This window comes from Nocardiopsis nanhaiensis (genome assembly GCF_054778635.1).
Window position 1 is genome coordinate 54,453 of the sequence record NZ_BAAGZJ010000016.1, and the last position, 55,138, is coordinate 109,590.

Below are 55,138 nucleotides of genomic sequence, written 5' to 3' on the forward strand. Positions count from 1 at the left end.
GAAGCGACGAGTGCCCGCATGCCCTCGGCGAGCTGTTCCCCGCCCGGAACGGCATCGGAGTTCACCAGGTAGAGACTCATGGTTCCCGGGATCAGCGCGAGGAGAAACGCCCCGAGCCCCCGGTCCTGCTCGTCCGTGACGTCACCCTCCTCTATACCGAGCACCAGAGCGACGAGGGAGCGGCGTGCGGCGTGGTGGGCCGCAGCGATCTGATCACGCAGCTCCGGCTCCCGCCGCAGGGAGGCGATGGCCTCGAAGTTGGCGGCCACGATGGCGCCCATCTCGGGGTACGAGCGCACGAGCCGGTTCATGACCTCCTCGAACCTGCCCATCGGGTCGGATCGGTCGGTCGTCAGGACCCCGGCCACCCGGTCCGTCCACTCGCCAGTGGCTTCGATCATCGCCGCACTGAGCAGGGCCTCCTTGGACCCGTAGTGGTAGCCGATCGACGCCAGGTTGGCCCCGGACGCGGTCACGATGTCCCGGGCGGTGGTTCCCGCGTACCCCTTGGCGTAGAGGCACTGCTTCGCCCCTTCGAGCAACTGCTCCTTGTGTCCCATGCGTTGATTCTAGCCTCGTTCCATACAAACGTCTTGTACATTCGTCATATACATACGTATGATTACTTGAAACGGCAACGGGACAGAGCAGACACGGGCCGCCCCACCTGGAGGGCGCACCCCGCAGCAGCCGGAACCAGAGCCCGACCTCGAACCACCCCTGACCCCGGGAAGCAGCAGCGCACAACCCGTCTACGCAGCAGGGAGAAGCCATGCGGGCCTACACCCACGCCACCGTCATCGACGCCACCGGAGCACCGCCGCTTCCCGACCGCACCGTGCTGGTCGAGGACGGGACGATCACCGCCGTCGGACGCTCTTCGGAGGTCACCGTCCCCGAACACGCCGAGGTCGTCGACCTCACCGGCAGGTACCTCATCCCGGGTCTGACCGAGATGCACACCCACTCCGACAGCGACATCGACGCCCTCGTCCCCTTGCTGTACGTCCTCAACGGCGTGACCACCGTGCGGGACATGTGGGGCGACCAGACCCTGAGGGACCGGCGGCGGCGCGTCGAGGCGGGCGAACTGCTCGGGCCGCGCTCGGTGATCGCCGGGAACCTGCTCGACGGGTCCCCCTCGCTCTGGGAGGACGTCCCCGGCCCCAAACCGCCGAGAATCATCACCGACGCCCAGGAGGCGCGCAAGGCGGTCGCGGCGGAGAAGGACTCCGGCGCCGACTTCGTGAAGGTCTACTCCCGGCTCTCCCCGGAGGCCTACCACGCGGTCCTCGACGAGGCCGGCCGCCGCGACATCCCGGTGGTGGGGCACCGCTCGGACCACGTCCCCTTCACCGAACAGGTCGAGTCCGGCCAGCGGTCCTTCGAGCACGTGCACGGGCTGTGGCCCGCCCTCTCCCGCGACGCCGAAGCGATGGAGGCGGCGCTGGCGCGGATCAGGCTCGAGCCGGACCTCTACTACTCCAGCTGGTTCCGCCAGGTCAACGAGGTGGAGTGGGAGGCCGCCAACACCTACGGGCCCATGGAGGCGGCCTCCGTGTTCGAGAGGCTCGTCGCCAACGACGTCGCCTACTGCCCGACCCTCGTGATGCACCAGTACCTGGACCTGCCGGAGCGCATCCGGCTCACGGACCCGCGGCTGCGCTACCTGCCCGAAGGAACCGGGGAGACATGGGGCTACATGGCGAGCGCCCTCTACCTCGCGGGGCGGAGCGCCGACGAGGCCGCCAAGCGCCGCGTGCTGTTCGAGATGCGCCGTGAGGCCGTGGCGGCGATGGACGCCGCCGGGGTCCGCCTGATCGCCGGGACCGACGTGCAGACCTTGGGGGTCATGCCGGGATTCTCCCTGCACGACGAGCTGGAGCTGATGGTCGGCGCCGGGCTGACCCCGCTGCGCGTCCTCCAGACCGCCACCGTGGAACCTGCCCGCTTCCTCGGCCGCGAGGCCTGGTCGGGAACGGTGGAGCCGGGGAAGGTCGCGGACCTGCTGGTACTGGACGCGGACCCGCTCGCGGACATCCGCAACACCACCCGGATCCACTCCGTCGTGGTCCGCGGCCGCCACATCGGCCCCGAGGAGCGGGAGGACCTGTTCGCCGAGGCCGAGAAGCTCACCTCCGAAAGCGAGTGATCGGGGCGACCCGGAGGTGGAGTCCTAGGGCAGGTCGGCGACCTGCCCGGCGATCTCCTCCAGCAGCAGGTAAGTGTCGTTGAGCGCCTCGTCCGCCGTGGGCATCGGACCGCGCGGGTAGCTCTCCCGCAGGGTCACCCGCACGACCAGGTTCCGGTCGCGGAACACCGCGTCCACCGTCCACGAGTCCTGGTCCCCCTCGAAGGCGGTGAACGCGGCGTCGCCGACCCCGGCCAACGGCACGAAGAGGTGGTCCGGCGGGGGTTCCTCGTCTTCGCCCCCGCCATCGTCCTCCGGTTCCGGGGGCGTCCTGTCGTTCAGGTACCAGAACAGGTACTCGCGGTCGGCCGCCGCCGATCCGCCGCCGATCCGCTCGTCGGACAGCACGCCCATGTCCACGGACAGCCGCCTGCCCCCGGACCAGTCGCATCCTTCCTCCCACACGTCCAGTTCCGACATGCGGCGCTCCTCGATCACGCGGCCGTCCCGGCCCTCCGGGTCGCCGTCGACGGCGAGGTCCGCACGCAGCTCCTCGGGCAGGTCCACGCAGGCGTCGGGCACCTCCCCCAACGGCTCACCGTCTTCCGCGACCGCCTGGAACGGGGCGTCGACTTCGCCGCCCAGGCCGTCGACAACCTCCTCGGCGGCGAGGATCGCCCCGCCCCACGTGCTGTCCGGGTCGAGCAGCTCCTCGCCCGGGTCGTCCAGCAGGCCCGCGTCGTCCTCGCGCTCGTAGTCAGCCCCCGAGTAGGACACGTCGACGACCGTGTTGCCGACCCGCACCAGGATCGTGGTGCGCGCCGAGCGGTACGTGACGTCCTCCTCCGCCAGCTCCTCATCGGGCCGGATGACTCCATCGGCGTCCTCGGCGTTGAACAGGACCGCTTCGTCACCGAACCCGGTGAAGGGGGTGATCTCGGTGATCTCCGTCTGTCCGGTGGTATCGCCCGTGGCCGTCACCAGCGTGTCCCTGAGCCCCCGGACGGCGCTGCCCACGGGGTGCGACCCGTACTCGCCCTCAGCGTGGGCGCGGACGTCCACGATGAGCTCCCGGCTGGAACCCCCCATACTCCGGGCCAGGCCCCCGCTCTCCCAGGAGCACTCGCGGTGGTCCCCGCCGCTCATGTCGTGCTCGATGCCGCCGCGGTCGCCGTCGGGTGCGAGACGCTCGACGGTCTCCTGGGAGAGACCGCAGTCCGGATGGATTCCGGTGACGGTCGGACCGTCCTCGAGCTCGTCGTCCACCCGGGCCTCGGCGACGGGGCCGGTCAGGGAGTCGTCGAAGTCCGGCCTCTGGTCTCCCGTCGCGGACAACCAGGTCGCTCCAAGCAGAAGCACCAGGGACACGGCCCCGAAAACGAGCAGGGCTCTCGGTCGGCGCATCCAGCTGGGAAAGGGCGGCGGGACCACGGGCCGCACGTCCGTACCGGTCGAGGGCGTGGCGCCCTCCGGCTGGCCGCCGCTCTCCGGCTCCCCACCGCTCTCAGGCAGCCCGGGGTTCCCCGGCCTGTCACCGCTCATCGGGCGAACCTCCCCCGGAGCCAGCCGAGCGCGTCCAGCGCACCGGCCACCAGCAGAACCGCGACCGTGGCGAGCGCCCCGGGGATCCGTCCCGGTTGCCTGACCAGGGTGCCCAGTTCGTCACGGAGCAGGACCGCCCCCGCGGCCGTGAACAGCACCACGGCCGCCAGCAGGCCGATCCCCAGCGCGCCCCAACCGGACAGCCCGGCTTCGGCTGGCCGGACCACCACTTCCACCTGGTTGGTCTCGGGCCGGTCCAGGTAGAGGTTGCCGTGCCCGTCCACGGCGAGGGAGGTCGCCGGCGTGCGGTCGACGTCCTCGTCCTCCTCGTGGGGCTCCTGCGCCGTCTCCACCACGGTGCTGATGGAGCCGCCCGGCCGGATGAGGTGGATCGCGTGGCTGCTCGCCACGTACAGGTTGCCGTCGTCGTCGACCGTGACCGCCCTCGGGGAGATCACGGGCACCTCGTCGGCGGGGCCGCTACCGCGGACGTCGTCCCTGGACCACGAGTCCTCGCCGGTCCCGGCGACGGTCGTGACGTTCCCGTCCGGGTCGACCTTCCGTACGAGGTTCTCCGTGTTCTCCGCGAAGTACACGCTCCCGTCGGGTGCGGCGGCGATGGAGGCCGGGGAGACCGGTTCGATCTCCTCCGCCTCGTCGCCCTCGAACTCCCACTCCTCCGCCTCGGGCGGCTCGCCGCCCGCCAGCGTGGTCAGTGAACCGTCTTCCTCCAACCGGAGGATGCTCCCCTGCTCGGCGATGTAGAGGGTGCCGTCGGCGGACACGTCCAGGGCCGCCGGGAGGATCTCCGTCGCCTCCGCCGCCGCGCCGACCACGGGTCCCGTGCCCTCACCCGTGACGAGTTCGGCGGGGCCGCCGTCCCGGACCCGGTAGACGGCGCTGCCCTCGGTCGTGAAGTACACGGTCCCGTCGCGCGCCGCGGCGAGCCCGTGCACGTCCAGCGGGGGCCGGTCGCCGCCCTCGGCGGGAACTTCCTCCTCACCGTCGTCTTCGCCGCCGTCCTCGGGAAGCAGGGTCGGGACGGCCCCGAGCGCGCCCTCAGACGGGTCGACGGCGCGGATAGCCGTCCGGCCGGCGTCGTGCACGTACACGGTGCCGTCCGCGTCCACTCCCAGGTCGCCCGGGGATTGGAGCTCGAACTCGTCGGCCGGGGCTTCGGTGGGTTCGGCTTCGTCACCCCGGATATCGGCGAAGTCCACCAGGGTGGTGACGGTGCCGTCGGGGTCGATCCGGCGAACACCCTCACCGAAGGGCCCGCTGAGGAAGACCTCCCCGTCCGGGGCGACCGCGACCCCCCGGGGTTCGGCGAATCCCGCCTCAGCGGCGGGGCCGTCGTCGCCCACGTCACGGGGCTCCCCCGTCCCGGCCACGGTGGTGATGGTCCCGTCGGGGTCCACCTCTCGGAGGCGGCTGTTGAGGGTGTCAGCGATGAGGAGGTTGTCGTCGGCGTCCACCGCGAGGCCCTCCGGCGTGTTCAGCTCCGCCTCGTCCGCGGATCCGCCGTCACCGGAGAAACCGCCCTCGTCGAAGGAGAGGTAGCTGTCACCGGCGACCGTGGTGAGCGTGCCTTCGGGGTCAACCGCGCGAACCGCCGGCTTGTCGGATTCGACGAAGTAGACGTTGCCCGCACCGTCCGCCTCGACCCTGGACGGCTCAAAGAGGCGCGCCTCCACCGCCGGATGGTCGTCGCCACTGTGCGCATACCGGTCGCCGCCCCCGGCGACCGTGCTGATCTCGCCGTCGTCGGCGACCGCGCGGATCCGCCCGGCCCCGAACTCCGCGACGTAGAGCGTATCGTCGGCCCCGAACGCGAGGTCGGTCGGTACGACCCGGGCTTCGAGCGCCGGCCCTCCGTCGCCCCGGATGGGGCCGTCATCCTCGTCGGTGTCGGCCTCCTCCTCGAGTTCATCCCGGCCTTCCGAGCCGGTCCCGGCGACCGTGCTGATCTCGCCGTCGTCCGCGGCCACCATCCGGACCCTGCCGTTGCCGGTGTCGGCGATGAGGAGGTTGTCGTCGGCGTCCACCGCCAGCCCTCGGGGCGTGTCCAGCTCCGCTTCCTCGGCAGGGCCGTCGTCCCCGGAGAATCCGCCGTCCAGGGACTCCGACCCCGCGGCGGCGGTGACCGCGCCGTCGGAGTCGACCGCCAGGACCCGGTTCCGCGCGGTGTCGGAGACGTAGAGCGTGCCGTCGGAGCCGGCGGCGAGGTGGCGCGGGCCCTCCAGCTCCTCCGGCATCGTCCGCACGACCGGCCCGGCATCCGTCGTCTCGTGCGGGGCACCGGCCACCGGCAGCACGCTGCCGACGCTTTCCCCCGCCCAGGGGTCGTCGCCGACCTCGACGTCCGGTTCCTCCGCCTCGTCGTCCGCACCGTCCATGACGATCCGCAGGATCCGGGCGCCGGTTGCCACGTACACGTCACCTTCGGGGCCGACCTCTAGGCCGCGCGGATTACCGAAACCCGCGCCGAGGCTGGTGATGGTGCCGTCAGTGTCCACAGCGCGCACGCGACCGTTGAAGGTGTCCGCGACAAGCAGCCTGCCGTCGGCGTCCACAGCGACGCCCTCCGGCTGGTTCAGCTCCGCCTCTCGGGCGGATCCGCCGTCGCCGGAGAAACCGTCGTCACCGGTGCCCGCCACCGTGTCGAGCGAACCGTCGGGGGCCACTCGGAACACGTGCGAGCGGCTCTCCGCGGTGAAGTACACGGCACCGGCCGAGTCCACGGCCAAGCTGTTCGGCCGGTGCAGTCCCGCTTCGGTCGCCTCCTCCGCGATGGTGACCCTTTCCGACCCGCCGCCGACGACCGTCGAGACCACCCCGTCGCCGTCGACCTTGCGGATACGGTCGTAATTCGTGTCCAGGTAGTACAGGTTGCCCTCGGCGTCGACGTCCATGTCCGGCGGGTGGTACACGTCCAGGTCCTCGGCCTGTTCGCCGTCTCCCGCGTCATCGTCGTCGCTGAACTCGCGGTCCTCCCCGCCCCCGGCGATCTCGGTGAACTCACCGTCCCCGTCCATACGCCGGATACTGGACCGGCTCGCCACGTACACCTCCCCGTCCGGGCCGGTCGTGACGGATTCGGGGGTCTCGCTCGGGCTGAAGACCCACCCGCCGATGTCGGGGCCGTCGGTGTCCGGCGAACGCTCGCCGCGGGTGCCCTCGACGGTGTCGATCGTGCCGTCGGGTTCGACCAGGCGCACACGGCTGTTCCGGGTGTCCGCGACGTAGACCTCGCCCTCGGAGCCCACCGCGATGTTGAGGTTGGAGTTCAGCCGCGCGTCCAGGGCCGCTCCGCCGTCACCCGAGTACCCGGCCGAACCGGTTCCGGCCACGGTGACGACCCCGGTCGGCCGCGGCCCGTCCTGTGCCGCGGCGGGCGGGGCTACGGGCGGCACTGTGACGAGGAGGAGCGATAGACCCGAGGTCGCGGCGAGGGCGCTGTAAAGGGGGTTCTGCGGCACTTGGGTTCCAATCGGGGGCCAGCCGAGGACATAGTCCAAGGTCAGAGGCACACCGTAGTTGAGGGCCGGGGCACCGTACCGGGTTCTGACCGGACTCGGCCACACCGGGTACGCCGTTCCGCAGCACACTGGCGCTCCGCGTTCGCCGTTGCCGCGACGGGTGGATGCGCCGAGTAGCCGAAAACGCACTTCCGGTCGCGGGCCCGCCATGACAGATTGGGCGCATGTCTGATTCCCGTCGCGCCCTGCTGCGCGGCCAGTACGACCTGACCTGGGCGCTGTTCGAGTACCACCTGGAGCGCCTCCAGCCCGAGGACTTCCTCTGGGAGCCCGCCGAGCTGTGCTGGACGGTCCGCAACGGGCCGGGGGGCGTGTGGACCCCGGACTGGGCGGAGAGCGAACCCGATCCCGTTCCGGTACCCACGATCGCCTGGCTCACCTGGCACATCGGGTGGTGGTGGACGGTGACCCTGGACCACACGCTGGGCCGTACCCCGCAGGAGCGCGAGGAGATCCGGTGGCCGGGCGAGGAGCGGACCGTGGCCTGGATCCGGGGGCTGGGGGCCGAGTGGTCGGAGGCCTTGGAGCACGCGGACCTGGACGCGACCGCCACCTTCCCCTGGCAGGGGTCCCCTGGGAAGACCAACGCCCACACCGCGGCGTGGGTCAACAGCGAGCTGATGAAGAACGCCGCCGAGATCGGTCAGATCCGCATGCTCAGGGCCGCGGTGAAGGCCTGAGCGCCGTGGTTCCTGACCCGGTCAGCGTGCCTGGCCGGTCCGGTCGCGCACCACGAACTTGCTCAGCCGGGAGACCCCGGCCTCCAGCGGTCCGCGCCCCGCGGTGCGGCGCCACAGGAAGGCACCGACCACGGCGAAGACGAAGAAGACCTCGGCGGCGTTGCCGTCGACCCAGTGCGCCATCCGGCCGGATGCCTCGCCCACCGTCTCCTGCCAGGCCATCACCAGGGCGTGCAGGACGTAGATGGTCAGCGCGAGGGCTCCGGCCGCGGTGAAGGGCGCCACCAGTCGGGGCAGGCGTTCGGCCGCGTAGAGGCAGCCCACCAGCAGCACGATGGACACCCCGATCCCACCCAGTACCTCGGGTGCGGTGGAGGTGTGCGACATGCTGCTCAGGAGCCACCGGGCGTCGTCGGTGGGGACCGGGCCCGAGAGCTCCTCGCGCGGCCCCAGATCCCACACGATGCCCCACGTCTCCCAGGCGTGCCAGGAGCCCTGGTAGGCCACGAAGGCGATCAGCATCCCGGCGCACGCCAGGCGGAGGCGGACGATCTGGGAGCGCAGGTCGAGGCGGCCGACCGCGATCCCGGCGAGCAGCGCCGCGAAGCAGCTCAGCGCGGGGTAGAAACCGAAGACCAGGAGTTCCAGCAGGCCCTGGTCCACCAGGAGCTGGGCCGGATCGATCCCGTTCCAGAAGACCGCGAAGTCGGCCATCCAGCCGCCGGTCTCGCTGGAGCGCCGCAGCACGAACAGCAGCTGCGGGCCGGTGACCAGCGCCGCCACAGCGGCGGCCGCGACCCAGTGCGCGGCCATCCGCAGGAACGGCAGGGCCATGAGGAAGTAGAGCCCGTAGTAGGTGATGATCACCGTCAGCGGAGCCTCCGCGGCCACGATGACGGCGTTCAGGGCCCAGCCGACCAGCATGAGCGCGATCCCGCGCACCGCGATCTGGCCCCCGGTGATCCGTCCCCGCTTTCCGGTGTGCGGGGTGCGGCCACCGGAGAGCAGGGCGAGCGAAACCCCGGCCACGAAGGCGAACACCAGGGTCGCGCGCCCCCAGGCGTACTGCTCCACGAGTCGCGCGACCGGGTTCTCCTCGTCCATGAACGGGAGCCAGAAGTGCACCACCAGCATCCCGGCGATGGCGATCCACCGGGCCAGGTCGACCCCGTCGAGACGTCCCGGCCCCGGCGCGGAGGGCGCGGCGTGGGCGGTCGTCTCGGCCCCTGGCCCGGGGGGCTCCGGGTGCGTCGGCCGCGCCTCGGCTGAGGGGGGTGCTTCGGTCCGCTCGGCGCCGCTGAGCTCGGTCGACTGGGGAGAGCGGGGGTACCTCATAGGCCTCGTGAACTGGGTGGCGGGAACAGTATCAAAGGGGACAAAACCGTAACACGCCACCCGAACGCGCCTCGGTTACGCGTCCCGTCAGCCCTTCCCGGCCGGCCTCAAGCACCCGCTCCCGCGGCGGTCTCCGCCTTGGCTGCACCGTCCGTCTCTCCGTAACCGCCTTCCTCGGCACCCCCTGCCTCGGAGCTGCCTCCCCCGGAACCGTCTTCCTCGGTGGCATCGATCCGGGTGTGGCGCAGCAGCCACAGCACGGCCAGGCCCACCAGGGCCACTACGGCCGCGCCGAGGCCGTAACCGACCTGAACGGCCGAGCTGAAGGCGTCGAACGCGGCGTCCAGGAGCTGGTGCGCCTGCTCCCCCGGTAGCTGTTCGGCCACTCCGACGGCGCCGCCGACGCTCTCCCCCGCGGCCTCGACCGCGGATTCGGGGACGTCGGCCCCCGCCCCGTCGAGTCCGCGCCGGTACACGACCGTGGCCATACTGCCGAGGAAGGCCATGCTCAGCGCGCCGCCGAAACCTCCCGCGACATCCGTCATCGCCGCGGCCGAACCCGCCTTGCGGACCGGTGCGCTGACCACGATGAGGTTGGCGGCGAGAGTGAAGAGCGGGCCGAGTGCCAGCGCCATCACCGTGGCCGCCGCGACCAGGGGAAGCGCACCGGTCCTCCCCACCATGAGGGCGAAGGCGGCGGCCCCTGCGGCGGCCACCAGCAGGCCCCCGCCCATGGCGATGGCGGGCCGCATCCACCGGGTCATCACCGGGGCCGCCAGTCCGCCGACGATGGCGGCGACGCCCGGCAGGACCAGAAGCATCCCCGCCTCTCCCGGGGAGAGGCCGATCGAGGTCTGCAGGTACTGGACGAACAGCATGTCCAGGCCGCCATAGGCCAGGAGCATCAGCAGGAGGGCACCCAGGGAGACGGAGAAGGCGGGGACGGCGAACAGCCGGATGTCGAGGAGCGGGTCGTCCAGGCGCAGCTGCCTACGCACGAACGCCGCCCCGAGCAGCAGTCCCGCCACGACCGAGGTGACGTAGGGCCACATCGGGTCGCCGGAGCCGGAGGAACTGTGGTCGGCGATCTCCTGCAGGCCGAAGATCACGGCGATGATAGCCGCCATGGACAGCAGGACGCTCAGCATGTCCACCCGGCCCTCGACGGACTCGCGGTACCCGGGCAGGAGCGGCGCGCTGAGGAGCAACAGCACGGCCACCGGGACGTTCAGCAGGAAGACGGCGCCCCACCAGAAGTACTCCAGGACGAGTCCTCCCAGGGGCGGCCCGAGCGCCATCCCCGCGGAGAAGGAGCTCATGACCACGGCGATGGCCGCGGAGAACTGCCGGGCGTCGGTGAACAGGACCCGGAGCAGCCCCATGATGCTCGGTGTCATCGTGGCGGCCGCCATCCCCATCAGGGCCCGCATCGCGATGAGCACCTCGGGGGTGGGCGCGAACGCGGCGCCCAGGGAGGCCAGACCGTAGACACCCACCCCTGTCATGAGCAGGCGGCGGCGCCCGACCTTGGATCCGAGCCAGCCCATGGTGAGCACCAGGCTGACCGCGAGGAACTCACCCACGTGCAGGATCCACAGCATCTGGGTGCTTCCGGGCGCGAGGTCCGCGGTGATGGCGGGCAGCGCCATGAACAGGACGGTCATGTCGGTGGCGGCCATCATCAAGGGCAGCGTCATGACCGCGAGGGCCAGCCATGCCCGCCATGTGGCGCGCTGAGGGGTTTCGGTGTTCACCGTGGGCCTCCCGGAGTGGGTGTCGTGCGGTCGACCATAAGAACTCAACCTTGCTTGAGCTCAACCCCGCACCCGCCACCGTGAGCCACGCCACCCCCATTCCGGCCACAGGAACGTGTATTTTCTTCTGGCAATCACTTGCCAACATGGAAAGTTATTGTCAGCCTGGAAGTAATTGCGTCCCCTACGGAAGGCATGCGCATGATCCACCAAGCACCGGCACTGGAGACCTCAGGCCTGGTCAAGCGGTACGGCACGGTGACCGCCCTCGCCGGGATCGACCTGACCGCCTCCCAAGGTGAGATCTTCGGGCTGCTCGGCCCCAACGGAGCGGGCAAGACCACCACCATCGAGATCCTCTCCGGACTGCGCTCCCCCACCGAAGGCACCGCCCGGACCCTCGGCCTCGATCCGATCCGGCAGCGCGCCGAGATCCGCGCGCGTGTCGCCGTCCAGCCGCAGAAGGCCGCCCTGTTCGAGCGCCAGACCGTCGCCGAGACCCTGCAACTGTGGGCCTCCCTCTATCCGGCCCCCGACGACCCCGCGGAGGTCGTCGAGCGCATGGGACTGGCCGGCTCCCGCGACGTCCGCGTCGGCAAGCTCTCCGGCGGCCAGCGGCAGCGGCTCCTGGTCGGCACCGCGCTCATCTCCCGGCCGCGCCTGCTCGTCCTCGACGAACCCTCCACCGGCATGGACCCCAACGCCCGCCACGACCTGTGGACGGCGATCCGCGCCCACCGCGACGGCGGCGGGACCACCCTGCTGTCCACCCACTCCATGGAGGAGGCCGCCGAACTGTGCGACCGGGTCGCCCTCCTGGACCGGGGGCGCACCACCGCCCTCGGTCGCCCGGACGACCTGGTCGCGGAACACGTCCCCGAACACGCGAGCCGGGGGACGGGGTTCGCGCTGGAACAGCTCTTCCGCGACCGCACCGGCCGTTCCTTCGCCGACGCGGACGCCGAATCCACCCCAGAGGAGGTCCGATGACCACCCGCACCGCGACCACGCCCGGCCGCACCCCGCTCTCCGCCACCCGCGAGCTCCTCGGCCTGCACACCCGCGAGTTCGTCCGCGACCACCGCAACTCCGTGGTGGCGCTGGTCCTCCCGCTCGCCTTGGCGGCGCTGTTCTTCACCATGGCCGAGATAGTCCCCGAGCCCACCGGCCCCGGGGCCGAAAACGTTCTGTCCTTCCAGCAGATGGTCGTCCCGATCGTCCTCCTGCTCACGGTGACCAGCGCACCCCTGACCGGAACCGCCAGCCCTCTCGTGAACCTGCGAGCCCAGGGCTTCTTCCGCCTCCTGGGCACCACCCCGGTCGGCCGCGCCCGACTGCTGCTGACGCACATGCCCGTGCGCCTGGGGCTGGTCCTGTTCCAGGTGACCGTCCTGATCAGCGCGGGGGCCGCGCTCGGCCACGTAGCGCCCGACCACATCCCGGCCCTGTTCGGGGCGTCCCTCCTGGGCCTGCTCCTGTTCGGCGCCGTCGGCTACCTGATCGGCGGAGTGATGCGCGGCGTCGACGCGGCCACGCACACGGCCCTGTTCGTTCAGATGGGGTCGATGATGCTCAGCTTCATGTTCCTGCCGATGGGCATGCTCCCGGAATCCTTCGCGCGGGTGGTCGGCCACTTGCCGCCCAGCTACCTCGCCGACCTGTTCTTCGCGCAGGCCCCCGGATGGGAACCGCTCCACCCCGTCTGGCAGTCGGTCCTGGTCCCCCTCGGCACCACCGTGCTCCTCGCCGCACTGGCCGTACTCCTCTTCCGCTGGGACCAAGGCGAGAAGGCGTGACAGCTGGCTCCGGTTCCACGGGTCCCACTCAACGGCGGCCTCGCACCAACGGCGGCGCACGACCGGCGAGGCCGCCCCGAACCCACCCGCGAGACCGTCTCGCACAAACGCACAAGGACTGCGGTTAGGGGTGTGTGCACTATTGTCGCCTCCATGAGCCCCCCGCCCCGAAGCTCCACGGACCGCGAAACAACACGAACCAACCGCTCCGCTCAGCTCCACACCCTCGCCGAGAACGTCGGTCGCCAGCTCACCCCGCGCGAGTTCTCCCTGCACGACGGCATCCGCATCGCCGTAGACGGCGCCGACGGCGATCCGCCCAACGTCCTCGTCCAGTGCGCCCAGGTGCGCGGGCAACTCAAGTCCAGCCACCGCAACAAGGTCATCGCCGACGCCTTCAAGCTCATGTGGCTGCGCGACAGCGTCTATCCGGAAGCCCAGGCCCTGCTCGCGCTCAGCCCCGAGTTCACCCGGCTCCTGAGCCCGGGCGCGTGGCTTCCGACCGCGCTGGAGCACTGGCGGATCCACGTGGTCATCGTCGCCCCCGAAAACGGAGACGCCAGCCCGATACCTGGCCGTGATCACGAGTTCACTGACCAGTGACCCCCCGCTCCTAGCTTTGTCGGGTCAACGACCCCGCGGGCCGTCGGCCTCACCACTGCTTCCGCCCGCTCTCCAACGACGTCCCTACCCGCCCCTGAGCTGGGACGACCACATGGAGGGTGCGCAGTGGAACACTGTGTCCTGCAAGTGAACGCTCCGACGTCGGCGACGGACACACCGTGACCGACGATCACATCGCAGTACGCGGCCTGACCAAGAGTTACGAGGGCGGCGAACCCGATCGGCCCGCGCTCCACAGCATCGACCTCGACATCCGGCACCGCCGCTTCGTCAGCCTCATCGGCCCCAGCGGCTGTGGCAAGTCGACCCTGCTCCGGGTCATCGCCGGTCTCGAACCCCACGACAGCGGGAGCTTATCCCTCTTCGGGGAGTCCCCCCGGCAGGTGTGCAGCAGGAAGGCCGTGGGTCTGGTCCCGCAGGCACCGGCCCTGCTGCCGTGGCTCACGGTGCGCCAGAACGTGGTCCTGCCGGCGAAGGTCAACCGCAGGGCCCGGCGCCACGGGGACTCACCCGACGAACTGCTGCGCGCGGTCGGCCTCGACCACTCCGCCCACAAGTACCCCCACGAACTGTCCGGGGGCATGCGCCAGCGGGTGGCGATCGCCCGGGCCTTCGGGCTCCGCCCGGACGTCCTCCTGATGGACGAACCGTTCTCCGCGCTCGACGAGTTCACCCGGGAGAGCCTCCAACTCCAGCTCCTCGACCTGTGGCAGGGTCGCGCGACCACGGTCGCGTTCGTGACCCACTCCGTGTACGAGGCGGTCATGCTCTCGGACGAAGTCGTGGTGATGTCCGGCCGCCCCGGACGCGTACACGGCGTCGTGCCCGTCGACCTGCCCCGGCCCCGCGGCCGGGACACGGTGGCCGCCGCCGACCAGCGGGCCGTGGAGGAACGGGTGCGCGCCCGGCTCCACAGTGCGTGGGAGTCCGCGGCCACGGCCGACGGACTCGTTGCGCAGTGAAGCCGGTGCACGGGAAAGCGGACCCGCACACCCGGGTGCCTGAGGCCTCCCCCGCCACCGGAGACCGGACCCCGGTGGCGGCACCGGCACCACGCCGCCCCCGCCGCCACCGCCGCAGGTCACCGCTGCACCCGGCCGTGTGGCTCCCCACCACCGTCCTGCTGGTGGTTCTCGGCCTCGCCTGGTCCGCGGTGGCCGACGAACACCCCTACATCCTCCCCGAACTGTCCGAGGTCGCCGGGACCCTCGTCGGCGACCCCGTGCTGTTCCTGAGCAACGCCTGGGCCACGCTCCAGATCGCCCTGACCGGTGTGGCCTTCGGTGCCGGGACCGCCTTCGTCCTCGCGCTGCTGATGTCGGAGATCCCGGTCCTGCGTCGAGCGCTCATGCCGCTCGCCGTGGTCCTGAACGTCACCCCGGTCGTGGCCATCACCCCCGCCTTGGTGGTGGCGTTCGGGTTCGGGATGACCCCCAAAGTCGTGGTCACCGCGATCATCACCTTCTTCCCGGTCCTGATCAACGTGACCACCGGGCTGCGTTCGGTCCCCCTGCCGGTGCTGCAGGTCTTCGAGACGCTGCACGCCTCCCGCATGGAGGTGCTCTTCCACCTGCGGATTCCGAGCAGCCTTCCCTACACCCTCGCCGCCCTACGAGTGGTGTTCCCCCTGTCCATCGTGGGCGCCGTGGTCGCGGAGTTCGTCGCCGCCGGATCCTCAGGCGGCCTCGGAACGATGATCCGCAACTCCGCGGCCACCGCCCGACTGGACTACGTCTACGCCGCCATCGCCTGCCTCGCGGCGATGGGCGTCCTCATGCTCGCGCTGGTCACAGCGGTCGAACGCCGACTTCTGTTCTGGCACGACTCACAACTCAAACCCTCCAGATGAACGGAACCCCCCATGACCGTCCACCCCGCCACCACCAGTCCTGCCACCGCCAGACCCGCCCGCAGGTTCAGACCCGCCTCCGCCCTCGTGGCGGCAGCGCTCCTGGCCTCCGCCTGCGGCGCGAACGAGGCCGACGGCACCACCGGCGACGCCGCCAAGATCGACCAGGAACGCTGTGACACCAACAGCTCGGCCGGGACCATCACCTACATCACCGGCTACCACTACCAAGCCTCCGTCACCCAGCTCGAGGTGTTCGCCGCCGAAGGGCTCGGATACTTCGACGACCTCTGCCTGGACGTGGAGATCCAGCCGGGCAACGGCGACGTCATGGGCAACGCCCAACTCGTCTCGGCGGGCACCGCCCACTTCACGCCCACCAGCAACGAGGCCGAGATCCTGCAGGCCAACGAACGCGACCACGAGATCGTCGGGATCGCCACCTACGGGCACGTGCCGATCTCCTCGCTGATCACCGGGCCCGATATCGAGGACCTCACCGAGCTGGAGGACCAGACCATCGGCCACCAGAGCATGATCCCGGCACCGCTGGAGGCCATGCTGGTCGCCGCGGACGTCGAGCTCGACTCCATCGAGGAAGTCGAGGCCGGGTACGACCCCAGTGTCCTTCCCCGTGACCAGGTGCAGGCGCTGACCGGGTTCCGCTCCAATGAGCCGCACCAGCTCGACGCCATGGACGAGGAGTACACGGAGTGGCTCCCCGAGGACTTCGGGGTCGTCGGCTCCTTCGGGGTCATGGCCACCAACCCCGACTGGGCCGAGGAGCACCCGGGGGCCGTCGAGGACTTCCTGCGCGCGACCTCCCACGCCTTCGACTACTGCGAGGACAACGGCGAGGAGTGCGTCGGCTACGCGGCCGACCTGGACGAGGCGGGGTACGACACCGACCACAATCTGAAGGTGTGGGACACCGAACGGGAACTCGTGGGCGCCTCCACCCCGGACGACCAACCCAACGGGTACATCGACCTCAACCTCACCGAGGAGGAAGGAGACACGCTCCTGGCCAACGGTGAGCTGGACGAGATGCCGGACCTGGAGCCCCTGTTCGACCCCCGCTACCTGGAGTCGGTCCACGTGGCGACCGAGGTGATCTGGCCCGCCGACGAGTGACAACAGGACCAGCGACAACCAAGGAGCCCACGTTGGCAACACCAGAACGGACTCCGGCGGCCGGGACCGAGTACGGGATCTTCCTCCCCATCGGCAGCGGCGGTTGGATCGTCTCCGAGACGGCACCGCACCCGGAGGCCAGCTACGAGTACAACCGCGCGGCCGCGGTACTCGCCGAGGAACACGGCTTCGACTTCGTCATGTCCATGGGCAAGTGGCGCGGCTACGGCGGCACCACCGGCCACTGGGAGCACACCCTGGAATCCATGACCATGATGTCGGCCCTCGCCGAGGCCACCGAACGGGTGAAGGTGTGGGGGACGGTCCACACCAATCTCTTCCATCCGGCCCTGGCCGCGAAGATGTTCACCACCCTGCAGGAGGTCAGCGGCGGGCGCGCCGGGATGAACATCGTCGTCGGCGCCTACGCCAAGGAGTTCCGGCAGATGGGGCTCTGGCGGGAGGACCTGGATCACGCCGACCGCTACCGGTACACCGAGGAGTGGGCCACCGCCCTGCGGCGGCTGTGGACCGAGGACTCGGTGACGATGGACGGCGAGTTCATCCAGCTCGACGACTGCCGCTCCCTGCCCCACCCCGATCCGCTGCCGACCCTGGTGGGCGCGGGACGCTCCCCCGCGGGCCTGGGCTTCCAGGCCCGGCACTGCGACGGTTCGTTCCTCACCGCCCAGGACCTTCCCGGTCTGCGGGAGGCGAGCCTCCAGGTGAAGAAGGGCGCTGCCCGGGAGGGGCGGAGCATCCGCACCTACTCGATGCTCACCGTGGTCATGGCCGAGACCGACGAGGCGGCCGAGGCACGCAGGCTCGAGTACGGGCGGGGCGCCGACGTGGACGCGATCGTCAGCATGAAGCGCTCGTGGGGGCTGCCCTTGGACAAGGCGCTGTCGCTGACCGCGGAACGTCCAGAGGACGAGGCCTTCCAGACCCCCTTCGTCACCGGGTCCCCCGAGACGGTGGCGGAGCGCATCCGCACCGTGGTGTCCGAGGCGGAGCTGGACGGGCTGATGCTGATCTTCCCGGACTACCGTGCCGACCTCCGGGAGTTCGGTGAGCGGGTCATGCCCCTGCTCCGGCAGGGACCGGTCTCCCCGTGACCGGTGTGCTCACGGACGTGTCCGGCCGTCCCCGTCCCGCACCCGCCCCCTTGGCGGAGGCCGCGCTCCTGGTGGTGGACGTCCAGCGTGACTTCGCCGACCCGGACCGGCTGCCCTGGCTGGACGGGGAGGCCCGGGCCCGCGTGGCGGCGGCCGTGGAGCGCACGGCCGGGCTGGTACGGGACGCACGGACCGCGGGGGTACGCGTGGTCTGGGCCGCCCTCGAACAGGAGCCCGACACACCGTGGGGGAGTTCGCTCTGGCTGCGCGACCTCCTCCACGAGTCGCGGGAGCACCGTCTCGCACGGGAGCCGTGCCTGGTCGGCACGGCCGGAGCGGACTGGTTCGGGGTGGCGCCCGGACCGGAGGAGACGGTCGTCGTCAAACGGCGCTATTCGGCCTTCCACGGGACGTCACTGGCGGACGGTCTGCGGGAGTCCGGGGTCACCTGGCTGACCGTGTGCGGGCTGACCGCCGACTGCTGTGTCGACGCCACCGTCCGGGACGGCTTCCAGCTGGGGTTCCGGACGGTGGTCGCCTCGGACGCGACCGCCAGTTACGAACGGGAGTTGGCGGTCCACACGCTCACGGTCCTGGCCAGACACGCGGCGGTGGTCGCCACCTCGGACGCGATCGCCACAGCCTGGCACGGGCGGCGGGATGCCGACCGACGGGTACCGGGTGCCGGTTGAGGACGTTTCCGCCCGGGTAGTGCCTCCGGTGTCTGCGCAGGGCGAGATTCAGGGGGACCAGCGATGGGCGTCAAACGTGGCCGCAACGGGCTCCGGCAGATCCTGGACGGGGTGGAGTTCCCCGCGACCCGGGACGCGGTCGTGGCCGCCGCCCTCGACGCGGACGCCGACGAGGAGATGATGAGCGCGCTGAGGGCCATACCGGATGCGGAGTACAACCAGGCCAACGAGATCCTGCGCGCGGTACCGCTGCCCGAGCGCGACCCGCGCTCGGGTACCGAGTCGGCGCGGGTCCAGGAACGCAGGCAGGGATAGCCACCGTGCCCTGGCCTCCGCCGAGGGCGGGGCCGGCAGACGGATGGTCAGGTCAGGCGGGTGTCTTCAGAGCGGGGGCTCCCTCGCGCAGCGGGGCGCCCGCCCGGTGCATGTGGGTGAGTGCCTCGGCATGCGAGCGGATGAAGCCCGTCTCGTGGTAGGACACCCCGATCTCCGCGCAGTAGTCGCGCACGATCGGTTGCGCCTTGGCCAGATGCGGGCTGGGCATACTCGGGAACAGGTGGTGCTCGATCTGGTAGTTGAGCCCGCCCAGCGCCAGGTCGGTGAAGGCCCCGCCCCGGACGTTGCGCGAGGTCAACACCTGCTTGCGGAGGAAGTCGAGCTTCTCGCCCTTCTTCAGGGTCGGCATGCCCTTGTGGTTGGGCGCGAAGATGCATCCCAGATAGACCCCGAACAGCCCCTGCTGGACCGCGATGAAAGCGACCGCCTGGAGCGGGTCCAGGACGGTGAAGACCGCCCCGAGGTAGAGCACGAAGTGGGCGGCGAGGAGCGCCCCCTCCAGCACGCGGTGCTTGGTGGAGGGCTTGAAGAGCGCCCGCACACTGCCGTAGTGCAGGTTCAGCCCCTCAAGGAAGAGGACCGGGTAGAAGAGGAAGGCCTGGTACTTGCCGAAGAACGCCGGGATCCCCCGGGCCTGGCGCGCCTGGCCTTCGGACCACACGAACAGTTCGGCCTGGACGTCCGGGTCCTTCTCCTCGTGGTTGGGGTTGGCGTGGTGCCGGGTGTGCTTGTCCTGCCACCACCCGTATCCCAGGCCGATACCGAGGTTGCCGACACCGCGGCCGACCGCCTCGCTCAGGCGGCGCCCGTTGAAGATCTGGCGGTGCGCGAGCTCGTGTGAGACCAGCCCGACCTGGCCGAAGACGGCGGCCATGGCGACGGCGGTGACCATCTGCCACCACGAGTTCCCGATGAGGAAGAAGGCGCCCCAGGCTCCGACGAAGGCCAGGGCGATGAGGGTGAGGCGTACCGCGAAGTAGACCGGGGCCCGTTCCATGAGTCCGGCGTCCTGAATCCGCCGGGAGAGCTGGGCGAAGTCGCTGCCCCTCTTGGCTCCCCGGATCGCGGTCATGCTGTCGGGCATTGGAACTGCCCCTCCCGAAGTAGGCGGCACCCCCGATACCGGCGGCACCGGTCTTCAACGTTATGTCTGTGTCGGGGGGAGGCGCCATGGCGCCCACACGAGTGCAAATAGGGGTGCCTGCACCCCTGCTTCTCGACGACGCGTGCTGAGTTACCGGCTGGTCACCTGCGTCGCTGTACGAGTGAACCTGACACCGTGTTCGGTATGTTGACTACGCCGAGCCCCCAGACCCGGGCAACCCGCCCCGTCGAGCCTGGATGAATTCTGTGACCTCTCCGTTGGACCCCCTCCAACCGAATGACCCGCGGCACCTCGTCGGCACCGGCGGCCAGGGCACCGTCTACCTGGCCTCGGAGCCCGACGGGACCCGGGTGGCGGTCAAGGCACTCAACCCTGAGCGCATGGCCGATCCAGAGGTGCGCAGAAGGTTCGAGTGGGAGGCGGAGGCGGCGCGGAGGGTTGCCTCGTTCTGCACCGCTGCCGTGCTCGAGGCCGACTTCACCGCGACCCCCGCGTACATCGCCAGCGAGTACGTGGAGGGCGCCACGCTGCATCGGACGGTGACCTCGCAGGGTCCGATCACCGGCGGCGACCTGCACCGGTTGGCGGTGTCCGTCGCAACGGCGCTGGTGGCCGTGCACGAGGCGGGTATCGTGCACCGCGACCTGAAACCGGGCAACGTGCTCATGGCCCCGGGCGGACCGCGGGTCATCGATTTCGGCATCGCGCAGATCACCGAAGGCGCGGGGACGCTCACCCAGTCCGCGATCGGCACTCCGGGCTTCATGGCCCCCCGAACAGATCGCCGACGGCCGGGTCACCCCCGCCACAGACGTGTTCGCTTGGGGCGCGGTGATGGCGTTCGCGGCGACCGGTCGGGCGCCCTTCGACGCGGCGACGGTTCCCGGTGTGCTGCACAAGGTGCTCAGCGTCGACCCGGACCTGGGCGCCCTACCGGACACGCTGCGTTCCCTGGTTTCGGCGGCGCTCACCAAGGAGCCTGCCGACCGACCATCGTCACTGGACATCCTCCACCGGCTCTTGGGCCGGAAACCGGCACCGCAGGCGGCTCCGGCGAAGGCGGTGGCTCCCTCCGAGCCCCCTCTGACGGCCGTGGCTCCGGAGAACGCAGTCGGTCCGACCCGGGTGGCCGATGCTGGAAGCGATGCCCCCTCGGCGCAGCAGTCGAAACGCGCAACCCCGCGGCGAGCCGTGGCGTGGGCGGTAGGGGCGCTGGCAGTCGGCCTGGCCATCGGGGTCGCCGCACCCCCGATCACCGCGCAGAACCCGTTCGGAGGGGACGAATTCGAACCGAACCCGAGCTCCCTGGCGTTCGGTCCTGAGGTGTCCGGCGCTTGGGAAGGGCTGGCCACCGGCGGCCGTCAGATCGTGCTCGAGACCAGTCAGGGTGAAGCCTCTGGGACGCTCAGCGCCCCTGACTCCGCGGAGGACTGCACCACGCCGGTCGAAGTCGACGAGTACACCGAGCGCGGCTACGACCTCGACGTGCAGGAGTTCATGGCTGACCTCTGCCTCGACTTCGACCTGTGGGCGATGAACCCGCTCCTTAGCGCGGAGCTGTACGCGACGGATGGGGACACGGTCCAGCTCGAGCTCTACAGCACCTCCGACAGCACGGACGCGGACGCCATCGAGACAGTGACGCTGTACCCGGCCGGGTCACTGCCGGGGAAGGCCGCCCGTCAGTCTCCGGTGGCGCCTCGGACGGCCCCCTCGACCACACGCAGGATCCGCTCTGTGGCCTGCTCCGGGTCGGGTTGGCCGGCGTCCAGCCAAGCCGCGATCGCCTCGATGACCACGGTGGTCGTCACCTGCGCCGCCCAATCGGCCCAGCGCTCGTCCGAAACGGCCTCGTCGACGTAGGGACGGACCGTCTCCGCCATTCCGTTCCTGAGCTGCCGGACGTCGTCCCGGTAGACGGGCTCGGTCGCGGCCTGCCGGAAGAGCAGACGGAAGCCGTCGGGGTTGGCGCGGGCCCACTCGACCACGTTGGCGACAGCGGAGTCGTGCAGGGCGCCGCCCTCTGTAGCGGCAGCGTGCAGTCTCTCCGCGGACCGGTCGATGACGGCGCGGTATAGGTCTGCCTTCGAGTCGAAGTGCCGATAGAGGATCATCCGGGTCACCCCGGCCGCGTCGGCTACGTCGTCGAGCTTCGTGTGCGCGAAACCGCCCTCCCGGGTAAAGGCCTTGGTCGCGGCCTCGACGATCTGATCGCGGCGTTCGGCCCGGCCGAGTCGACGCGAACGAACGCTGGGGTTCGGGCTCTCTGCAGTCATCGGTGCCCATTCTCCCCTCTTGGACAAGTCTACTCTTATGTATATATTTTAGAGTACACAAAACCTCGACGGAGCGGACCCGACCGTGACTCCTCCGACGCCCGACCGCGAGTCGACGCGACCCGCAGAGCGCTCGCTCGCCCCCGACCTAGCCCGGGGCATGATGCTGTTGCTCATCGTGCTGTCGAACACCTCGGTCTTCCTCTACGGCCTGCCCTTTGACGGCACGGGACTGTACCCGGAGGCGCGCGGAGCACTCGACAGCGCCGTGCAGTTCCTCATGACCTTGGCACTCGACCTGCGCGTCTACCCGATCTTCGCCTTCCTCTTCGGCTACGGAATGGTGCAGCTGTTCCTCAGTCGGAGCACCACCGAGGACGGTGAGGCAGGAGCAGCAAGGACCCTGCGGCGCCGCAGCCTCTGGCTGATGGCCTTCGGCCTCGTACACGCCGCCCTTCTCCTGCCCACCGACGTCCTAGCCGCCTGGGGCATCCTCGGCCTGGTGATCTGCTGGCTGTTCCTGCACGGCCCGGACCGCCGGCTGCTGGCGTGGGCCGGGATCGGCGCGGGACTGCTCGGGCTCCTAGCCCTGCTCGGGGCCGTCCTGACCGCCGCGGTGGCCTCCGGCGCGTTCGCCCCCGAGAGGCCCGGGGTGGACGCCACCAAATTGGATCCCGCGATCATGAGCGCCGCCACACCGGGCTACCTGGCCTCCGCCGTACTGCGGTTGAGCACATGGGCGACGGTCACCGCGGTGACGGTGTTCGGGGTCGTCGCGCCGACCGCCGTGCTCCTGGGAATGTGGGCCGCCCGGCGGCGCATCCTGGAGGAGCCCGGACGGTACCTGCCCCTGCTGCGCCGCACCGCGCTGCTGGGCACCGCGCTCGGCCTAGCGGGGGCGCTCCCCTCCGCACTGGTCGAGATCGGGGCACTGACCCTGCCGCGCTCCGACGGACTCGAGCAGGTCGCACCACTCGCCCTGCAGTGGTCGACCGGCCTGCCCGGCGGGCTGGGTTACGTCGCTCTCATCGCGCTGGCCGCCCACTGGATCAGCGCCAAGGGCCCGCCCGGTCCGGTCACCCTGGCGGTCTCGGCGACGGGGAAGCGCTCACTGTCCAACTACCTGGCGCACTCGATCCTTATGGCGCCGCTGCTGGCCGCTTGGGGGCTGGGTTGGGGCGCGCACATGACCAGCACGACCATGGCCCTGTTCGCGGTCGGCCTGTGGTTGATCACACTGCTCGCCTCCGCAGCCCTGGAACGGCTGCCCCGCTCCAACCCGCTCTCCTCCAGAGGGCCGTTCGAACTGCTCATGCGCCGCCTGGTGTACCGGACCCCGGCCGGGATCTGACCCGAGGGCCGACAATAGTACTGGTCACAGCCCTAAGAACTGAGCTCAACGTCTCAAACGGAACTCCGTTGCACATGCCCGAATAAAGTTAGGTTAGGCTCTCCTTCGTCTACATCATCCGAAGGAGAACCTCCATGAGATCCCCCGGTCGTCCTATCACGGGACTCTCGATCGTCCTTACTTCCGCCCTGGTTCTCGCCGGCTGCTCGTCCGACCCTCAGGACACCGACGACTCGGCCGCGGACAGCGCCACGGTCGAGATCGAGGACAACAACGGCACGCAGTCGGTGACCGCTCCGCCCGAGTCCGTGGTCGCGCTCGACAACCGCACCTTCCAGACGCTGTCGGACTGGGACATCGAACTGTCCGCCGCCGCTGTCTCGCTGATGCCCGACACGATCGGCTACACGCAGGACGACTCGATCATCGACATCGGCACGCACAACGAGCCCGACCTCGAGTCGATCGTCGCCGCCGAACCGGACCTCGTCATCAACGGCCAGCGGTTCACCCAGCACCAGGACGACATCGCCGACCTCGTCCCCGACGCCACCGTCCTGGAGCTCGACCCGCAGGAGGACGAGCCCTTCGACGCCGAGCTCAAGCGCCAGACCACCGTGCTCGGCGAGGTCTTCGACAAGCGGGACGAGGCCGAGGGCCTCATCGAGGACTTCGACGCGGCCATCGAGCGGGTCAACGACGCCTACGACGAGGACAACAGCGTCATGGCCGTCACCACCTCCGGCGGAGAGATCGGCTACCTGGCCCCCAGCGTCGGCCGCACCCTGGGCCCGGTCTTCGACATCTTCGAGCTCAGCCCCGCCCTCGAGGTCGAAGGAGCCAGCGACGACCACCAGGGCGACGACATCTCCGTCGAGGCCATCGCCGACTCCGACCCCGACTGGATCCTCGTGATGGACCGCGACGCCGCCGTCGCCGCCGACGAGGACGGCTACGAGACCGCCGAGAACATCCTGTCGAGCTCAGAGGCGCTCTCCGGTGTGACCGCCGTGGAGGACGAGCAGATCGTCCACATGCCCATCGACACCTACACCAACGAGGGCATCCAGACCTACACGGAGTTCTTCACCGCGTTCGCCGATGCGCTGGAGGACCAGGCTTGATCCGGCTCATCCGAACGGCGCGCGCCGACGGTGCTGAGAACACCGCCGGCGCGTGCCGCTGTGGAGGGCTGCCATGACGGCCCCGCCCTCCTCCCCGTCGCGCACGCGCACCCCTGCCCCGTCGCGCACAGGGCGCAAGGGGCGGCTCTTCGACTGGAAACTGCTCGTCGGCATCTCCGTCGTGGGCGCACTGCTCGCGCTCTCCTTGGCCACCGGGGTGTACGACCTCTTCGGCGCCGAGGACGGCGGCGAGATGTTCGCGATCACCCGCATCCCCCGCACGATCGCCCTCGTGCTGGCGGGCGCCGCAATGGCGATGTCGGGCCTGGTCATGCAGCTGCTGACACAGAACCGCTTCGTCGAGCCGACCACCACCGGCACCACCGAATGGGCCGGGCTGGGCCTGCTCACGGTGATGATCCTCATTCCCGGCGCGAGCATCAGCACCCGCATGTTCGGCGCGGTCCTGGCGGCCTTCATCGGCACGATGGTGTTCTTCCTGTTCCTGCGCCGGGTCACCCTGCGCTCCTCCCTGATCGTCCCCATCGTGGGCATCATGCTGGGCGCCGTCGTCAGCGCGGTGTCGACCTTCATCGCGCTGCAGACCGACATGCTGCAGAACCTCGGCGTGTGGTTCGCGGGCAGTTTCACCTCGGTTCTGCGAGGCCAGTACGAACTGCTGTGGATCGTGGCGTTCGTGGCCGTCGCGGTGTTCGTGGTGGCCGACCGGTTCACGGTCGCCGGGCTCGGCCAGGAGATCTCCACCAACGTCGGCCTGAACTACAACCGGATCATCATGCTGGGCACCGGCCTCATCGCGGTCGCGACCGGCGTGGTGACCGTGATCGTGGGCAACCTGCCGTTCCTCGGGCTCATCGTCCCCAACATCGTCTCGATGTTCCGCGGCGACGACCTGCGCAGCAACCTTCCGTGGGTGTGCCTGCTCGGTATCGGCATCGTCACGGTGTGCGACCTGATCGGCCGGACCATCATCATGCCCTTCGAGGTGCCCGTGTCCCTCATCCTCGGGATCGTCGGCGCCGTCGTGTTCATCCTTCTCCTGTTGAGGCAGCGCCGCCGTGGCTGAGTCGACCGCTTCCCCTGTGAGCCCTTCCCGTGTAAGCCCTACCCGTGTGACCGAACCGCTCGACGCGCAGCCCGAGCGGTCCTCCCGGACCCTGCCCACCAAACGCGCCCGGCGGCGCTACCGGACCGTCGTCACGGTGCTCGTGGTGCTCGCGGCCGGGTTCACGTTCGGCCTGCTGGCCTGGGACAATCCGATGCCGGTGGGCTCGGAGGGCTTCTGGCGCATCGCGGAGATGCGCGCCACCAACATCGTGGTCATGGCCGTGGTGGCGATCTGCCAGGCCATCGCCACGGTGAGCTTCCAGACCGTGACCAACAACCGCATCATCACCCCGTCGATCATGGGTTTCGAGGCGCTCTACATCGCCGTCCAGACCAGCGCGGTGTACTTCCTCGGCGTCGCCGGGATCATGGCGATCCAAGGGGTCTCCCAGTTCCTGCTGCAGATCACGCTCATGGTCGGTTTCGCGATGCTGCTATACGGCTGGCTGCTGTCCGGCAAGTACGCGAGCCTCCAGGTCATGCTGTTGATCGGCATCATCATCGGTGGTGGCCTCGCCTCGGTGTCGACCTTCATGCAGCGCCTTCTCACCCCGAGTGAGTTCGACGTGCTCGCGGCACGCCTGTTCGGCAACGTCGCCAACGCCGACGCCGACTACCTGCCGGTTGCGGTACCGCTGTGCGTGGCCGCGGCGGCCCTGCTGGTACTGAGCTCACGACGCCTCAACCTGGTCGCGCTGGGCCGGGACGCGAGCACGGGACTGGGGCTGAACCACCGCCGCGAGACCATGCGCGTGCTGTTCCTGGTCTCGATCCTCATGGCGGTCTCGACCGCGCTCGTGGGGCCGATGACCTTCCTCGGCTTCCTCGTGGCCACCCTGGCCTACCAGTTCGCCGACACCCACGACCACCGCTACGTCTTCCCCGTCGCCGCGCTGACCTGCTTCGTCGTGCTCAGCGGCGCCTACTTCGTCATGCGGAACATCTTCTACGCCAACGGTGTGGTCTCGATCATCATCGAGCTCGTCGGCGGCCTGGTGTTCCTGTTCGTCATCCTCAGAAAGGGCCGACTGTGATCACCCTCGAAGGTGTGCGCAAGGAGTACAGCAGCGAGGTCGTGATCGGACCCGTGGACCTCACCATCCCCAAGGGCGGCGTGACCGCGCTGGTGGGTCCGAACGGTGCCGGGAAGTCGACGCTCCTGACGATGGTGGGGCGCCTGCTCGGCATCGACGAGGGCACCATCGAGATCGCCGGCTACGACGTGACGAAAACGCCGTCCAAGGACCTGGCCAAGATCGTCTCGGTCCTACGCCAGGAGAACCACTTCATCACCCGGCTTACCGTGCGCCAGCTCGTCGCCTTCGGGCGCTTCCCCTACTCCAAGGGGCGGCTGACCGTGGAGGACGAGGAGGTCGTCAGCCGGGCGATCGACTTCCTGGACCTCACCGACCTGGAGAACCGCTACCTCGACCAGCTGTCGGGCGGGCAGCGGCAGCGCGCCTACGTCGCGATGGTGCTCTGCCAGGACACCGAATACGTCCTGTTGGACGAACCGCTCAACAACCTCGACATGCGCCACTCGGTACAGATGATGAAACACCTGCGCCGCGCCGCCGAGGAGTTGGAGCGCACGATCGTGATCGTGCTCCACGACATCAACTTCGCGGGCCACTACGCCGACCGGATCTGCGCGGTCAAGGACGGCTCCGTCGTCGAGTTCGGCACCCCGCGGGAGATCATGACCGACACCGTCCTCACCAGGGTGTTCGAGACCCCGGTGAACGTCATCGACGGCCCGAACGGACCGCTCGCGGTCTACTACTGAGATCGGACCGCCGGTCACGGGTAATCCGCCGCCGGGGCTTGAACGCCGACCCGTCAGGGGGTGACGATCGCGAAGTTCGGGTCGGGGTCGTCGAGCACGCTCAGGAGTCTGCCCAGGACGCCCGGGTCTCCGCTGTGGTCCAATCCGTCGGCGCTGCCGTTCGCGATCAGGCCCAGGAGCTGCGGCTTGGTCAGCGTGAAGGTCAGATCGGCGCCGCCACCGCCGCTCTCCCCGGTGGGCCAGTGGACGAAGGCCCCGTTGGACAGCTGGCTGCGGTAGCTCTCCCCGAGATCGGTGAAGGTCCAGTCGATGACCAGGGACGCCTTGGCGGCCTTGGGACCGTTCACCCGGATGGAGATCGTGTCGAAGAGCTGGGTGACGGTGAGCATGGCGGCCAGGTTCGACGAGCCGAGCTCCGTCGTCACCACCCCGTCGCGCAGCTCGCTCGCTCCGGTCAGGTAGCAGTTGCGCCAGGTGGCGTTCTCCGCGCCCTCGCCCAGGCGCTGGTACACCGAGGCGAGCAGCTCCTTGGCGCCGGCGTTCGAGGGCTCAGCGAACACGGCGTGCCTGAGGAGCTGCGCGGAGAACCGCAGGTCGCCGTCGTCGGCGTAGGCGCGGGCTTTGGAGAGCACGGTGTCGATCCCACCGATCGTGTCCACGTACCTCTTGGCGCTCTCCGTCGGCGGGTGCTCCCACAGCGAGGACGGGTTGCCGTCGTACCAGCCCAGGTAGCGCTGGTAGATCGCCTTCACGTTGTGCGAGAGCGAACCGTAGTAACCACGGGTGTTCCAGGCCGTTTCCAGCCCTTCCGGCAAGCGCATCTCCTCGGCGATCTCCGGGCCGGTCAGTCCCTGGTTGAGCAGGCGCAGGGTCTGGTCGTGCATGTAGGCGTACAGGTCGCGCTGCTCGGACAGGAAGCCCACGATCTTCTCCCGGCCCCAGGTAGGCCAGTGGTGGGAAGCGAACAGCACGTCCGCGCGGTCGGTGAACAGCTGGATCGCCTCGTTGAGGTAGCGGGACCACACCCGGGCGTCGCGCACCACCGCGCCGCGCAGGGTGAGGATGTTGTGCATGTTGTGCGTGGCGTTCTCCGCCATGCACAGGGCCCGGTGGTCGGGCAGCAGGAAGTTCATCTCCGAGGGCGCCTCAGTGCCGGGGGTCATCTGGAAGACGAACCGGACACCGTCCACGACCTCCTCCTGACCAGTGCGGGCGATGTCCACCGTCGGCGGGACCAGACCCGGGGTGCCCACCGACACGGTCGGCCCCAGTCCCATACTGACGACCCCCGTGTGCCCGGTGCCCAGGTTCGCACCCGAGTAGTACATGCCCCGCCGGAGCATGGCGGGGCCCGCGTACACGTTCTCCACCACGGAGTGCTCCAGGAACCCCTCGGGCGCGAGGATCGGTACGTCGTCCTTCTCCGGGCCGATCACCCCGAGGGCACCGCCGAAGTGGTCGAGGTGGGAGTGGGTGTAGAGCAAGCCCGTCACCGGACGCTCACCGCGGTGTTCCCGGTACAGCGCCAACGCGGCAGCGGCGGTCTCCGAAGAGATGAGCGGGTCGATGACGATCACCCCGCGCTCTCCCTCGATCAGAGTCATGTTCGACAGGTCCAGGGCACGGACCTGGTAGATCCCCTCGGCAACCTCGTACAGACCCTGCTTGGCACACAATTGTGACTGGCGCCACAGGCTCGGATGGACGGAGTCGGGGCGCTCCCCTTCAAGAAAACTGAAGGCGTCGATGTCCCACACCACGCGACCCTGTTCGTCACGGACCACACCGGGGGTCAGTCCGCCGATGAAACCCCGTTCGGCGTTCTCGAAGTCCGTCTTGTCCTCGTACCTGAGCTCGGTCACGGTCATCCCTCCAGCAGTGCACACGGGTGCGGTCGGGCCGCCCGGCCCACCCTCCATGGTCTACAGCGGCCGACCACCGGAAGTTCCGCGCCATGCCAAGGCCGCACCAACTTCCATGACCGGCCTCTGAGGGGCAGCCGAGCAGTACGCGCAGCCCCTTCGCGGCGAAGACCGCACCGAAGACGAACAGCACCGCCATGGTGACCGCCTCGTTGTTGGCGACCGGCCGGGCCCGCTCCAGGGCATGGGGGCCGTGGCCTCCCGCCAATCAGGACCCCGGTGAACGTCATCGACGGCCCGAACGGACCGCTCGCGGTCTCCTCCTGAGCTCCGCCCGGTACCCGGCCCTAGGGCCCGATACTGGGGTGATGCGCACCCCTCCGGCCGAAGTCGCCATCACGCCCGAACTCGTCCGCCGACTGCTCCGGGACCAGCACCCCGACCTCGCGGAACTGCCCGTGGCGCCGGTCGCCAACGGCTGGGACAACGCGATCCTGGCCCTGGGCGAGCACATGTGCGTCCGCATGCCCAGGCGCGAGGTCGCCGCGCAGCTGGTGGTGAATGAGCAGCGGTGGCTGCCCGGGATCGCCGACCGGGTGGGCGTCCCCGTCTCCGCTCCGCTGCGCGTGGGTACACCCGGCCAGGGCTACCCCTGGCACTGGTCGGTGAACCCGTGGTTCGAGGGCCGCACCGCCGCCGAGACACCGGTCGATGAGCGCTCCGACCTGGTCGAACCACTCGCCCGGTTCCTTGCCCGGTTGCACGCGCCCGCGCCCGGCGACGCGCCCGAGAACCCGGTACGCGGTGTCCCCCTGCGGTCACGCGGGGCCCGTGTCCACGAGCGTCTCGACGGCCTCGACTCACCCCGTACCGCTCCGCTCCGGGCCCTGTGGGAACGCCTGGTCGGCACACCCGACTGGCCCGGCCCCGCCCTGTGGCTGCACGGGGACCTGCACCCCGCGAACATCCTGGTCGCCCGCGACGAACGCGGCGGTACCGAAGGCCGGTCCGCCCTAGCCGCGGTCCTCGACTTCGGCGACCTCACATCAGGAGATCCGGCCACGGACCTCGCCGTGGCCTGGCTGATGTTCGGCCCAGAGGACCGCGCCCTGTTCCGGGCCCGGATCGACCTGCTCTCGGGGGTCGATCCCGACACCTGGTCCCGCTCCCGGGGCTGGGCGCTCAACTTCGCCACGGTCCTCGCCACCAGTACCGCTGACCACCCCCTCCTGGCCGCCATCGGCGACCACACCATCACCCAGGTCCTCCTGGACGAGTAGGCCGACCGGTCGGGTCCGCCCGCGGGCGCACAATGGTGCGAGCCCCGGAATCAACCAAGGTGATGAGCGTGAGCAAACCAGCCCCAACCGTGAAGTCCCTGATGGAGGCGTTGGACGGCCCGGTCCACGGTCTGGTGTCGGCACCCCGGGGCCTGCACGCCCTCGTGCACACCGTGGTGGTCGCCCATCCCGACGACCCCGTGCCACCCGGTTCCCTGGTCGTCACCCCGACGGGCGGCACTGAGGCGGTCGCCCTCGCCGACCGGGCGGTACGAGGCGGTGCGAGCGCCGTAGCGGTCCCCGGCGAGCCCGACGACGGCTTGCGCGACCTCGATCTCGCCGTGCTCTCGATCGAACCCACCATGCCAGCGACCGAGTTCGCCGCCCTCGCCCGGACCGCACTGGAGTCCTTCGCGCCCGAGGACCAGCACGGTGACCTGTTCTCGCTCGCGCAGACGGTCGCCACGCTGAGCACCGGGATCGTGAGCGTCGAGGACAGCACCAACCGCGTGCTGGCCTACTCGGACTCCCAAGAGGGCGCCGACGAACTGCGGCAGCAGACCATCCTCGGCCGCGACTGCCCGCCCTCCTTCATCGCGCACCTGCGCGAATGGGGTGTGGACGAGCGAATACGGGCCGGTGAGGTGGTGGAGGTCGCCGAACGCCCGGACCTCGGCGCGTCCCGCCGCATGGTGGCAGGGATCCGGGTCGGTGACCGGGCACTCGGCAGCATATGGGTGCAGCAGGCCGACCGTCCCTTCACTCCCACCACCGAGCAGGTCCTGCGCGGGGCCGCGCGGCTGGCAGCGGTACACATCTCACGGCTGAACAGCGGAGCCCGAACCACCGGCCACGACACCGGCGAACTCTCCGTGGGGTTGCTGACCGGCGCCTTCGACACCGACGCTCTCGCCCGCCACTTGGGGGCCGACCCCACGACGCCGGTCTCGGTGCTCGCCCTGGCGCTGCGTGAGGAGCGCGTGGACCAGCCTTGGCGGCTAGACCAGGCCGCCGAAGTGGTCTCGGTGTACGCGGCGGCCTACCGGAAACACGCGCTGGTCATCCCGGCGTGCGGACTGCTGTACGTCCTGCTTCCCACACCCTCAGGAGAGGCCCCGATGGGCTGGATCCGGGAGCTGGTCACGGTGCTGCGCGAGCACTTCGGCACTCCGGTCCAGGGCTCGGTAGCGGGAGTGGCACCTCGGATGCGCGAAGTACCCGGATTGAAGAAGCACGGCAGCCGGGTGCTGGAGGTCATCGCGGACACCCCCGAGCGCGCTGTCGCCGCATACGAGGAAGTGCGTTCCTCCGTGGTGCTGCGCGAACTGTTCGAGTCCCTCGCGCAACGGCCCGACCTGCGCGACAACCGGCTCAACGCCCTCAACGAGGAGCAGCGCCAGTCGCTCTCCGCCTACCTGGACGCCTTCGGCGACGTGAGCAGCGCCGCCGGAGGCCTCCACGTCCACCCCAACACACTCCGCCACCGCATCCGGCGGATCTGCGCGCTCACCGGGCTCGACCTGAACGACGCCGACCAGAGGCTGCTGGCGGCGGTCAGCCTACGGGTGTGAGTCCGGGGGTGACGCCAGCGCTGGGACCGGACCATGGCGGGGCCGGGGTCGCGCTCCGGACACCCCCGTGTCTCCCTGAGGTCACAGCTCGCCTCGCCGAGCGGGTGGCCAGGGCCCCGTTGTCGTCGGCGACACCCTCCCGCGCACCATGTCGTCGGTTCGGACAACGGTGATGGCGGACACCCCGGCCTAGGCTCCAGGCCATACTCACGGGTCCCCTCTCCCCCGCCCGTGCGACCCCGTCCCGAACTGGAGCCCCTCCCTTGAGCGCAGAGAGCACGAGCGCGGCGAACGCGCAGGCCAAACCACCAAGAACCAAGGTCCTGGTGGCGAGTCTGACCGGAAGCACCATCGAATGGTTCGACTTCTTCCTCTACGGCACCGCCGCCGCCCTGATCTTCAACAAGCTCTTCTTTCCTTCGGACGACCCGCTCGTCTCGTTGATGCTGTCGTACCTGACGTTCTCGCTGACGTTCTTCATCCGCCCGCTCGGCGGCATCCTGTTCTCGCACATCGGCGACCGGATCGGCCGGAAGAAGACGCTCATCATCACGCTGACCCTGATGGGTGTGGCGACGATGTTCATCGGCCTGCTGCCCACCTACGACCAGATCGGCGTCCTCGCGCCGATCCTGCTGGTGTTCCTGCGCATCGTTCAAGGTCTGGGCATCGGCGGTGAATGGGGCGGTGCGCTGCTGCTCGCCTACGAGTACGCGCCCAAGAACCGCCGCGGCTTCTTCGGCAGTGTGCCGCAGATGGGCATCACCGCCGGGATGCTGCTGGCCAGTCTGGCGCTCACCCTCATGTCGCTGCTACCGGACGAACAGTTCGAGACCTGGGGCTGGCGAGTGCCGTTCGTCGCCAGCGTGGTCCTCGTCCTGCTCGGCCTGTGGATCCGCGCGGGCATCGACGAGACCCCCACCTTCAAGAAGGCCAAGGAGGAGGGCAACGTCTCCAAGCTGCCCGTCGCCGAGACCTTCCGCCACCACTGGCGGGCCGTGATCGTGGCCGTGGGCGCGAAGGTCGTGGAGACCGCGCCGTTCTACATCTTCGGTACCTTCGTGGTGAGCTACGCGACCGGAACGCTGACCTTCGAGAACACGAACGCGCTCAACGCGGTGACCATCGGGGCGATCGTCGCGACCCTCGTCATTCCGCTCGCCGGACGCCTCTCCGACACCTTCGGCCGCCAGCGCGTCTACCTGTTCGGCGCGGTGTCGCTCGGCCTCTTCTCCGCGCCGTACTTCCTGATGTTGGGGACCGGCAGCAACCTCATGCTGATCCTGGCCACGGTGATCGGACTGGGCATCCTGTGGGCGCCGGTGACCGCGACCATCGGCACCCTGAGCTCGGAGATCTTCTCCACGCGCGTGCGCTACACCGGGGTCACCCTCGGATACCAGATCGGTGCCGCCCTCGCCGGCGGAACCGCTCCCCTGATCGCGACCTGGCTGCTGTCCCGCTTCGACAACTCGTGGGTCCCGATCGCCGTGTACCTCACCTTCACCGCCGTGATCTCCGTCGTCGCTGTGTCCTTCGCCCACAAGTCCGCCAACCCCGCGGAACTACAGGCTGACGAGAACAGTGAGAAGAACGACAAGGCCGCTGCTAGCGCCTGATCCACAGGGGCGAGCTAAAAGAGACGGTCAGCACGTGCGGGTCGGCCACGGGTCGGCCCGCACGGGTTCTCAGGGCGTGTCTCTGCCGATGTGGTCGTCCTCGCGCGAATCCCTGTTCCGCCGTCGGACGTGTTCGACCACGACTGCGAGAGTCGCGACCACGAAGAGCACTTGGAGCAGGGTCCTCGCCAGAAGCGAGTCGCTGGCCATAGCGCTCTGGCCTTCGAGCGCCGCGTACACATTGGCCGGGAACATGGCGATGAGCAGCAGGGTCAATCCGCCAGCGGCCCAAGGGGCGGTCCGGCCCCACAGCAGGCCCGCCGCCCCCGCGAGTTCGAGCACACCGGTGACGGTCACCAGTAAGCCCGGGGCGGGGAGCTGCGGCGGAACCATCGCGATCAGCTCGTCCCGCATAAAGACGAAGTGGACCACCCCGGTCAGGACGAACATGGCGGCGAGTCCCCCACGCAAGGGAACCCGCCACGGGCGCAGCGACCGGACTCCCAGGGCACCGGCACACCCGAGCAGCAGAGCGACGGATATGAGGGTGATGAGAGGTGCCATGGCAGACCCTTCAGCGGAGCAAACTTGTCATTGACAAGATTGACTCGCGAATCTCAACTTGTCAATGGAAAGCGACGGCGTAGAGGAGGGACAGGCGGGATGCGGTTCAGGGCGGGAGTGGGCCTCGGGGCTGGATACGATCCGGGGCTGGATACGATCCGGGGCTGGATACGATCCGGGGCTGGAGTGAGGGTCAGGTCGGGACGCGCCCCGGGGCAGGCGCGGGAGTCAGGGCGGGGACGGGGCTCGAGGCAGGCGCGGGAGTCAGGGCGGGGACGGGGCTCGAGGCAGGCGCGGGAGTCAGGGCGGCGCAGAGCTGTGGGGTCAGGTAGGGATGCCCGTGGGTTTGCCCGTGGGGCCGTGGTCTTGTGCGGGTGGTTTCCCCGTTTCCTGCCGCTTGATGGTGGCCGTCTCCGCTGCGCGCCTCAAGGTCGTCGCCATCGAGCGCTTCGCGCGTCAACGGCGCTCCACCTTGACCCGCTTCGCTACGACGGCGGGTTGGCGGCTATCAGGAAACGGGGGAGGTGTGGTCGGGGTAGCGATGGGGCCCGTTGGGCCCGGAGGGCCCAACGGCACAAGCACGGCCTGGCGGCCGTCAATCGCCACTCCCCCGGAGCGTTGCCGGGTTGGGTGTCGCGGCCGGTCATGGTGCGTGGCGAACCCCTCGGCCCGGGGGCCGATGCCTGCCTCTGCGCCGGAGCGTTGCCGGGTTGGGTGTCGCGGCTGGTCATGGTGTGTGGCGGCCCCCGGCCGGTGGGTGGGGGCTGGTGTCTGGGGGCCGGTCGGAACCTGGGCGTGGGTGAACCCCCCTGTTGGAGGCAAAAACAGGGGCGAGCGTGACTCTAGGACCAGGGCTCACCCCCCGGGATGGCGGGGGTCGAGGGCCGGGAACGGCACCCCGAAGGCAGGGCGGGGCCAGGGGCCGGGTCGGGGCCTGGGCGTGCGGGGGGTAGAGACCCGGCGCAAGCGCGGTGATTGGGGGCGGGGGTGGATGGTTACGGGTCCGGTGCTGGGGCTGGGTCCCCATCCCCACCCGCATCCGCGTCCCCATCCCCATCCCGGTTTCCGGTGCGGCCTCGGGTGCGGCCCGACCACATCCGGCGGTCGGTGCGCACCGCCCACCGGTGCTTGATCTGGTTGTGGGTCGCGCACAGCGGTTGGATGTTGGTGGCGCTGGTGGTGCCGCCCTGCCAGAACTCCACGATGTGATCAGCCTGCGTCCAGGGCAGCGGCACATCGCACCCGTGCTGCCAAGCACAGGAAGTGTGGCCGTGGAAAGCGGCCGCCCGGATCTTGGGCGGGGCCAACCGGCACGAGCGGCCCACGTCCAACACCTGCCCGCTCTTCTGCTCGATGACCAGGCGGCGCACCCAACTCTGACCGATCAACTCACGCACCACCGAGATCGGCACCACCTGCCCGGTGTCGGTGGTGGCTGGCCCGGAGTCTTCAGCGGTCTCGTCCCCGGCCAGGGACGTGGCGGGCACGGTGATGTTGATCAACGCCGTCGCCGTGCTCGGGGTCTGGCACCCCTGGTGGGACTGGGCGAACCCCAACGCGGACATCAGCGCGTCGTAGGTGCGCTCGTACTTGGACAGCCCGTCCTGGGGGTGGAAGGGCACCTGGAAGTTGTCCAGAGCCACCTGAACCCTCAAAGCGTCAGCGGGCGAGCCCCACACCTGGAAGAGGAACGTGCGGTCGAAGGTGGTGACCAGCTGGGCGCCCCGGGCGGCGTGGGCGGCCTCGTGGTCGGCCTCCACCTTGCCCGGGTTCAGGCTCAGGCACAGCTGGTGGGCGAAACGGGTGATCTGGCCCACCGACATGTTGGGGCGCGACTCTTTGAAGTCCAGGATGCCGCATTCCATTTTTGCGCGGAACAGCTCCGCATCGGGGTGGTCGCCCTTCTGCCTTTTCTCCACCCCGGCGTCGGCGCCCTTGATGACGGCGGCGGCCTCACCCACCGACAGAACCCCGGAGTGCAGCGCCTGAAGGGTGGGGGCCATGTCCTGGCGGAATTCGGCGCGCCCGATCAGGGCCAGGTCGTTGGCCTGGGCGGCGGGAATGCCGAAGGCGTGGCGCAGCCACGCCTGCAGGCTCTTCTGCCCGCCCTGCTCCAACAGCTGCCCGGTGGCCTCCAGCTGCGCCAGACGGGCGGCCATGCTGACTTTGATCTGGTCGAGGTGCTCCCACACCCGGGTGGCCTGGTCCAGCACCTCACCCGCCGCCCCCAGGGGCACGTCGCGGTCGAAGAAGGCGGTGGTCTCGTCCCGGGCAGCGGCCACCGCGGTATCCACCGGGGTGTGCCCGGTGGTGGTGGGTGCTTCAGGAGAGATCGCCATTCTTCTATGGTAAACGAAACAACCCAAGAAAGGGAGTGTTGCCGGCGGTAACTTCGGAAGTGATTCCGTCGAATGATCCGAAGTTGCCCTTTTCGGTCGCCTATTTCAGGCCGCCTGGTTCGGCATTTATACCCACCTGGAATTCCAGGTTTCTCAGTTCCTTTTTCGCCGCACACATGGACCGGCCGCGACACCCGACCCGGCAACGCTCCGGCGCAGTGGCAGGCACCGACCCAAGCCGTGCTTGTGCTGTGGGGCCCTTCTGGCCCCGAAGGGGCCCATCGCTACCCCGACCACACGTCCCCCGTTTCGTGATAGCCGCCGACCCGCCGTCGTAGCGAAGCGGGTCAAGGTGGAGCGCCGTTGACGCGCGAAGCGCTCGATGGCGACGACCTTGAGGCGCGCAGCGGAGACGGCCACCATCGGGCGGCAGGAAACGGGGAAACCACCCGCACAAGACCACGGCCCCAATACCCCGGCAGACCCAATACCCCCAGCGAGCGCAACCCAGCGGGCCCAGCCAGCAGCTTCCTGGTCTACTGACCCCGTGGGTAGGGAGTAACTACTCCACGGCCTCAGCGCGACGGACCAGTTCAGCGACCTTGTCTGGTGACTCGTAGGGGGCCAGGTGCCCGCAGCCTTCCAGGACGTGGACGTCGGTGTCCAGGAACCGCCGGGCGGGGCCGTGCAGGCGGGCTGAGGAGAAGAACACATCGTCGGAACCCGTGGCCACAGTGACGTTCTGTTTCTGCCACGGCAGCAGCGACTCCACCGGGAGCGGGCCGGGGGCCAAGCTGGTCCGGCAGTACTTGCCGACCATCGTCATCCACCCCGCGTAGGGATGGACCGGGTGCTGGAAGCCGGGCCCACTCATGAAGTTCAGCAGCCTCGTGCTCTTGTCATCGCCCGGGCCGATCATCCAGGGCAGGGTCACCCGCATCAGCTCCGATGACATGGCGGCCCCGGTCAGTCCCGCGGGGCCGATCAGCACCATCCCCCTCACCAGCGGGGACGGTTTCGAGGCAAGGGCCACGGCGGCGCCCAGAGAATGGCCGAGGACGATCACCGGCCGGTCCACCAGCTTGGGGAGGACCTCCTCGAACCATGCACCATAGGCCGCTGCACGATGGGCCTTCGGTCGGAGACCGCAGCTCAGGCCGGGTTGCCCCGGCAGGTCGACCAGAACCACCTCGCGGTCCGGACACATCACGGACGCAGAACCGGCGCTGAGGGCGCTGTTGAAGTTGGTACCGCTGAGGAACACCACCGGCGTCCCGGAACCGCCCGCCAGCCGGACCGCGCGGGTCAGGCCGATGGCGCTGGTGATATCAGACACACCCGAGAGGCCCGGATACTCGTCCAGCCGCCCCCGGCACCATTCCCGGACGGTCCTCTCGGCGGCTTCTGAGCGGTAGACACGCGCACCCCGCAGGGTGGTCTCCGGCATGGGACACCTGGTTTCGAGTAGGAGAGAACGCCTTCGCCGACCAGTCTTCCCGGCACACCTCGCGAAACTCTACGCCTGTGAGCAGGATCGGACCAGACCAAGCAAGGACCACGTTTCATCCTGCCTCCCCCTGAGCAGACAGCCTTCAGTTCGGGTGTGTTCATCCGCACTATCTTTGTATACAGTATGGAGAAACCATTGCCTATCGAAGCTCCCAACCCCAAGGTAAAGAGACTCGCTGAACTGGACATAAGCACCACCATCAGCGAACATAGGCGCGGCGCCACACGCGCCACAGGTGTGCCGGGAAGACTGGTCGGCGTCCCAACCGACCCATATCCGGAGCACTCCGCATGACCCCAAACTGCACGGCAGCTTCGCGTTCTCAACGCCGAAGCCGTTTCGGCGAGCTGTACAAGCTCCCGATCGGCAACCCGCGCCCGCACGGCACCAACGGCTACACCACGTCCTGGGGCACCAACGCCCACGGTGAACTCAGCTCTTGCCCGCCCGGGCACTGCTGAACCCCCCTAAGACGCTGAACCCCCTCTTCCACCTCCTATCCGTGTCATCGCGCGAACGGCGAAGCCGCCCCTGGGCAGCCGTTGTCCCCGTCCGCGCGACGCCAAGGCCGTGAAAGGACAGTGGCGTGGTGCTGCTGCTTCTCCTCATCGTGCTCGCCGTGACCGTGGCGAGCACCCCTTTACTAGACAGGTTGCTGGGGCGTAACGCCGGTTGGCCGATCGCCCTGGTATTCCTGGCCCTGACCGCGCTGGTGGCCGCACAGGCCCCGCAGGTACTGGGCTCCGGGGTTCCCCTGGAGTACTCCCAGCCCTGGATGCCGCAGATCGGGGTCGAGTTCCACCTGCGGATGGACGGCCTCGGCTGGCTGTTCACCATGCTGGTTACCGGGATCGGCGCGCTCATCATGGCGTACTCGGCCCGTTACTTCCCGCCCGGCCGCAGGCTCGGCTTCTACTTCCTGATGACCCTCTTCGCCGCGGCGATGACCGGTCTCGTACTGGCCGACGACGTCGTGCTGCTCTTCGTGTTCTGGGAGCTCACCACGATCGCGTCGTTCTACCTGATCGGCCTCTCCGGGGTGACGGCGAGCCGCCCGGCGATCCGGACCTTCCTCCTCACCGCCATGGGCGGGCTCGCCCTACTGGCGGCGGCCGTCCTGCTCATCGTCCGTACCGGGACCACGCAGGTCAGCGTGATCCTCGCGGACACGACATGGACCCAGGACACCGGGTTCGCGTCCCTGGTCGCGGTGCTCGTCATCATCGCCGTGTTCACGAAGTCGGCGCAGTTCCCGTTCCACTACTGGCTGCCCGACGCCATGGCGGCGAGCACACCGGTCAGCGCTTACCTGCACGCGGCCGCGATGGTCAAGGCCGGGATCTACCTGGCCATGCGCTTCTCTCCGGCCTTCGGCGACCTGTTCCTCTGGAACGCCCTGCTCATCACCTTCGGTCTCATCACCGCGGTGATCGGCGCGATCTTCGCGCTCCAGCAGCAGGACCTCAAGAAGCTGGCCGCCTTCTCCACGGTGAGCCAGCTCGGTCTCCTGGTCGCCGTCATCGGTGTGGGCACCCCGGAGGCCCTGGTCGCCGCTGCCGTGCACACCGTGGCACACGCCCTGTTCAAGTCCGCCCTGTTCATGGTCGTCGGCCTGGTCGACATCCAGACCGGTACGCGTGACCTGCGCCAGCTCGGCGGCCTGCGCAAACGGATGCCCGTCACCGCGACCGTGGCGGCACTGTCGGCGCTGTCCATGGCGGGTATCCCGCCCCTGCTGGGCTTCATCAGCAAGGAGAACCTCTTCGAGTCCCTTCTCGGGGCCCCCGGACCGGTGTGGTTCGGTCCACTGGCCGGAGCGGTCGCTGTCGGCGCCGCAGCGTTCACCTTCGCGTACTCGTTCCGCTTCGTGTACGGGACGTTCTGGGGCGAGCCCCGAGGCGAGGCGAAGGAGAGCACCGCCACCGAGGCCCGGTCCAGCTTCTGGCTCCCGGCCATCACGGCCTCCCTCGGCGGCGTGCTGCTGGGTCTGACCGTCCCGGCCCTCGACCCGCTGGTCAACGAGGTGGCCGTCAACGCCACCCACCAGGCCTCCGACGCCCACCTGCTCCTGTGGCACGGCTTCAACGCCGCACTGGGCATGTCCGCCCTGGCCATCGGGCTGGGTGCGCTGCTGGCCTGGCAGAGCCGCTCCGGTGAGGCACTGACCGGCCGCGTCCTCGTCCCTGTCACCGGCGTACAGGTCTTCGAGTCGCTGTACGACGGCGTCATCCGGGCGGGCAAGCGGACCGGCGACCTGACCCGGACCGACTCCCCGGCCTTCCACCTGGGTTCGCCGATCATCCTCATCCTGGTGATGGCCGCGTCCGTCGCCGTCATCGGCCTCGACCTGCCGCCCTTGGCTGGTCAGACCTCGCTCGGCCTGGACTGGCTGCTGGTGGCCCTGATGGTCGTCGCGGTCGGCGCCGCCGTAGTGACCCGATCGCGGATGGCGGGCCTCGCCCTCATCGGTGTGGCAGGGTTCACGGTCGCCCTGTGGCTGTTCTTCCTGGGCGCCTTCGACGTCGCCCTGACCCAGCTCCTGGTGGAGATCCTGACGGTGGTCGTCGCGGTCCTGGTGCTGCGCCGCCTGCCCCGCAGCTTCCACAAGGTGAAGCGGAGCCGCACGGTCCTGACCGCGGCGATCGCGATCGGCGCCGGCCTCACCGCCGGTGTGGCCGCATACGCGATGACGGGGCGCCGCGAGCTCTCGCCGGCCGGTGAGTACTTCCTCGCCAACGCCCCGGCGGACACCGGCGGCACCAACGTGGTCAACACGATCCTGGTGGACTACCGGGCCTTCGACACCCTGGGCGAAGTGATCGTCCTCGGTGTGGCCGGCCTGATCATCATCGCGGTGATCAGGTCCAGCAACCTGCTGCCCAGCCACTCGTCCCGCCAGGTGGTCGTGAGCTCCACGAACGCCTCGTTCAACCCCTTCGACAACACCGTGCTCATGCGTACGGTCGCCCGCTTCCTGGTACCGCTGCTGATCATCTGGTCGCTGTACCTGCTGTTCCGCGGCCACAACGAGCCCGGCGGCGGTTTCATCGGCGGTCTCGTGGGGGGCTCGGCGTTCGCACTGCTCTACCTGGCCTCGTCCAGCGACAAGGCCGCGCGGATCCGCCTGGCCTACCCGGCGATCATCGGCGCCGGCTTCCTCGTGGCCCTGTTCTCGGGCTTCCTCGGTTACGTCGACGGCTCGTACCTGCGGCCGCTGCACGCCGACATCCCGCTGGCCTGGGGCGAATCGTTCCACTTCACGACAGCGCTCATCTTCGACGTCGGCGTGTACCTGGCGGTCGTCGGTGTGCTGCTCACCGCGCTCAACGAACTCGGGCTCGAGCGGGGTTCGCGCTCGAACGGTGAAGCACCGCCTGAATCAGTGGCCCAGGACACCGGATCGGATGTCTCGGCCCTGGACAGCTCCACTACCGGAGGTAACCGATGACCCTCGCCATCACCATCGGCGTCATGGTCGCCGGCGGCGTCTACCTGATGCTCCAGCGCGGCATGGTCCGCATGGTTCTCGGCCTGATCCTGATCGGAAACGCCGTCAACCTGCTGATCATGTCCGCGGGCGGCGTGTTCCGCCGGGACCAGCCGCTGCTCCAGTTCGGTACCGAGCTGACCGCGGGCGACCCGCTTCCGCAGGCGTTCGTGCTGACCGCGATTGTCATTGCCTTCTCCATCTCGATGTACATGTTGACACTCGCCGCCTCCGGCAGCGATGACGACACCGAGGACGCCTCATGATCCCCGCGCTGCTACCTCTCTTCGCCGCGGTACCGCTCGTGGCGGCGTCGCTGCTGATCATCCTGCCCGGCCCGCTGTGGCTGCGCCGGACCATCCTGCTCGCCCCGAGCGGGGCGGCGATGCTCGCCGGCGGTGGGCTGATCTGGCTCACCCGGGACGGCACCGTCGTCGCCCACAACGTGAGCCTGTGGCAGGACGGGATCGCGATCCCGTTCGTAGCGGACGTGTTCAGCGCCCTGATGCTGTGGACGACCGCCCTGCTGGCACTGGTGTGTTCGGCCTTCGCGATCGCCACCGGCGACGACAAGCAGACCTTCTTCTCACCGCTGGTCCTGATCCTGACGGCGGGCGTGTCCGGTGCCCTGATCACCGGCGACCTCTTCAACATGTTCGTGTTCATCGAGGTCATGCTGCTGCCCTCCTACGGGCTGCTGGCGATGCTCGGTGCCCTGGGACGGTTGAAGGCCGGACGGATCTACGTCACGGTCAACCTGATCACCTCGACGATCTTCCTCGCGGGCGTGGCCCTGGTCTACGCCGCGGCAGGAACCGTACACCTGGGCGAGCTCGCCGGTGCGGCGCAGGAGTCGCCGATGGTGGCGGTCGGCATGGGCGTGGTCATCCTCGCGCTGTCGATCAAGGCCGCGGTCGTGCCCGTACACGGGTGGCTGGCCCGGACCTACCCGGCCACGTCCCCGGCCATCACGGCACTTTTCTCCGGCCTGCACACCAAGGTGGCGATCTACGCGATCTACCGCCTGTACGCGCTCGCCTTCGACGGCGACGCCCAGTTCCTGTGGATCGGCATGGTGGTGTTCACCCTCACCATGCTCATCGGTGTGATGGGGGCCGTGGGCGAGAACACGACGCGGTCGATCCTGGTGTTCCACATGATCAGCCAGATCGGGTACATCCTGCTGGGCGTCGCGCTCTTCACCGAGCTGGGGCTCATGGCGGGCATCTTCTACCTGATCCACCACATGATCGTGAAGGCCTCGCTGTTCCTGTCCACCGGCGCCATCGAACACACCCACGGCACCGGAGCACTGGACCGGCTCGGCGGCATCGCCAGACGAGAACCCCTCCTCGCCCTGGTGTTCATGGGCGCGGCGCTGTCCCTGGCAGGGCTCCCACCCTTCTCCGGCTTCGTCGCCAAGCTCACCCTGGTCGTCGCGGCCGTCGATGCCCAGCAGTGGACCGCCATGGCGGTGATGATCGCGGTGAGCCTCATCACGCTGATGTCGATGCTCAAGATCTGGGGCGGGGTCTTCTGGGGTAAGGAGCCCGAATCCGACAGCGGTGAGGTCCCCGTGACGGTGGGAGGCAACGGCTCCACCGTCACCGAGACCCGTACCCAACCCAAGGTGCGGCCCTCCCTGCTCATCCCGGGCCTGATCCTGACCGTGACCACCCTGTGCATCGGGCTCGGAGCTCAAGTCCTGCTCAGCCTGAGCGCTCAGGCCGCGGCCGGCCTGATGGACACTTCCGGATACGTCGAGGCGGTGCTGGGACGATGACCAACCTGATGTGGGCACTACGACTGCTCTGGTTCCCCGTCTACGCGGGATGGGAGATCGTCAAGTCCTCCTTCCGGGTCATGTGGGACATCGTGACCCCAGGGAGCGCGTCGGCCCCGGCCTTCGTCGAGATTCCCGTCCGCTGCCGGACGGACTTCGAGACCACCCTGCTGGCCAACCTGATCTCCCTGACCCCGGGGACGGTGACCGTGGCCGTGCGCCATGAACCCGCCGCTCTGTGGGTGCACGGGCTGTACGTGGAGGACCGGGAGTCCTTCCAGAACGACATCCGCGTGATGGAGGACCACATCCTGGCGGTGACCCGTAGGAAGGGCTCCTCTGAGGACACCCTGGTCGAGGGAGGACAGAACTGATGGAGTTCATCGACATCGGTCTGGCCGCGATCGTGGTGGCCATGGTCATCGCCGCGTACCGGATCCTGACCGGGCCCTCGCCCGCCGACCGGGGGGCCGCCTCTGACGTGGTCTTCTTCGGCTTCGTCGGCCTGGTGGCCATGCTGGGTTACCGGCTGGACACCGATCTGGTCGTCGACATCGTGCTGGTGTGCGCCCTACTCGGCTTCATGGCCGCACTGTCCCTGGCCCGACTGATCACCGGAGGTACGCGATGAGCCCGTTGGAGATGGTGGGACTCGGGTGCATGATCGCCGGGGCCGTGGTGTTCCTGATCGGCTCTGTCGGCCTCATCCGGCTCCGGGACTTCTACGCCCGGCTGAGCGGGGTCACCATCGCCGGTGCCCTCGGCACGGCCCTGCTCCTGCTCGGCCTGCTGTTGCACTACCCGTCGGTGGAGAACGCGATCAAGATCGGTCTCGCGTTGCTCATCCAGTTGGCGACCGCCGCGGTCGGCGGCAACGCCATCGCCCGGGCCGGATACCTGACCGGTGTGAAGCCGGTCGAGAATACGCAGTTCGACGATCTCGCGGCCACGTCGGAGGAGGCTCCGACGGACCAGGGGCAGCGCCCCTGACCGGGCCTGTTCCGCACCGTCGAGGGCGGCCCTCCCACCGGATACACCGGTTCGGGGGCCGCCCTCACCTCTTGCCCGCAGGGTTAAACCTCCCGAACGCCAGCGGTGGCGATTCCCACCCGATCGTGCGGCGGGCTTTTCGACACGTGCGGGCCTTGTTATTCTCCGGGTACAACGAGGCTTGGCGGCCCCCGAGGTCGCCTGGGAGACCACTCCGGGGTGACCGGGTGGTATCTGACGCCCCTCCTACCGTCCTTTCCGGCGACGCCGGTGCGCTTTCACCGCACCACCACCGACGCCCTCTGGCCGGGAAGACACAGTCGACGGCAGGACTGGGGCCAACCGGCGGCGATGAGCCGCCGTTCTCCAACAGCTCACATACACACCCAAATAATTCGTAAAAAAACTTGCAAACGACGGCAATTCAGCCTCGGACGTCCCCTTTGCACTGTGTCGACTAGGGGGACGCCCCAAACTGAAATGACGGTGACGTGGTACTTCCGATACTGCTTCTGGTCCTCGCCGCCGCCCTGCTCGCCGTGTTCCCGCTCAACCGCTTCCTCGGCCGTGACACGGGATGGCCACTCGCGGTCGTGCTCATGGCGCTGGCCGGGATGGTCCTCGCACAAGCCCCACAGATCCTCGGCGCCGGGAACACGATCGAGTTCGTCCAGCCCTGGATGCCCGAGGTCGGGGTCGAACTGCGCCTGCGCATGGACGGGATCGGCTGGCTCTTCTCCCTGCTGGTGACCGCTGTCGGCGGGCTCATCATGGTCTACTCGACGCGCTACTTCCCGGTCGGCCCCAGGCTGGGCTTCTACGCGCTGATGACCTTCTTCGCGTTCGCGATGACCGGCCTGGTCCTCGCCGACGACGTGGTGCTGCTCTTCGTGTTCTGGGAACTCACCACGATCGCGTCGTTCTACCTGATCGGCCTGTCCGGCCCCTCCGGCAGCCGCCCCGCGATCCGCACCTTCCTGCTCACCGTCGTGGGCGGACTGGCGCTGATGACCGCGGTGGTACTCATGGCCCTGCACGCGGGCACCACCCAGCTGAGCGTGATCCTGGCCGACCCGGTGTGGGGCGAGGATCCGGAGTTCGCCTCCGGGGTCGCGGCCCTGGTGATCCTGGCCGCCTTCACCAAGTCCGCGCAGTTCCCGTTCCACTACTGGCTCCCCGACGCCATGGCGGCGAGCACTCCGGTGAGCGCCTACCTGCACGCGGCCGCGATGGTCAAGGCGGGCATCTTCCTGCTGATGCGGTTCAGCCCCGCCTTCGCCGAACTCCCGCTGTGGAACTCCCTCCTCATCCCCGTCGGCCTGGTCACGGCGATCATCGGCGCGGTCTTCGCCCTGCAGCAGTACGACCTCAAGAAGCTGGCAGCCCACTCCACTGTCAGCCAGCTCGGCCTCATGGTGGCTGCGATCGGCGTGGGCAACGACGCCGCCCTCATCGGCGCCGCCGTGCACGTTTTCGCGCACTCGCTGTTCAAGTCCGCGCTTTTCATGGTGGTCGGGGTAGTGGACCACCAGACCGGCACCCGCGACCTGCGCGAGCTGGGCGGCCTGCGCAAGAGGATGCCGATCACGGCCGCCGTCTCCGTCCTGGCGGTACTGTCCATGGCCGGGGTGCCACCGCTGCTGGGCTTCGTCAGCAAGGAGAACGTGTTCAAGGGGCTCTTGGAGGCGCCCGGGCCCGAGTGGACCGGTGTGGTCGCCGGCGGTGCGGCCGTGGTCGCCTCCGTCTTCACCGTCGCCTACTCCTACCGCTTCGTCCACGGCGCGTTCTGGGGCCGACCGCACCAGCCGGACCTCTCGCCCAAGGAAGCCGGGCTGGCCTTCTACGGAGCCCCCGCGGCCGCGGGGGCCACCGGGCTCGCGCTGGGGCTGGGCGTCCCGGTCCTGAACCCCGTGGCGGAGGAGGTCGCCGAAGACGCCACCGGTCAGGCCGCCGAAGCCGACCTGACCCTGTGGCACGGCCTCAGCCCGGATCTGTTCATGTCGCTGGCCGCGCTCGCCCTGGGTGCGCTGCTGGTGTGGTGGACCGCCTCAGGGGACCGCCTGGCCGGGCGCAGGCTCCTCCCTGTGGAGGGCGTCAACGTGTTCGAGACCCTCCACCAGGGCGTCATCGACCTGGGTCGCCGCACCGGGGACCTGACCCGCTCCGACGGGCCCACGCGCCACCTGGCCATGCCGATCCTGTTGGTCGTCGCCCTCGGCGCCACGGTGTCGCTGGTCGGCTTGGACGTGCCCGAGCAGCCCGATGCCACCACCAACCCGTACGACTGGTTGCTGGTCGCACTCGCGGTCACCGCCGTTCTCGGCGCCGTCGCGACCCGCTCGAGGATGGCCGGTCTGGTCCTGGTCGGCGTCGGCGGGTTCACCGTCGCGCTGTGGCTCTTCATGCTGGGGGCCTTCGACGTGGCCCTCACCCAGCTGGTCGTCGAGATCCTCACCGTGGTGATCGCCGTCCTGGCGCTCCGGCGCCGGCCCCGCCGGTTCCAGAAGATGCCCCCGGCCAGAGTGGCGGTCACCGGTCTCGTCGCTGTCGCAGCCGGTGCTTCGGCGGCGCTGGGAACCTACTTCCTGACCGGGCGCAGGGAACGCTCCGCCGCCGCGGACTACTTCCTGGAGAACTCCGAGGAGGACACCGGCGGCACCAACGTGGTCAACACGATCCTGGTGGACTACCGGGCCCTGGACACCCTGGGCGAACTGGTGGTCCTGGGGGTGGCCGGGCTGATCATCATCGCTGTACTCAACTCCAGCGGCCTGCTGCCCCCGCACAAGGACCGCAAGATCGTCGTCGGCCGGTCGAGCGCCGTCTTCGACGCGGACAACAACACTCTGATCATGCGCTCCGTGGCATTCGTCCTGCTGCCGCTGATCGTGTTCTGGTCGCTGACGCTGATGCTGCGCGGCCACACCGACACCGGTGGCGGGTTCATCGCCGGCCTGGTCGGCGGGGCGGGCTTCGCCCTGGTGTACCTGGCGGCACCCAGCGCTTCGGTCGCCCGGATCCACCTCTCCTATCCCAGGATCATCGGCGGCGGTGTCGCCATCGCCCTCGTCTCGGGTCTTCTCGGCTTCCTGGACGGATCGTTCCTGCGCCCGTTGGACTCCTACATCCCGCTGCCCTGGAGCAGCGAGGAGTACCACTTCACCACTGCGCTGGTGTTCGACGTCGGCGTCTATCTGGGCGTCGTCGGCGTCGTACTGACCGCCCTCAACCAACTCGGCATGGATGAGACCGCACCGGGCGACTCCACGGTCGGAACCATGCAGCCTACGGCGGACCAGCCTCCGACCATCACCGTGGCAGGGGCAGTCGGCGCGGCCGGACCGTCCGGGCCAGGGTCACCGCGTAGGGCGGCGGGACCGCCCGAGGAACCGGAGCCGCCGCACAGGAACGAGGAGAACGGAGACACACGATGACCCTCCCGCTCACCGTCGGTGTCCTGATCGCCGGCGCGGTCTTCCTGATCCTCCAGAGGGGCACGGTCCGGATCGTCCTGGGCTTCGTGCTCCTGGGACACGGGGTGAACCTCATGCTCATGTCCGCGGGCGGTGCCTACCAGCGCAACCAACCCCTCCTGGGCTACACCCGGCCGGAGGACGCCGCCGACCCGCTGCCGCAGGCCTTCGTGCTGACCGCGATCGTCATCGCCTTCTCGATCACGATCTACCTGCTCACGCTGGCCGCCACCAAGGCCGACGACGAGACCGAGGACGCCTCATGACGACCGCGCTCCTTTCCCTCCTGGTCGCCGTGCCCCTGGCCGTCGCGGCCGTCCTGGTCCTCCTTCCCCTGCCGACCTGGTTCTCCCGCACACTGATGCTCGCCCCCAGCGCGCTGGGCCTGGCGGCGAGCACCGGTCTGCTGTGGATCACCCGGGACGGGGAGATCCTCGCCCACAACGTGGCCCTGTGGCCGGACGGGGTCGCCATCCCCCTGGTCGTGGACACCCTCAGCGCGCTGATGCTCTGGACCACGTCGCTCCTGGTCCTGGTGTGCGGTGCCTTCTCCATCGCCGTCGGGGACGACCGGGCCTCCTACTTCCGGGCGCTGGTGCTGGTCCTGTCCGCCGGTGTCTCCGGGGCCCTGATGACCGGCGACCTGTTCAACCTGTTCGTGTTCATCGAGGTCATGCTGCTGCCCGCCTACGGGCTGCTCACCATGCTGGGCTCGACCGGGCGGATCGGGGCCGGGCGCATCTACGTGATGCTCAACCTGCTGACGTCCACGATCTTCCTCGCGGGTGTGGCCCTGGTCTACGGCGCCGCCGGGACCGTGCACCTGGGTGAGCTGGCCGGTGCGGCCAAGGAGTCGCCGATGGTGGCGGTCGGCATGGGCGTGGTCATCCTCGCGCTGTCGGTCAAGGCCGCAGTCGTGCCCGTGCACGGCTGGCTGACCCGTACGTACACAGGCACGTCGGTCGCTGTGACCGCCCTGTTCTCCGGGCTGCACACCAAGGTGGCGATCTACGCGATCTACCGCCTGTACGCACTCGCCTTCGACGGCGACTCACGGTTCCTGTGGATCGGGGTGCTCGCGTTCTCACTGACCATGGTGATCGGGGTGCTCGGTGCCGTGGGCGAGAACACGACGCGGTCGATCCTGGTGTTCCACATGATCAGCCAGATCGGGTACATCCTGCTGGGCGTCGCGCTCTTCACCCAGCTCGGGCTCATGGCGGGCATCTTCTACCTGATCCACCACATGATCGTGAAGGCCTCGCTGTTCCTATCCACCGGCGCCATCGAACACACCCACGGCACCGGAGCACTGGACCGGCTCGGCGGCATCGCCAGACGAGAACCCCTCCTCGCCCTGGTGTTCATGGCCGCGGCACTGTCCCTGGCAGGGCTCCCACCCTTCTCCGGCTTCGTCGCCAAGCTCACCCTGGTCGCGGGTTCGTTCCAGGCCGGTGAGTGGGCGGCGGCCTTGGTAGCCGTCGCGGTCAGCCTCTTCACCCTCATGTCCATGCTGAAGATCTGGGGCAGCGTGTTCTGGGGAAAACCGCCCGAGGAGAAGGCAGAGGAGAACGGGTCCGAGGGTGTCCGGGGCGACGTCCCAGCGCAGGGCACCGGCGGTACCGGCACCGCGACCGAGACCCGGACGGAAGACCCGCCCCGGGTTCGGCCGGCCCTGCTGCTCCCCGGCCTGGTGCTGGCCGCACTGACCCTGTGCATCGGGCTGGGCGCCCAGGTACTGCTGGACCTGAGCGGGCAGGCGGCCGCCAACCTCCTGGACACGTCCACCTACGTCGAGGCGGTGCTTCGATGACCGTGAAAAGCGTTCTGGTCTGGCTCCTGGGGATGCTGTGGCTCCCCGTCTACCTGGTCTACGACCTCGTGGCCGGATCACTCCGAGTGGGGTGGGAGATCCTCACCCCGGGCAGTTCGGTGACCCCGGCGTTCGTCGAGGTGCCCCTGCGCTGCCGGACCGACTTCGAGATCAGCGTCATGGCCAACCTCATCTCGCTCGCACCCGGGTCCATCACCGTGGCCGCGCGCCACGATCCGGCGACGGTGTGGGTGCACGCCGTGTTCGCCCGGGACCACAGGACAGTCCTGCACGAGGTCCACCTGATGGAGGACCAGGTACTGAGGGCGACCCGGCCGAAGGGGGTCCCGCCACGTCCTGAGGACCTGGAACGAGACGAAGGGGGGAAACGCTGGTGAGCTTCGCCGGTATGGCCATGGTCGTCATCATCGCGGCCATGATCATCGCCGTCTACCGAGTCCTGCTCGGCCCCACGGGCGCCGACCGGGGCGCCGGGTCCGACCTGGTCTTCTACGGGTTCGTGAGCCTGATCGCCCTGCTGGGTGCCCTGCTGCCGAGCTCGCTGCTCGTCGACGTGGTCCTGGTCGCCACCCTGGTGGGGCTCCTCGCCGCCATCTCGCTGGCCCGTCTGACCGCTGGAGGCAAACGATGAACCTCGACGACATCGGCGGCGCGGTCATGCTCCTCGGCTCCTTGGTGTTCCTCGTGGGGGCCCTCGGCGTGATCCGGATGCCCGACGTCTACACCCGGCTGAACGCCTTGACGATCTCCGGCGCCCTGGGTACCGGGCTCGTGCTGGTCGGCCTGTTCCTGCACTACCCGTCGTGGGAGAACGCCATCAAGGTGGGCCTCGCCGTCTTCATCCAGCTCGCGACGACGGCGGTCGGCGGTTCCGCGATGGCCCGCGCCGGTTACCTGATCGGATCGCCCCGGACCGCGAGCACCCGCTTCGACGACCTCGAGGTGGAGGAGAACGACACGCTCACTGACGAACAGCACCCCGGGTACTCCCGGCCCTCCCCGGAAAACCCGGGGTGAACGGATTTCCGCACCCGTTCGTTACCACGTGTGGCGGTGCCTTGTGACACACCGAATTTTTCAGACAGCAAGAACATCCTGTGCTAGGTTCAGAGGAGTTGCAGTCGTGGTTCCCGTTTTGGATTTGCATCGTTTTCGGGGGATCACCGCGGTGACGGGAAAATCGTCAGACCGCGGTTTTCTTCTATGCTCCCGAACGAGAGGTACATCCATGGCGACTGGCAAGGTCAAGTGGTTCAACGGCGACAAGGGCTTCGGCTTCATCGAGCAGGACGGCGGCGGCGCTGACGTCTTCGCCCACTACTCGGCGATCCAGGCCAACGGCTACCGCGAGCTCGCGGACGGCCAGGCGGTGGAGTTCGACGTCACCCAGGGCGCCAAGGGCCTCCAGGCCGACAACATCACCCTGATCTAACCGAGCTGAAGCTCGTTAAGCGGCAGGGGCCCGCCCTCAGGGCGCCGGGCCCCTGGCCGTTTTCTTGATTTACCGGACCGGTTTTCTGGCCGTCGTTTTCCGACTGGCACCGGTCATCCGCCACGACCCCGGGTTCTCCGTGCGGGCCGTGGATCTCGAAGTATTTCCTCCGGCGCACATCCGGTGCCTCATTTTGAAGCCCCGAGGGCTTCCCGCCCGGCACGCGCCGTCGGCGAAAGGTCTCACATGAACCAAGCTCGCACCAACGAGCGCCGCGGCCGCTCCTCCAACGGCCCCGCCCCCTACGGCCGTCAGCGCCCCCGCCGTTCCTTCGACGGACCCCGGCGCGGCGGCGGCTACCAGGGCCGCGGCGGCCGCTCCGGCGGCTACCAAGGCCGCGGCGGCGGCCATTCCGGCGGAGAGTTCGCGCTCCCCGTCACTGTCAACCCCGGGCTCGACCCGGTCCACGACTTCCAGGACCTGGAGATGTCCGCGCCGCTGAAGTCGACGCTGGCCCGCCAGGGTCTGACCACCCCGTCCGCGATCCAGGCGGCCACGCTGCCGAACTCACTGGCCGGACGGGACGTCCTCGGCCGAAGCCAGACCGGCTCCGGCAAGACGCTGGCCTTCGGGCTCGCGTTGCTCTCCCGCCTCGACGGCCGCAGCGCCGATGCGCACCGCCCGCTGGCCGTGGTCCTCGCTCCCACCCGCGAGCTCGCCCAGCAGGTCACCGACTCCCTCACGCCCTACGCCCGATCGGTGCGGGTGCGCATGGCGACCGTGGTGGGCGGCATGCCCATCCACCGCCAGGCCCGCGCCCTGCGTCAGGGTGTCGAGCTGCTCGTCGCCACCCCGGGCCGCCTGCGCGACCTGATGGAGCGCGGCGACTGTGTACTGGACCAGGTCGAGAACGTCGTCCTGGACGAGGCCGACCAGATGACCGACATGGGCTTCATGCCGCAGGTCACCGCGATCCTGGAGCAGGTGCCCACCACCGGGCAGCGGATGCTGTTCTCGGCCACCCTGGACCGGAACGTGGACCAGCTGGTGCGCCGCTTCCTCAACGACCCCGTCGTCCACTCGGTCGACCCGTCCGAGGGCGCGGTCTCCACCATGGAGCACCACGTCCTGCACGTGTCCCACGCGGAGAAGCAGGCGACCGCCACCCAGATCGCGGCCCGGGACGGCCAGGTGCTCATGTTCCTGGACACCAAACACGCCGTGGACCGGATGGCCCAGCACCTGCTGAACAGCGGTGTCCGAGCGGCCCCGCTGCACGGCGGCCGTTCCCAGCCCCAGCGCACCCGTACCCTCAAGCAGTTCAAGGAGGGCACGGTCACCGCGCTGATCGCCACGAACGTCGCCGCGCGCGGCATCCACGTGGACGGCCTGGACCTGGTCGTCAACATCGACCCGCCCACGGACCACAAGGACTACCTGCACCGGGGCGGGCGCACCGCCCGCGCTGGCGAGTCCGGCAACGTGGTCACGCTCGTACTGCCCAACCAGCGGCGCGACATGACCCGTCTGATGCACCGCGCCCGGATCGACGCGCAGACCGCCCAGGTCCAGGCCGACGACCCGGAACTGGCCCGCGTGACCGGCGCCCGCGCGCCGTCGGGTGTGCCGGTGGCCCTGCCTGCCGAGCCCCGTCGCGAGAACCGCCAGCGCGGCCCGCGCGGCGGCGGCTACCGAGGCGGTTCCGGTGGCGGCTCGCGTGGGGGTTCCTCACAGCGCGGACGGCGCCCGCGCCGCGCACCGCAGGCCTAGGTCCTGGACCCCGGTAGGGCCGGGGCGCAGAGATTGTGCACGGAGCCCCGCCACCCCTTGGATTCGTCCCGGGGTGGCGGGGCTCCGTGCTGTCCCGGTTCGGGTCGGCCTCTTGTGCACGGTCCGCTGCACCCTCTAGGCTCCGTGTAAATGTCGGACATTTAGAGGGGTGAGACCGTGGCGCCGACCACCCAACCCACCCGAGGCGAGCCCTTGGTCGTGCAGGTCAGCAAGCGGTTCCGGGAGCGCATCGCCGACGGCGACTGGCCAGTCCACGGCCGCATCCCCGGCGAGAAGCATCTCGCCCAGGAACTCGGGGTCAGCCGGGGAACCGTCCGCGAAGCACTGCGCGCACTCACCTTGGCCGGATTGCTGGAGCCCCGCGTGGGCGACGGCACCTACGTGCGCGCCAGCGACGAGCTCACGACCCTGCTCGGGCAGGGCGGCGGCACCGAACTCGAACACGTCCTGGACGTGCGCGGCGTTCTGGAGGTGGCCGCCGCCGAACGCGCCGCGCGCCAGCGCACCGACGAACATCTGGCGGCGATGCGCGACGCCCTCTCCGAGCGGTCCGCGGCCGAACACGCCGACGACGCCACCGCCTACGTGGACGCCGACTCCCGTTTCCACCGCGCCGTGGTCGAGGCCGCGGGCAACCCCCTGCTCACCAGGCTCTACGACGCCCTCAGGGAGAACGTGGTCGAGTCCATCCGCCGCACCACCACCCTCCCGGAAGAACAGGGCCTGACCGACCTGCACCAAGGGCTGCTGTCGGCGATCGAGGCCGGAGTACCCGATCGCGCACGCACCTGCGCGATCGCCCTCGCGGACGAGCTGGGATTCATCAGCGCCGTGGTCGACGGCGACGGTCGGAACGGAACGGCGTGAACGACACGGTGGTAGCCCCTCCCAGAACCTGGCCCCGGGCCCTCCTCGCCCTGGGCGCGCTGCTCTTGGTGGCCTCCTGCCTGCGCCCCGCCCTGACCACTGTCGGTCCGGTCCTGGAACAGATCGGCGCCACCACCGGACTGTCCGACGGCGCATTGGGGTTGCTGACCGCACTCCCCCTGCTGGGCTTCGCCCTGTTCTCCTCGATCGTCCACGGTCCGGCCGCGCGCTGGGGTGTGGACCGCGTGCTCCTGGCCGCGCTGGCCGTACTGGCCGCCGGGATCGCGATCCGTTCCCTCCCGGCCATGCCCGCGCTGTGGATCGGCACCGCGATGATCGGCGCCGGAGTGGCCTTCGGGAACGTTCTCGTGCCGGTGATCCTGCGGCGCGACCACCCGAAGAGGATCGCCCTGTTCACCGGCGTGTCCACCTCGGTGATGACCGGGTTCGCCGCCGTTGGCGCCGGATTGGCGGTTCCGCTCGCCGCGGCCCTGGGCGGCTGGCGGATCTCGCTCGGCCTGTGGGCGGTTCCGGTGGTGGTCGCATTTCTGCTCTGGGCGGCCCGGTCCCACTGGATTCCAGCCGCCGTGCCCGCCCCTTCCGCTACCGGCACCCCCAGCGAACCCACCGGCTCGGTGTGGCGCTCGGCGACCGCCTGGCAGGTCACCGCGTTCATGGGGTTGCAGTCGACCGCCTTCTTCACCCTCATCAACTGGCTGCCGTCCGTGGAAACTGCCCGGGGCGTGCCCCCGGAGACCGCCGGTTGGCACCTGTTCGCGCTCCAGATCGCCGGGGTGGTCGCCGGGCTGGCCGTCTCCGCCCTCATGGGCCGAAGAGCCGAGCAGCGCCCGGCCTGCCTCGCGGTGAGCCTGGCCATCCTGGTGGCGATGGCGGGTCTGCTGTGGGTCCCGCAGTGGGGCTTCTTGTGGATCCTGCTCGCCGGAACCGGCACGGGCAGTTCGATCGTGGTCGCGCTCGCCCTGATCGGCCTCCGCGGCCGGAGCCAGTCGGAGACCACCCGCCTGTCGGGGATGGCCCAGTCCATGGGTTACCTCCTCGCCGCGGGCGGTCCCGCGGCGGCAGGTGCCCTCATCCAGATCACGGGGTCCCCGGACCTGGTGTTGGTTCTGGTGGGCGGGTTGGCCCTGGCACAGACGGTGGTCGCCTTCTGGGCGGGTCGCGACCGGAGGGTCTGACCCGAGCGCACTGGGAGTCTCGGGTGCGCTGGGGGTCCGTTCAGCCTGTTCCCGCTGTTGTCGGACGACCTTCATCCACTGCGGGAGCGCGCCGTGTTCGAGCATGTAGGCGATCCTGGGGTTGCCCTGTTGGCTGGGGTGTCCTCCTTTCCCGCCGCCCGATTGTGGCCGTCTCCGCTGCGCGCCTCAAGGTCGTCGCCATCGAGCGCTTCGCGCGTCAACGGCGCTCCACCTTGACCCGCT

General features: G+C 69.4%; 48 protein-coding genes (1 of these 48 running past the window's edge). 37 read left to right on the plus strand and 11 right to left on the minus strand.

Features of this window, described 5'->3' with window-relative positions:
• A protein-coding gene (locus ACYVD1_RS10335) for a TetR/AcrR family transcriptional regulator (RefSeq protein ID WP_460770677.1) crosses the window boundary here: on the minus strand, nt 1-560 show its 5' portion. It extends 43 nt beyond the left edge of the window; 560 of the gene's 603 nt are visible here — the first part of the coding sequence; the start codon lies at nt 558-560; its stop codon lies beyond the left edge, outside the window.
• 212 nt (nt 561-772) lie between these two features.
• On the opposite strand from ACYVD1_RS10335, the gene ACYVD1_RS10340 reads away from it, so the two are divergent.
• Nucleotides 773-2,152 carry an amidohydrolase family protein gene (locus ACYVD1_RS10340; RefSeq protein WP_460770680.1) on the plus strand — a complete coding sequence of 460 codons (1,380 nt, stop codon included), beginning with the start codon at nt 773-775 and terminating at the stop codon, nt 2,150-2,152.
• A 24-nt stretch (nt 2,153-2,176) separates the two neighbouring features.
• Here ACYVD1_RS10340 and ACYVD1_RS10345 read toward each other — a convergent pair whose 3' ends face one another.
• Both ACYVD1_RS10345 and ACYVD1_RS10350 read right to left on the minus strand, forming a co-directional pair.
• Nucleotides 2,177-3,673, minus strand: a complete 1,497-nt coding sequence (locus ACYVD1_RS10345) for a hypothetical protein (protein ID WP_460770681.1) — start codon at nt 3,671-3,673, stop codon at nt 2,177-2,179.
• Complete coding sequence (locus tag ACYVD1_RS10350) at nt 3,670-7,152, minus strand: NHL domain-containing protein (protein ID WP_460770684.1); 3,483 nt, start codon at nt 7,150-7,152, stop codon at nt 3,670-3,672. The genes ACYVD1_RS10345 and ACYVD1_RS10350 overlap by 4 nt, the downstream gene beginning before the upstream one ends.
• 224 nt (nt 7,153-7,376) lie before the next feature.
• On the opposite strand from ACYVD1_RS10350, the gene ACYVD1_RS10355 reads away from it, so the two are divergent.
• A complete protein-coding gene (locus tag ACYVD1_RS10355) occupies nt 7,377-7,892 on the plus strand; it encodes a DinB family protein (RefSeq protein ID WP_460770686.1) in 516 nt (171 codons plus the stop codon).
• A gap of 21 nt (nt 7,893-7,913) precedes the next feature.
• Here the strand turns inward: ACYVD1_RS10355 and ACYVD1_RS10360 are convergent, their stop codons facing one another.
• Both ACYVD1_RS10360 and ACYVD1_RS10365 read right to left on the minus strand, forming a co-directional pair.
• Nucleotides 7,914-9,227, minus strand: coding sequence for a DUF418 domain-containing protein (locus tag ACYVD1_RS10360; protein WP_460770688.1), 1,314 nt, complete (start codon nt 9,225-9,227; stop codon nt 7,914-7,916).
• Nucleotides 9,228-9,334: 107 nt separating this feature from the next.
• Nucleotides 9,335-10,981 carry an MFS transporter gene (locus ACYVD1_RS10365; protein WP_460770690.1) on the minus strand — a complete coding sequence of 549 codons (1,647 nt, stop codon included), beginning with the start codon at nt 10,979-10,981 and terminating at the stop codon, nt 9,335-9,337.
• 201 nt (nt 10,982-11,182) lie between these two features.
• Here ACYVD1_RS10365 and ACYVD1_RS10370 point away from each other — a divergent pair, with 201 nt between their 5' ends.
• From ACYVD1_RS10370 to ACYVD1_RS10410, 9 genes are all read left to right on the plus strand, one after another.
• A complete protein-coding gene (locus tag ACYVD1_RS10370; RefSeq protein WP_460770692.1) occupies nt 11,183-11,971 on the plus strand; it encodes an ABC transporter ATP-binding protein in 789 nt (262 codons plus the stop codon).
• Nucleotides 11,968-12,777: an ABC transporter permease gene (locus ACYVD1_RS10375; RefSeq protein WP_460770694.1), complete on the plus strand. Its 810-nt coding sequence runs from the start codon at nt 11,968-11,970 to the stop codon at nt 12,775-12,777. Before ACYVD1_RS10370 ends, ACYVD1_RS10375 begins: the two co-directional genes overlap by 4 nt.
• A gap of 153 nt (nt 12,778-12,930) precedes the next feature.
• The gene (locus tag ACYVD1_RS10380) at nt 12,931-13,380 is read left to right on the plus strand and encodes a hypothetical protein (RefSeq protein ID WP_460770696.1); all 450 of its coding nucleotides are present in this window, start codon (nt 12,931-12,933) and stop codon (nt 13,378-13,380) included.
• 179 nt (nt 13,381-13,559) lie between these two features.
• On the plus strand, nt 13,560-14,363 hold the full coding sequence (locus ACYVD1_RS10385) for an ABC transporter ATP-binding protein (RefSeq protein ID WP_460770699.1): 804 nt from the start codon (nt 13,560-13,562) through the stop codon (nt 14,361-14,363).
• A 74-nt stretch (nt 14,364-14,437) separates the two neighbouring features.
• Entirely contained in the window at nt 14,438-15,250 is an 813-nt protein-coding gene (locus ACYVD1_RS10390) for an ABC transporter permease (protein WP_460770783.1), read from the plus strand.
• Nucleotides 15,251-15,262: 12 nt separating this feature from the next.
• On the plus strand, nt 15,263-16,384 hold the full coding sequence (locus tag ACYVD1_RS10395) for an ABC transporter substrate-binding protein (protein ID WP_460770701.1): 1,122 nt from the start codon (nt 15,263-15,265) through the stop codon (nt 16,382-16,384).
• A 32-nt stretch (nt 16,385-16,416) separates the two neighbouring features.
• Complete coding sequence (locus ACYVD1_RS10400; RefSeq protein WP_460770703.1) at nt 16,417-17,499, plus strand: LLM class flavin-dependent oxidoreductase; 1,083 nt, start codon at nt 16,417-16,419, stop codon at nt 17,497-17,499.
• Nucleotides 17,496-18,191 carry a cysteine hydrolase family protein gene (locus ACYVD1_RS10405; RefSeq protein WP_460770705.1) on the plus strand — a complete coding sequence of 232 codons (696 nt, stop codon included), beginning with the start codon at nt 17,496-17,498 and terminating at the stop codon, nt 18,189-18,191. Before ACYVD1_RS10400 ends, ACYVD1_RS10405 begins: the two co-directional genes overlap by 4 nt.
• A gap of 63 nt (nt 18,192-18,254) precedes the next feature.
• Nucleotides 18,255-18,506 (plus strand): DUF2795 domain-containing protein, encoded by a 252-nt coding sequence (locus ACYVD1_RS10410; protein WP_460770708.1) that lies wholly within the window; start codon nt 18,255-18,257, stop codon nt 18,504-18,506.
• A gap of 52 nt (nt 18,507-18,558) precedes the next feature.
• Here the strand turns inward: ACYVD1_RS10410 and ACYVD1_RS10415 are convergent, their stop codons facing one another.
• On the minus strand, nt 18,559-19,524 hold the full coding sequence (locus ACYVD1_RS10415) for a fatty acid desaturase family protein (RefSeq protein WP_460770785.1): 966 nt from the start codon (nt 19,522-19,524) through the stop codon (nt 18,559-18,561).
• A 344-nt stretch (nt 19,525-19,868) separates the two neighbouring features.
• Here ACYVD1_RS10415 and ACYVD1_RS10420 point away from each other — a divergent pair, with 344 nt between their 5' ends.
• On the plus strand, nt 19,869-20,954 hold the full coding sequence (locus ACYVD1_RS10420) for a serine/threonine-protein kinase (RefSeq protein ID WP_460770710.1): 1,086 nt from the start codon (nt 19,869-19,871) through the stop codon (nt 20,952-20,954).
• A 360-nt stretch (nt 20,955-21,314) separates the two neighbouring features.
• On the opposite strand, the gene ACYVD1_RS10425 is transcribed toward ACYVD1_RS10420, so the two are convergent.
• On the minus strand, nt 21,315-21,908 hold the full coding sequence (locus ACYVD1_RS10425) for a TetR/AcrR family transcriptional regulator (RefSeq protein ID WP_460770712.1): 594 nt from the start codon (nt 21,906-21,908) through the stop codon (nt 21,315-21,317).
• 85 nt (nt 21,909-21,993) lie between these two features.
• On the opposite strand from ACYVD1_RS10425, the gene ACYVD1_RS10430 reads away from it, so the two are divergent.
• The 5 genes from ACYVD1_RS10430 to ACYVD1_RS10450 all read left to right on the plus strand — a co-directional run bounded on the left by ACYVD1_RS10430 (nt 21,994) and on the right by ACYVD1_RS10450 (nt 27,297).
• Nucleotides 21,994-23,259, plus strand: coding sequence for a DUF418 domain-containing protein (locus tag ACYVD1_RS10430; RefSeq protein ID WP_460770714.1), 1,266 nt, complete (start codon nt 21,994-21,996; stop codon nt 23,257-23,259).
• Between the two features lie 134 nt (nt 23,260-23,393).
• Nucleotides 23,394-24,383: a siderophore ABC transporter substrate-binding protein gene (locus ACYVD1_RS10435; RefSeq protein ID WP_460770717.1), complete on the plus strand. Its 990-nt coding sequence runs from the start codon at nt 23,394-23,396 to the stop codon at nt 24,381-24,383.
• Nucleotides 24,384-24,456: 73 nt separating this feature from the next.
• Entirely contained in the window at nt 24,457-25,470 is a 1,014-nt protein-coding gene (locus tag ACYVD1_RS10440) for an ABC transporter permease (protein ID WP_460770720.1), read from the plus strand.
• Nucleotides 25,471-25,516: 46 nt separating this feature from the next.
• Nucleotides 25,517-26,545 carry an iron chelate uptake ABC transporter family permease subunit gene (locus ACYVD1_RS10445; protein ID WP_460770723.1) on the plus strand — a complete coding sequence of 343 codons (1,029 nt, stop codon included), beginning with the start codon at nt 25,517-25,519 and terminating at the stop codon, nt 26,543-26,545.
• Nucleotides 26,542-27,297 (plus strand): iron ABC transporter ATP-binding protein, encoded by a 756-nt coding sequence (locus ACYVD1_RS10450; protein WP_460747930.1) that lies wholly within the window; start codon nt 26,542-26,544, stop codon nt 27,295-27,297. Before ACYVD1_RS10445 ends, ACYVD1_RS10450 begins: the two co-directional genes overlap by 4 nt.
• Before the next feature lie 53 nt (nt 27,298-27,350).
• Here ACYVD1_RS10450 and ACYVD1_RS10455 read toward each other — a convergent pair whose 3' ends face one another.
• Nucleotides 27,351-29,165 carry an alkyl/aryl-sulfatase gene (locus ACYVD1_RS10455; protein ID WP_460770725.1) on the minus strand — a complete coding sequence of 605 codons (1,815 nt, stop codon included), beginning with the start codon at nt 29,163-29,165 and terminating at the stop codon, nt 27,351-27,353.
• A 362-nt stretch (nt 29,166-29,527) separates the two neighbouring features.
• On the opposite strand from ACYVD1_RS10455, the gene ACYVD1_RS10460 reads away from it, so the two are divergent.
• From ACYVD1_RS10460 to ACYVD1_RS10470, 3 genes are all read left to right on the plus strand, one after another.
• Complete coding sequence (locus ACYVD1_RS10460) at nt 29,528-30,439, plus strand: aminoglycoside phosphotransferase family protein (RefSeq protein WP_460770727.1); 912 nt, start codon at nt 29,528-29,530, stop codon at nt 30,437-30,439.
• A 68-nt stretch (nt 30,440-30,507) separates the two neighbouring features.
• Nucleotides 30,508-32,010, plus strand: coding sequence for a PucR family transcriptional regulator (locus ACYVD1_RS10465; RefSeq protein WP_460770729.1), 1,503 nt, complete (start codon nt 30,508-30,510; stop codon nt 32,008-32,010).
• A 263-nt stretch (nt 32,011-32,273) separates the two neighbouring features.
• Complete coding sequence (locus ACYVD1_RS10470) at nt 32,274-33,629, plus strand: MFS transporter (protein WP_460770732.1); 1,356 nt, start codon at nt 32,274-32,276, stop codon at nt 33,627-33,629.
• Nucleotides 33,630-33,698: 69 nt separating this feature from the next.
• Here ACYVD1_RS10470 and ACYVD1_RS10475 read toward each other — a convergent pair whose 3' ends face one another.
• From ACYVD1_RS10475 to ACYVD1_RS10485, 3 genes are all read right to left on the minus strand, one after another.
• Nucleotides 33,699-34,193, minus strand: a complete 495-nt coding sequence (locus tag ACYVD1_RS10475) for a DoxX family protein (protein WP_460770734.1) — start codon at nt 34,191-34,193, stop codon at nt 33,699-33,701.
• 995 nt (nt 34,194-35,188) lie between these two features.
• Complete coding sequence (locus ACYVD1_RS10480; protein ID WP_460770736.1) at nt 35,189-36,532, minus strand: HNH endonuclease signature motif containing protein; 1,344 nt, start codon at nt 36,530-36,532, stop codon at nt 35,189-35,191.
• A 562-nt stretch (nt 36,533-37,094) separates the two neighbouring features.
• A complete protein-coding gene (locus tag ACYVD1_RS10485; protein ID WP_460770738.1) occupies nt 37,095-37,979 on the minus strand; it encodes an alpha/beta fold hydrolase in 885 nt (294 codons plus the stop codon).
• 353 nt (nt 37,980-38,332) lie between these two features.
• Between ACYVD1_RS10485 and ACYVD1_RS10490 the strand changes: the two genes are divergently transcribed.
• The 17 genes from ACYVD1_RS10490 (at nt 38,333) to ACYVD1_RS10570 (ending at nt 54,895) form a co-directional block, all read left to right on the plus strand.
• The gene (locus tag ACYVD1_RS10490) at nt 38,333-38,503 is read left to right on the plus strand and encodes a hypothetical protein (protein ID WP_460770740.1); all 171 of its coding nucleotides are present in this window, start codon (nt 38,333-38,335) and stop codon (nt 38,501-38,503) included.
• Nucleotides 38,504-38,628: 125 nt separating this feature from the next.
• Nucleotides 38,629-41,490 (plus strand): DUF4040 family protein, encoded by a 2,862-nt coding sequence (locus ACYVD1_RS10495; protein WP_460770743.1) that lies wholly within the window; start codon nt 38,629-38,631, stop codon nt 41,488-41,490.
• On the plus strand, nt 41,487-41,795 hold the full coding sequence (locus ACYVD1_RS10500) for a sodium:proton antiporter (RefSeq protein ID WP_460770747.1): 309 nt from the start codon (nt 41,487-41,489) through the stop codon (nt 41,793-41,795). The genes ACYVD1_RS10495 and ACYVD1_RS10500 overlap by 4 nt, the downstream gene beginning before the upstream one ends.
• Nucleotides 41,792-43,312, plus strand: coding sequence for a monovalent cation/H+ antiporter subunit D family protein (locus tag ACYVD1_RS10505; RefSeq protein ID WP_460770749.1), 1,521 nt, complete (start codon nt 41,792-41,794; stop codon nt 43,310-43,312). The genes ACYVD1_RS10500 and ACYVD1_RS10505 overlap by 4 nt, the downstream gene beginning before the upstream one ends.
• Nucleotides 43,309-43,686 (plus strand): Na+/H+ antiporter subunit E, encoded by a 378-nt coding sequence (locus ACYVD1_RS10510; protein ID WP_460770751.1) that lies wholly within the window; start codon nt 43,309-43,311, stop codon nt 43,684-43,686. Before ACYVD1_RS10505 ends, ACYVD1_RS10510 begins: the two co-directional genes overlap by 4 nt.
• Nucleotides 43,686-43,943, plus strand: a complete 258-nt coding sequence (locus ACYVD1_RS10515) for a monovalent cation/H+ antiporter complex subunit F (protein WP_460770754.1) — start codon at nt 43,686-43,688, stop codon at nt 43,941-43,943. Before ACYVD1_RS10510 ends, ACYVD1_RS10515 begins: the two co-directional genes overlap by 1 nt.
• Nucleotides 43,940-44,302: a monovalent cation/H(+) antiporter subunit G gene (gene mnhG / locus ACYVD1_RS10520; protein ID WP_460770756.1), complete on the plus strand. Its 363-nt coding sequence runs from the start codon at nt 43,940-43,942 to the stop codon at nt 44,300-44,302. The genes ACYVD1_RS10515 and mnhG (ACYVD1_RS10520) overlap by 4 nt, the downstream gene beginning before the upstream one ends.
• A gap of 491 nt (nt 44,303-44,793) precedes the next feature.
• On the plus strand, nt 44,794-47,736 hold the full coding sequence (locus ACYVD1_RS10525; RefSeq protein WP_460770758.1) for a DUF4040 family protein: 2,943 nt from the start codon (nt 44,794-44,796) through the stop codon (nt 47,734-47,736).
• Nucleotides 47,733-48,041 (plus strand): sodium:proton antiporter, encoded by a 309-nt coding sequence (locus ACYVD1_RS10530; RefSeq protein ID WP_460770760.1) that lies wholly within the window; start codon nt 47,733-47,735, stop codon nt 48,039-48,041. The genes ACYVD1_RS10525 and ACYVD1_RS10530 overlap by 4 nt, the downstream gene beginning before the upstream one ends.
• Nucleotides 48,038-49,588 carry a monovalent cation/H+ antiporter subunit D family protein gene (locus ACYVD1_RS10535; RefSeq protein WP_460770762.1) on the plus strand — a complete coding sequence of 517 codons (1,551 nt, stop codon included), beginning with the start codon at nt 48,038-48,040 and terminating at the stop codon, nt 49,586-49,588. The genes ACYVD1_RS10530 and ACYVD1_RS10535 overlap by 4 nt, the downstream gene beginning before the upstream one ends.
• On the plus strand, nt 49,585-49,986 hold the full coding sequence (locus ACYVD1_RS10540; protein WP_460770765.1) for a Na+/H+ antiporter subunit E: 402 nt from the start codon (nt 49,585-49,587) through the stop codon (nt 49,984-49,986). Before ACYVD1_RS10535 ends, ACYVD1_RS10540 begins: the two co-directional genes overlap by 4 nt.
• Before the next feature lie 11 nt (nt 49,987-49,997).
• Nucleotides 49,998-50,240, plus strand: a complete 243-nt coding sequence (locus tag ACYVD1_RS10545) for a monovalent cation/H+ antiporter complex subunit F (protein ID WP_460770787.1) — start codon at nt 49,998-50,000, stop codon at nt 50,238-50,240.
• Nucleotides 50,237-50,626: a monovalent cation/H(+) antiporter subunit G gene (gene mnhG, locus ACYVD1_RS10550; protein ID WP_460770767.1), complete on the plus strand. Its 390-nt coding sequence runs from the start codon at nt 50,237-50,239 to the stop codon at nt 50,624-50,626. Before ACYVD1_RS10545 ends, mnhG (ACYVD1_RS10550) begins: the two co-directional genes overlap by 4 nt.
• 211 nt (nt 50,627-50,837) lie before the next feature.
• Nucleotides 50,838-51,041 (plus strand): cold-shock protein, encoded by a 204-nt coding sequence (locus ACYVD1_RS10555; RefSeq protein ID WP_460770769.1) that lies wholly within the window; start codon nt 50,838-50,840, stop codon nt 51,039-51,041.
• Nucleotides 51,042-51,287: 246 nt separating this feature from the next.
• On the plus strand, nt 51,288-52,811 hold the full coding sequence (locus ACYVD1_RS10560; protein ID WP_460770771.1) for a DEAD/DEAH box helicase: 1,524 nt from the start codon (nt 51,288-51,290) through the stop codon (nt 52,809-52,811).
• A gap of 177 nt (nt 52,812-52,988) precedes the next feature.
• Complete coding sequence (locus ACYVD1_RS10565; protein ID WP_460770773.1) at nt 52,989-53,699, plus strand: FadR/GntR family transcriptional regulator; 711 nt, start codon at nt 52,989-52,991, stop codon at nt 53,697-53,699.
• Entirely contained in the window at nt 53,696-54,895 is a 1,200-nt protein-coding gene (locus tag ACYVD1_RS10570; protein ID WP_460770775.1) for an MFS transporter, read from the plus strand. The genes ACYVD1_RS10565 and ACYVD1_RS10570 overlap by 4 nt, the downstream gene beginning before the upstream one ends.
• Nucleotides 54,896-55,138: the final 243 nt, after the last annotated feature.

What these genes read in the sequence shown, in the direction of transcription:
- ACYVD1_RS10540 (WP_460770765.1), top strand. Translation starts at nt 49,585, where the DNA reads ATGACCGTGAAAAGCGTTCTGGTCTGGCTCCTGGGGATGCTGTGGCTC.
- ACYVD1_RS10380 (WP_460770696.1), top strand. Translation starts at nt 12,931, where the DNA reads ATGAGCCCCCCGCCCCGAAGCTCCACGGACCGCGAAACAACACGAACC.
- ACYVD1_RS10360 (WP_460770688.1), bottom strand. Translation starts at nt 9,227, where the DNA reads ATGAGGTACCCCCGCTCTCCCCAGTCGACCGAGCTCAGCGGCGCCGAG.
- ACYVD1_RS10490 (WP_460770740.1), top strand. Translation starts at nt 38,333, where the DNA reads ATGACCCCAAACTGCACGGCAGCTTCGCGTTCTCAACGCCGAAGCCGT.
- ACYVD1_RS10355 (WP_460770686.1), top strand. Translation starts at nt 7,377, where the DNA reads ATGTCTGATTCCCGTCGCGCCCTGCTGCGCGGCCAGTACGACCTGACC.
- mnhG (WP_460770767.1), top strand. Translation starts at nt 50,237, where the DNA reads ATGAACCTCGACGACATCGGCGGCGCGGTCATGCTCCTCGGCTCCTTG.
- ACYVD1_RS10545 (WP_460770787.1), top strand. Translation starts at nt 49,998, where the DNA reads ATGGCCATGGTCGTCATCATCGCGGCCATGATCATCGCCGTCTACCGA.
- mnhG (WP_460770756.1), top strand. Translation starts at nt 43,940, where the DNA reads ATGAGCCCGTTGGAGATGGTGGGACTCGGGTGCATGATCGCCGGGGCC.
- ACYVD1_RS10515 (WP_460770754.1), top strand. Translation starts at nt 43,686, where the DNA reads ATGGAGTTCATCGACATCGGTCTGGCCGCGATCGTGGTGGCCATGGTC.
- ACYVD1_RS10455 (WP_460770725.1), bottom strand. Translation starts at nt 29,165, where the DNA reads ATGACCGTGACCGAGCTCAGGTACGAGGACAAGACGGACTTCGAGAAC.
- ACYVD1_RS10500 (WP_460770747.1), top strand. Translation starts at nt 41,487, where the DNA reads ATGACCCTCGCCATCACCATCGGCGTCATGGTCGCCGGCGGCGTCTAC.
- ACYVD1_RS10475 (WP_460770734.1), bottom strand. Translation starts at nt 34,193, where the DNA reads ATGGCACCTCTCATCACCCTCATATCCGTCGCTCTGCTGCTCGGGTGT.
- ACYVD1_RS10535 (WP_460770762.1), top strand. Translation starts at nt 48,038, where the DNA reads ATGACGACCGCGCTCCTTTCCCTCCTGGTCGCCGTGCCCCTGGCCGTC.
- ACYVD1_RS10460 (WP_460770727.1), top strand. Translation starts at nt 29,528, where the DNA reads ATGCGCACCCCTCCGGCCGAAGTCGCCATCACGCCCGAACTCGTCCGC.
- ACYVD1_RS10530 (WP_460770760.1), top strand. Translation starts at nt 47,733, where the DNA reads ATGACCCTCCCGCTCACCGTCGGTGTCCTGATCGCCGGCGCGGTCTTC.
- ACYVD1_RS10345 (WP_460770681.1), bottom strand. Translation starts at nt 3,673, where the DNA reads ATGAGCGGTGACAGGCCGGGGAACCCCGGGCTGCCTGAGAGCGGTGGG.
- ACYVD1_RS10410 (WP_460770708.1), top strand. Translation starts at nt 18,255, where the DNA reads ATGGGCGTCAAACGTGGCCGCAACGGGCTCCGGCAGATCCTGGACGGG.
- ACYVD1_RS10370 (WP_460770692.1), top strand. Translation starts at nt 11,183, where the DNA reads ATGATCCACCAAGCACCGGCACTGGAGACCTCAGGCCTGGTCAAGCGG.
- ACYVD1_RS10395 (WP_460770701.1), top strand. Translation starts at nt 15,263, where the DNA reads ATGACCGTCCACCCCGCCACCACCAGTCCTGCCACCGCCAGACCCGCC.
- ACYVD1_RS10505 (WP_460770749.1), top strand. Translation starts at nt 41,792, where the DNA reads ATGATCCCCGCGCTGCTACCTCTCTTCGCCGCGGTACCGCTCGTGGCG.
- ACYVD1_RS10485 (WP_460770738.1), bottom strand. Translation starts at nt 37,979, where the DNA reads ATGCCGGAGACCACCCTGCGGGGTGCGCGTGTCTACCGCTCAGAAGCC.
- ACYVD1_RS10415 (WP_460770785.1), bottom strand. Translation starts at nt 19,524, where the DNA reads ATGGAACGGGCCCCGGTCTACTTCGCGGTACGCCTCACCCTCATCGCC.
- ACYVD1_RS10480 (WP_460770736.1), bottom strand. Translation starts at nt 36,532, where the DNA reads ATGGCGATCTCTCCTGAAGCACCCACCACCACCGGGCACACCCCGGTG.
- ACYVD1_RS10440 (WP_460770720.1), top strand. Translation starts at nt 24,457, where the DNA reads ATGACGGCCCCGCCCTCCTCCCCGTCGCGCACGCGCACCCCTGCCCCG.
- ACYVD1_RS10555 (WP_460770769.1), top strand. Translation starts at nt 50,838, where the DNA reads ATGGCGACTGGCAAGGTCAAGTGGTTCAACGGCGACAAGGGCTTCGGC.
- ACYVD1_RS10340 (WP_460770680.1), top strand. Translation starts at nt 773, where the DNA reads ATGCGGGCCTACACCCACGCCACCGTCATCGACGCCACCGGAGCACCG.
- ACYVD1_RS10375 (WP_460770694.1), top strand. Translation starts at nt 11,968, where the DNA reads ATGACCACCCGCACCGCGACCACGCCCGGCCGCACCCCGCTCTCCGCC.
- ACYVD1_RS10420 (WP_460770710.1), top strand. Translation starts at nt 19,869, where the DNA reads ATGAATTCTGTGACCTCTCCGTTGGACCCCCTCCAACCGAATGACCCG.
- ACYVD1_RS10510 (WP_460770751.1), top strand. Translation starts at nt 43,309, where the DNA reads ATGACCAACCTGATGTGGGCACTACGACTGCTCTGGTTCCCCGTCTAC.
- ACYVD1_RS10425 (WP_460770712.1), bottom strand. Translation starts at nt 21,908, where the DNA reads ATGACTGCAGAGAGCCCGAACCCCAGCGTTCGTTCGCGTCGACTCGGC.
- ACYVD1_RS10435 (WP_460770717.1), top strand. Translation starts at nt 23,394, where the DNA reads ATGAGATCCCCCGGTCGTCCTATCACGGGACTCTCGATCGTCCTTACT.
- ACYVD1_RS10560 (WP_460770771.1), top strand. Translation starts at nt 51,288, where the DNA reads ATGAACCAAGCTCGCACCAACGAGCGCCGCGGCCGCTCCTCCAACGGC.